55 protein-coding genes and 1 CRISPR repeat array (2 of these 56 only partly in view) are annotated in these 54,509 nt (G+C 73.7%); of the genes, 28 read left to right on the forward strand and 27 right to left on the reverse strand.

Features of this window, described 5'->3' with window-relative positions:
• From ACIBPC_RS15320 to ACIBPC_RS15340, 5 genes are all read right to left on the reverse strand, one after another.
• On the reverse strand, positions 1-486 hold the 5' portion of the coding sequence (locus ACIBPC_RS15320) for a LysE/ArgO family amino acid transporter (protein WP_398844588.1). The gene continues 135 nt to the left of window position 1, outside the view; the window shows 486 of its 621 coding nt (coding positions 1-486); the start codon lies at positions 484-486; its stop codon lies beyond the left edge, outside the window.
• A 3-nt stretch (positions 487-489) separates the two neighbouring features.
• Entirely contained in the window at positions 490-1,185 is a 696-nt protein-coding gene (locus tag ACIBPC_RS15325) for a B3/4 domain-containing protein (RefSeq protein WP_398844591.1), read from the reverse strand.
• Positions 1,182-2,054, reverse strand: coding sequence for a fatty acid desaturase (locus tag ACIBPC_RS15330; protein ID WP_398844594.1), 873 nt, complete (start codon positions 2,052-2,054; stop codon positions 1,182-1,184). Before ACIBPC_RS15330 ends, ACIBPC_RS15325 begins: the two co-directional genes overlap by 4 nt.
• Positions 2,055-2,457: 403 nt before the next feature.
• Complete coding sequence (locus ACIBPC_RS15335; protein ID WP_398844597.1) at positions 2,458-3,369, reverse strand: glycosyltransferase family 2 protein; 912 nt, start codon at positions 3,367-3,369, stop codon at positions 2,458-2,460.
• Positions 3,356-4,228 (reverse strand): glycosyltransferase, encoded by an 873-nt coding sequence (locus ACIBPC_RS15340; RefSeq protein ID WP_362962427.1) that lies wholly within the window; start codon positions 4,226-4,228, stop codon positions 3,356-3,358. The genes ACIBPC_RS15335 and ACIBPC_RS15340 overlap by 14 nt, the downstream gene beginning before the upstream one ends.
• A gap of 95 nt (positions 4,229-4,323) precedes the next feature.
• On the opposite strand from ACIBPC_RS15340, the gene ACIBPC_RS15345 reads away from it, so the two are divergent.
• The 3 genes from ACIBPC_RS15345 to ACIBPC_RS15355 all read left to right on the forward strand — a co-directional run bounded on the left by ACIBPC_RS15345 (position 4,324) and on the right by ACIBPC_RS15355 (position 7,996).
• Positions 4,324-5,244, forward strand: a complete 921-nt coding sequence (locus ACIBPC_RS15345) for a polysaccharide pyruvyl transferase family protein (protein ID WP_398844600.1) — start codon at positions 4,324-4,326, stop codon at positions 5,242-5,244.
• Positions 5,245-5,381: 137 nt separating this feature from the next.
• Positions 5,382-7,505: a catalase gene (locus ACIBPC_RS15350; RefSeq protein ID WP_398844603.1), complete on the forward strand. Its 2,124-nt coding sequence runs from the start codon at positions 5,382-5,384 to the stop codon at positions 7,503-7,505.
• 74 nt (positions 7,506-7,579) lie between these two features.
• Positions 7,580-7,996: a CBS domain-containing protein gene (locus tag ACIBPC_RS15355; RefSeq protein WP_398844606.1), complete on the forward strand. Its 417-nt coding sequence runs from the start codon at positions 7,580-7,582 to the stop codon at positions 7,994-7,996.
• 19 nt (positions 7,997-8,015) lie between these two features.
• On the opposite strand, the gene ACIBPC_RS15360 is transcribed toward ACIBPC_RS15355, so the two are convergent.
• Both ACIBPC_RS15360 and ACIBPC_RS15365 read right to left on the reverse strand, forming a co-directional pair.
• Entirely contained in the window at positions 8,016-9,389 is a 1,374-nt protein-coding gene (locus ACIBPC_RS15360) for an NAD(P)/FAD-dependent oxidoreductase (RefSeq protein WP_362962435.1), read from the reverse strand.
• 93 nt (positions 9,390-9,482) lie between these two features.
• Entirely contained in the window at positions 9,483-10,094 is a 612-nt protein-coding gene (locus ACIBPC_RS15365) for a DUF6328 family protein (RefSeq protein WP_398844609.1), read from the reverse strand.
• Between the two features lie 296 nt (positions 10,095-10,390).
• Here ACIBPC_RS15365 and ACIBPC_RS15370 point away from each other — a divergent pair, with 296 nt between their 5' ends.
• Positions 10,391-13,435: an FAD-binding and (Fe-S)-binding domain-containing protein gene (locus tag ACIBPC_RS15370; protein ID WP_398844610.1), complete on the forward strand. Its 3,045-nt coding sequence runs from the start codon at positions 10,391-10,393 to the stop codon at positions 13,433-13,435.
• Positions 13,436-13,554: 119 nt separating this feature from the next.
• On the forward strand, positions 13,555-13,902 hold the full coding sequence (locus ACIBPC_RS15375) for a hypothetical protein (RefSeq protein WP_398844613.1): 348 nt from the start codon (positions 13,555-13,557) through the stop codon (positions 13,900-13,902).
• Positions 13,903-13,929: 27 nt separating this feature from the next.
• On the opposite strand, the gene ACIBPC_RS15380 is transcribed toward ACIBPC_RS15375, so the two are convergent.
• From ACIBPC_RS15380 to ACIBPC_RS15390, 3 genes are all read right to left on the reverse strand, one after another.
• The gene (locus ACIBPC_RS15380; RefSeq protein ID WP_398844616.1) at positions 13,930-14,088 is read right to left on the reverse strand and encodes a hypothetical protein; all 159 of its coding nucleotides are present in this window, start codon (positions 14,086-14,088) and stop codon (positions 13,930-13,932) included.
• Between the two features lie 21 nt (positions 14,089-14,109).
• On the reverse strand, positions 14,110-14,277 hold the full coding sequence (locus ACIBPC_RS15385) for a hypothetical protein (protein ID WP_398844619.1): 168 nt from the start codon (positions 14,275-14,277) through the stop codon (positions 14,110-14,112).
• Between the two features lie 64 nt (positions 14,278-14,341).
• Complete coding sequence (locus ACIBPC_RS15390) at positions 14,342-15,112, reverse strand: SDR family NAD(P)-dependent oxidoreductase (protein ID WP_398844622.1); 771 nt, start codon at positions 15,110-15,112, stop codon at positions 14,342-14,344.
• A 468-nt stretch (positions 15,113-15,580) separates the two neighbouring features.
• On the opposite strand from ACIBPC_RS15390, the gene ACIBPC_RS15395 reads away from it, so the two are divergent.
• A complete protein-coding gene (locus ACIBPC_RS15395; protein ID WP_398844625.1) occupies positions 15,581-16,876 on the forward strand; it encodes a GNAT family N-acetyltransferase in 1,296 nt (431 codons plus the stop codon).
• A 30-nt stretch (positions 16,877-16,906) separates the two neighbouring features.
• Here ACIBPC_RS15395 and ACIBPC_RS15400 read toward each other — a convergent pair whose 3' ends face one another.
• Complete coding sequence (locus ACIBPC_RS15400) at positions 16,907-17,416, reverse strand: hypothetical protein (protein WP_398844628.1); 510 nt, start codon at positions 17,414-17,416, stop codon at positions 16,907-16,909.
• A gap of 173 nt (positions 17,417-17,589) precedes the next feature.
• Here ACIBPC_RS15400 and ACIBPC_RS15405 point away from each other — a divergent pair, with 173 nt between their 5' ends.
• Together ACIBPC_RS15405 and ACIBPC_RS15410 are read left to right on the forward strand one after the other, a co-directional pair.
• Positions 17,590-18,339 carry a sugar phosphate isomerase/epimerase family protein gene (locus tag ACIBPC_RS15405; protein WP_398844630.1) on the forward strand — a complete coding sequence of 250 codons (750 nt, stop codon included), beginning with the start codon at positions 17,590-17,592 and terminating at the stop codon, positions 18,337-18,339.
• The gene (locus ACIBPC_RS15410; RefSeq protein WP_398844633.1) at positions 18,336-19,463 is read left to right on the forward strand and encodes a Gfo/Idh/MocA family protein; all 1,128 of its coding nucleotides are present in this window, start codon (positions 18,336-18,338) and stop codon (positions 19,461-19,463) included. The genes ACIBPC_RS15405 and ACIBPC_RS15410 overlap by 4 nt, the downstream gene beginning before the upstream one ends.
• 57 nt (positions 19,464-19,520) lie before the next feature.
• On the opposite strand, the gene ACIBPC_RS15415 is transcribed toward ACIBPC_RS15410, so the two are convergent.
• From ACIBPC_RS15415 to ACIBPC_RS15425, 3 genes are all read right to left on the reverse strand, one after another.
• A complete protein-coding gene (locus tag ACIBPC_RS15415) occupies positions 19,521-19,787 on the reverse strand; it encodes a hypothetical protein (protein WP_398844634.1) in 267 nt (88 codons plus the stop codon).
• A gap of 363 nt (positions 19,788-20,150) precedes the next feature.
• Positions 20,151-20,297 (reverse strand): hypothetical protein, encoded by a 147-nt coding sequence (locus ACIBPC_RS15420; RefSeq protein WP_362962453.1) that lies wholly within the window; start codon positions 20,295-20,297, stop codon positions 20,151-20,153.
• Positions 20,294-20,728 carry an ATP-binding protein gene (locus ACIBPC_RS15425; RefSeq protein ID WP_398844638.1) on the reverse strand — a complete coding sequence of 145 codons (435 nt, stop codon included), beginning with the start codon at positions 20,726-20,728 and terminating at the stop codon, positions 20,294-20,296. The genes ACIBPC_RS15420 and ACIBPC_RS15425 overlap by 4 nt, the downstream gene beginning before the upstream one ends.
• 206 nt (positions 20,729-20,934) lie before the next feature.
• Here ACIBPC_RS15425 and ACIBPC_RS15430 point away from each other — a divergent pair, with 206 nt between their 5' ends.
• From ACIBPC_RS15430 to ACIBPC_RS15445, 4 genes are all read left to right on the forward strand, one after another.
• Positions 20,935-21,792: a helix-turn-helix transcriptional regulator gene (locus ACIBPC_RS15430; RefSeq protein WP_398844641.1), complete on the forward strand. Its 858-nt coding sequence runs from the start codon at positions 20,935-20,937 to the stop codon at positions 21,790-21,792.
• 153 nt (positions 21,793-21,945) lie between these two features.
• A complete protein-coding gene (locus ACIBPC_RS15435; protein ID WP_398844642.1) occupies positions 21,946-22,170 on the forward strand; it encodes a DUF397 domain-containing protein in 225 nt (74 codons plus the stop codon).
• Positions 22,171-22,195: 25 nt separating this feature from the next.
• Positions 22,196-22,396 carry a DUF397 domain-containing protein gene (locus tag ACIBPC_RS15440; protein WP_398844645.1) on the forward strand — a complete coding sequence of 67 codons (201 nt, stop codon included), beginning with the start codon at positions 22,196-22,198 and terminating at the stop codon, positions 22,394-22,396.
• A gap of 145 nt (positions 22,397-22,541) precedes the next feature.
• Entirely contained in the window at positions 22,542-22,742 is a 201-nt protein-coding gene (locus ACIBPC_RS15445; protein ID WP_398844647.1) for a DUF397 domain-containing protein, read from the forward strand.
• A gap of 21 nt (positions 22,743-22,763) precedes the next feature.
• On the opposite strand, the gene ACIBPC_RS15450 is transcribed toward ACIBPC_RS15445, so the two are convergent.
• Positions 22,764-23,444, reverse strand: a complete 681-nt coding sequence (locus ACIBPC_RS15450; RefSeq protein ID WP_398844650.1) for a TetR/AcrR family transcriptional regulator — start codon at positions 23,442-23,444, stop codon at positions 22,764-22,766.
• Positions 23,445-23,905: 461 nt separating this feature from the next.
• Between ACIBPC_RS15450 and ACIBPC_RS15455 the strand changes: the two genes are divergently transcribed.
• Positions 23,906-24,298: an ester cyclase gene (locus ACIBPC_RS15455; protein ID WP_398844652.1), complete on the forward strand. Its 393-nt coding sequence runs from the start codon at positions 23,906-23,908 to the stop codon at positions 24,296-24,298.
• Between the two features lie 49 nt (positions 24,299-24,347).
• Positions 24,348-25,034: an SDR family NAD(P)-dependent oxidoreductase gene (locus ACIBPC_RS15460; RefSeq protein WP_398844655.1), complete on the forward strand. Its 687-nt coding sequence runs from the start codon at positions 24,348-24,350 to the stop codon at positions 25,032-25,034.
• Positions 25,035-25,061: 27 nt separating this feature from the next.
• Here ACIBPC_RS15460 and ACIBPC_RS15465 read toward each other — a convergent pair whose 3' ends face one another.
• The 3 genes from ACIBPC_RS15465 to ACIBPC_RS15475 all read right to left on the reverse strand — a co-directional run bounded on the left by ACIBPC_RS15465 (position 25,062) and on the right by ACIBPC_RS15475 (position 27,161).
• Positions 25,062-26,000: a trypsin-like peptidase domain-containing protein gene (locus ACIBPC_RS15465; RefSeq protein WP_398844657.1), complete on the reverse strand. Its 939-nt coding sequence runs from the start codon at positions 25,998-26,000 to the stop codon at positions 25,062-25,064.
• Positions 25,997-26,386 (reverse strand): CU044_2847 family protein, encoded by a 390-nt coding sequence (locus tag ACIBPC_RS15470; RefSeq protein WP_398844660.1) that lies wholly within the window; start codon positions 26,384-26,386, stop codon positions 25,997-25,999. Before ACIBPC_RS15470 ends, ACIBPC_RS15465 begins: the two co-directional genes overlap by 4 nt.
• Positions 26,387-26,447: 61 nt before the next feature.
• Positions 26,448-27,161 (reverse strand): N-acetyltransferase, encoded by a 714-nt coding sequence (locus tag ACIBPC_RS15475; protein WP_362962475.1) that lies wholly within the window; start codon positions 27,159-27,161, stop codon positions 26,448-26,450.
• A 189-nt stretch (positions 27,162-27,350) separates the two neighbouring features.
• On the opposite strand from ACIBPC_RS15475, the gene ACIBPC_RS15480 reads away from it, so the two are divergent.
• From ACIBPC_RS15480 to ACIBPC_RS15495, 4 genes are all read left to right on the forward strand, one after another.
• Entirely contained in the window at positions 27,351-30,146 is a 2,796-nt protein-coding gene (locus tag ACIBPC_RS15480) for a hypothetical protein (protein WP_398844663.1), read from the forward strand.
• 116 nt (positions 30,147-30,262) lie between these two features.
• Positions 30,263-31,031: a CRISPR direct-repeat array (repeat unit 23 nt; unit sequence GTTGCGATCCTCGGTCAGCCCGG).
• 238 nt (positions 31,032-31,269) lie between these two features.
• Positions 31,270-34,536 (forward strand): NACHT domain-containing protein, encoded by a 3,267-nt coding sequence (locus tag ACIBPC_RS15485; protein ID WP_398844666.1) that lies wholly within the window; start codon positions 31,270-31,272, stop codon positions 34,534-34,536.
• A gap of 402 nt (positions 34,537-34,938) precedes the next feature.
• The gene (locus ACIBPC_RS15490; RefSeq protein WP_398844669.1) at positions 34,939-36,441 is read left to right on the forward strand and encodes a PLP-dependent aminotransferase family protein; all 1,503 of its coding nucleotides are present in this window, start codon (positions 34,939-34,941) and stop codon (positions 36,439-36,441) included.
• A 35-nt stretch (positions 36,442-36,476) separates the two neighbouring features.
• Entirely contained in the window at positions 36,477-37,199 is a 723-nt protein-coding gene (locus ACIBPC_RS15495) for a MerR family transcriptional regulator (RefSeq protein WP_398844672.1), read from the forward strand.
• A 341-nt stretch (positions 37,200-37,540) separates the two neighbouring features.
• Here the strand turns inward: ACIBPC_RS15495 and sigJ are convergent, their stop codons facing one another.
• Positions 37,541-38,476 (reverse strand): RNA polymerase sigma factor SigJ, encoded by a 936-nt coding sequence (gene sigJ, locus ACIBPC_RS15500; protein WP_398844674.1) that lies wholly within the window; start codon positions 38,474-38,476, stop codon positions 37,541-37,543.
• Between the two features lie 148 nt (positions 38,477-38,624).
• Here sigJ and wrbA point away from each other — a divergent pair, with 148 nt between their 5' ends.
• A complete protein-coding gene (gene wrbA, locus ACIBPC_RS15505; protein ID WP_362962489.1) occupies positions 38,625-39,239 on the forward strand; it encodes an NAD(P)H:quinone oxidoreductase in 615 nt (204 codons plus the stop codon).
• A 13-nt stretch (positions 39,240-39,252) separates the two neighbouring features.
• Here wrbA and ssuE read toward each other — a convergent pair whose 3' ends face one another.
• On the reverse strand, positions 39,253-39,813 hold the full coding sequence (gene ssuE, locus ACIBPC_RS15510) for an NADPH-dependent FMN reductase (RefSeq protein ID WP_398844677.1): 561 nt from the start codon (positions 39,811-39,813) through the stop codon (positions 39,253-39,255).
• Positions 39,814-39,908: 95 nt separating this feature from the next.
• On the reverse strand, positions 39,909-41,045 hold the full coding sequence (locus ACIBPC_RS15515) for an LLM class flavin-dependent oxidoreductase (protein ID WP_398844680.1): 1,137 nt from the start codon (positions 41,043-41,045) through the stop codon (positions 39,909-39,911).
• 603 nt (positions 41,046-41,648) lie between these two features.
• Here ACIBPC_RS15515 and ACIBPC_RS15520 point away from each other — a divergent pair.
• On the forward strand, positions 41,649-42,311 hold the full coding sequence (locus ACIBPC_RS15520) for a lytic polysaccharide monooxygenase (RefSeq protein ID WP_362962495.1): 663 nt from the start codon (positions 41,649-41,651) through the stop codon (positions 42,309-42,311).
• A gap of 142 nt (positions 42,312-42,453) precedes the next feature.
• On the opposite strand, the gene ACIBPC_RS15525 is transcribed toward ACIBPC_RS15520, so the two are convergent.
• A complete protein-coding gene (locus ACIBPC_RS15525) occupies positions 42,454-43,341 on the reverse strand; it encodes a PhzF family phenazine biosynthesis isomerase (protein ID WP_398844682.1) in 888 nt (295 codons plus the stop codon).
• Positions 43,342-43,412: 71 nt separating this feature from the next.
• On the opposite strand from ACIBPC_RS15525, the gene ACIBPC_RS15530 reads away from it, so the two are divergent.
• Positions 43,413-44,303, forward strand: a complete 891-nt coding sequence (locus ACIBPC_RS15530; RefSeq protein WP_362962499.1) for a LysR family transcriptional regulator — start codon at positions 43,413-43,415, stop codon at positions 44,301-44,303.
• Here ACIBPC_RS15530 and ACIBPC_RS15535 read toward each other — a convergent pair whose 3' ends face one another.
• Positions 44,304-45,149: an aldo/keto reductase gene (locus tag ACIBPC_RS15535; RefSeq protein WP_398844685.1), complete on the reverse strand. Its 846-nt coding sequence runs from the start codon at positions 45,147-45,149 to the stop codon at positions 44,304-44,306.
• Between the two features lie 49 nt (positions 45,150-45,198).
• Positions 45,199-45,975 (reverse strand): thioesterase II family protein, encoded by a 777-nt coding sequence (locus ACIBPC_RS15540; RefSeq protein ID WP_398844687.1) that lies wholly within the window; start codon positions 45,973-45,975, stop codon positions 45,199-45,201.
• Positions 45,976-46,222: 247 nt separating this feature from the next.
• Between ACIBPC_RS15540 and ACIBPC_RS15545 the strand changes: the two genes are divergently transcribed.
• Entirely contained in the window at positions 46,223-46,954 is a 732-nt protein-coding gene (locus ACIBPC_RS15545; protein ID WP_398844689.1) for a hypothetical protein, read from the forward strand.
• A 109-nt stretch (positions 46,955-47,063) separates the two neighbouring features.
• The gene (locus ACIBPC_RS15550) at positions 47,064-48,332 is read left to right on the forward strand and encodes an FAD-binding protein (protein WP_398844692.1); all 1,269 of its coding nucleotides are present in this window, start codon (positions 47,064-47,066) and stop codon (positions 48,330-48,332) included.
• Between the two features lie 47 nt (positions 48,333-48,379).
• Here the strand turns inward: ACIBPC_RS15550 and ACIBPC_RS15555 are convergent, their stop codons facing one another.
• On the reverse strand, positions 48,380-50,035 hold the full coding sequence (locus tag ACIBPC_RS15555) for a cellulase family glycosylhydrolase (RefSeq protein ID WP_398844694.1): 1,656 nt from the start codon (positions 50,033-50,035) through the stop codon (positions 48,380-48,382).
• Between the two features lie 161 nt (positions 50,036-50,196).
• On the opposite strand from ACIBPC_RS15555, the gene ACIBPC_RS15560 reads away from it, so the two are divergent.
• Positions 50,197-50,439: a DUF2630 family protein gene (locus ACIBPC_RS15560; RefSeq protein ID WP_398844697.1), complete on the forward strand. Its 243-nt coding sequence runs from the start codon at positions 50,197-50,199 to the stop codon at positions 50,437-50,439.
• 22 nt (positions 50,440-50,461) lie between these two features.
• Here ACIBPC_RS15560 and ACIBPC_RS15565 read toward each other — a convergent pair whose 3' ends face one another.
• Positions 50,462-51,061, reverse strand: a complete 600-nt coding sequence (locus ACIBPC_RS15565; protein ID WP_398844699.1) for an ABATE domain-containing protein — start codon at positions 51,059-51,061, stop codon at positions 50,462-50,464.
• Positions 51,062-51,205: 144 nt separating this feature from the next.
• Here ACIBPC_RS15565 and ACIBPC_RS15570 point away from each other — a divergent pair, with 144 nt between their 5' ends.
• The 3 genes from ACIBPC_RS15570 (at position 51,206) to ACIBPC_RS15580 (ending at position 53,618) form a co-directional block, all read left to right on the forward strand.
• Positions 51,206-52,030 (forward strand): TrmH family RNA methyltransferase, encoded by an 825-nt coding sequence (locus ACIBPC_RS15570; RefSeq protein ID WP_398844701.1) that lies wholly within the window; start codon positions 51,206-51,208, stop codon positions 52,028-52,030.
• A gap of 68 nt (positions 52,031-52,098) precedes the next feature.
• A complete protein-coding gene (locus ACIBPC_RS15575; RefSeq protein WP_398844704.1) occupies positions 52,099-52,683 on the forward strand; it encodes an isochorismatase family protein in 585 nt (194 codons plus the stop codon).
• Between the two features lie 11 nt (positions 52,684-52,694).
• Positions 52,695-53,618 (forward strand): GlxA family transcriptional regulator, encoded by a 924-nt coding sequence (locus ACIBPC_RS15580; RefSeq protein ID WP_398844707.1) that lies wholly within the window; start codon positions 52,695-52,697, stop codon positions 53,616-53,618.
• Positions 53,619-53,622: 4 nt separating this feature from the next.
• Here ACIBPC_RS15580 and ACIBPC_RS15585 read toward each other — a convergent pair whose 3' ends face one another.
• Positions 53,623-54,219, reverse strand: coding sequence for a helix-turn-helix domain-containing protein (locus ACIBPC_RS15585; protein ID WP_398844710.1), 597 nt, complete (start codon positions 54,217-54,219; stop codon positions 53,623-53,625).
• Positions 54,220-54,311: 92 nt separating this feature from the next.
• On the opposite strand from ACIBPC_RS15585, the gene ACIBPC_RS15590 reads away from it, so the two are divergent.
• On the forward strand, positions 54,312-54,509 hold the beginning of the coding sequence (locus tag ACIBPC_RS15590) for an NAD(P)/FAD-dependent oxidoreductase (protein ID WP_398844713.1). 807 nt of this gene lie beyond the right edge of the window; the window shows 198 of its 1,005 coding nt (coding positions 1-198); the start codon lies at positions 54,312-54,314; the stop codon falls past the right edge of the window.

Raw genomic sequence — 54,509 nt, forward strand, 5'->3', positions numbered from 1 at the left:
GAGGAGGAGGAACCAGAGCCATGAGGCGCTCACCGTGCCGCCCGCGAACACCGTGCGTGAGGCCTCGGGTTGGGCGGCGACCGCGGCTCCGATGACGCCGACCGTGTCGAGGATCGCGTGCGGGTTGAGCAGGGACACGGCGACGGTGCGGCGGATCACCGTGCGCGCGGAGAGGACCTCGCCGGCTTCGAGGCTCAGTGTGGTCGCGCCGCTGCGCCACGCCTGGACGCCGAGGAAGGTGAGGAACGCGGCGCCGCCGAGGAGGAGGACGCCGCGCAGGGCCGGGAAGCCGTTCAGCAGGCCCGACGCGCCGGCGGCCCCGGCCAGGATGAGCAGGGTGTCGCAGCAGCCCGCCGCCACCACCGCCCAGCATGCCCGGGGCCAGCCCACGGCGAGGCCCTGGCCGACGATGAACACGTTCTGGGCGCCGATCGGCACGATCAGGGCCAGGCCGAGCGCCAGCCCGGCCAGGTAGGTCGTCGCCATGCCTCAGTCGTCGCTCCGCCCGAGGAGTTCCCAGGAGACCTGTGCGGCGTGGGGGGTCAGGAGCGCGGTGAGGGACGCGGCGGCTTCGGCGAGGAGCGCGCGCCCGCCGTCGCCCTGTGCGGATTCCAGCAGGAAGACGATGGCGCGGGAGTCGGCGGTGACCTTGGTCCGGTCGGCGTCGCGGTGGTTCCAGTGCCGGGTCAGGACGGAGGTGGTGTCGGCGTACACCACCTCGCCTGGGCCCGGCTGTTCCGTCGCCTCCGGTTCGCCGAGGGGCGTGAAGACGTCGCCGTCCCGCGCCGGGCGGAGGTGGATGTCGCCGTGGACCTCGTCGAGATCGAAGGCTCCGGCGGGCAGCACGTGCCGGACGGACACGGAGTTGTACGCGTCCACCGGCGCGTTGACGCGGGGCAGTCGGCCGTTGCGCCCGAGGCGGCGGCACAGGGCGTCGACGCTGGGCCTGGTGCGGCGGGGGTTCGTGCCGAAGTCGCGGTAGACCGCGTGCCAGGCGGCGATCCGGGGGTCGGTCTCGCCCGGCGCGGTCCACGCTCCGGAGGCGGCGTCGGCCTCAAGACCGGCCAGGGCGGCCTCCGCGTCGGCCCAGGTGCCGGTGCCGTCCACGCCGCGGGCGGTCACGGCGGCGACGGAGACGTCGGGGAACTGTTTCGCGACGGCTTCGTCGATGTGGATCGTCGTCATGCGGCCTGGCCTCTTTCGTGACGGGCGTCCGGGAGTGTCTCCGTTCCCGGCCACCCGGTGCGCGGGCTTTCCAGAACCCGAGTACGGTACCTGAGTCCGGTGCGGTACTCCGCATTCCGTTCGAGCAGGAGCCGGTGCAATCGGGCGAGTTGATGGTGCGGAACGCCCGGCCACAGGTGGTGGACCGTATGGTGGCCGTCGCCGTGCGGGTGGATCAGCGCCCGTTGGAGAAAGCCGAGATTGCTGACGGTCGCGGCGAATACCGTGTCGGCCTCGCGGTAGACGTGTTCGCCGCTCTCCGCGAGGAAACGCAGCGCGGGCAGGGCCAAAAGGTGGGTGGCGAGCCATGCCGCACCGGCGAGGGCGGCCCATGCCGTGTCCCCGAGGAGCCATGCGGGCAGGACGACCACGGCGGCGCACCACGCGAAGGGCAGGGCGGCCGCGACGGGCGCGGAGCCGAGGGTGGCCAGCCAGCCGCGCTGGTAGGGGCCGAACCTGCGCAGCAGGCCGAGGGTGAGGGGGGCGACGCCGGAACGGTCGAGGTCCTCCAGGCCCAGCTCCTCGTAGCGCTGGCGGTCCGGATCGGCCGAGGTGCCGAAACGGCCGTGGTGCACCAGGTGACTCGACCGGTAGTCGGCGATCCGTGCGCCGGTGGGGACACCGGCGAGCAGGGTCGCCAGGACGTCGCCGAGCGTGCGGTGCTTGCGGCTCCAGTTGAAGTGGGACGCCTCGTGGACGAGGCATTCGAGGGCCCGTAACTGCCGCGCGGCCAGGAGCACGGCGACGGCGAGCGCGGCGGCGGTGAGCGGCCGTCCCGCGTCGCGGACCGGTGGCGACGTCGCGGCCAGCAGGAGCGCCGGGACCGTCAAGTGGTCGAACAGCGCGACGGTGACGGTCCACCACAGGCGCGTGGCGTGCGCTCGGGCGATGGCCGCCCGGAGTTCCGGCGGATTGCCGTACCCCCTTCTTGTAGACGGCCTCGGTGGCGCGTGTCCCCGTTTCAGGGCGTGCGAATACCACTGCCCTCTCCTCCCCCGTTCACCGACTTCCCCCGTCCACGCGGAATGCGAAGCGCGGACCATGGCATCGTAGTCCGGCAAGCAGAGGGAAAGGAAAGGGATTTACCGTGTCGTGATTTCCGGAAAGCGGAAGCGAGGGGAATGCTTCCGGAATTAGGGGGCGCGCGGGGTGGTGATTCACCGCGCCGATTCCCCGGTCGCGCGCCGGGCCTCTGTTCGAGGAAGGGCTGTTCGGGGACGGGTCGTTCGGCCGTCAGCCCACGTAACGGCGTGCGCGGGAGGTGCGCTGGGTCTCCTCCAGCAGCCGCAGGCGCGCCTCCACGTCGCCGGGGACCGCGCGCCGTTCCCTGAGCACCCAGGGCAGCCCGGCCAGCGCGCGCAGCACGGCGACGGCGGAGGTGCGGTCGTGCGGCACGGTCAGCAGCAGGTGGGCCGTGCGGCGCAGGACGGCGGCGGGCGGGCGGCGCAGCCAGGTGTACCAGAGCGTGTTGCGGATCCCGTCAGAGCGGCGGCGGGTGGGGTCGCGCAGTCCCGACGGTTCGTGGTGGACGCGCAGGTCCTCGGCGTAGACGAGCCACCAGCCCGCCGTCATGAGGTCGGCGGCGAGCAGTTCCTCCTCGCCACCCAGCCACAGCCGGGGGGAGAAGCCGCCCGCCGCGCGGAAGGCGTCGGTGCGCAGCACGGTCGCGCCCGCGAGGAACGAGCCGAGCACAGGGCCCGGCAGCCCTTCGGGCCTGGGCAGCGGGGAGGCGCGCAGTTCCTCGACGATCGGGTCGTCGGTGCCGTCGGGCTCCACGATGATGCGGGCGGTGACGGTGGCGACGTCCGGGTGGGCGTCGAGCAGGTCGGCGGCGGTGCGCAGCGAGCCCGGCTCCCACCAGGTGTCGTCGTCGCAGAAGGCGGTGTACGGGGTGGTGACCTCGCGGACGGCCAGGTTGCGGCCGATGGCGCCGAGGTTGGCGCCGGGGCTGAGGACGCGCAGCCCGGGGTGCCGGGCCGCCGCCGCGCGGGCGCTGCCGTCCGTCGAGCCGTTGTCCACGACGATGACGCGCGGCCGTTCGGGCAGCGCGGTGAGCCGGTCGAGGGTGCGCAGCAGTTCGTCGCGCCGGTTGTGCGTGATGACGACGACGGTGACGCGCGGGTCGTGGCGATCAGGCGGTGACATGGGCGCGCTCCAGGAGGCGTACGTCCGCCTCGACCTCGGGCGGCAGGGGGCGGCGGGCGCGCCACGCGGCGGGGAGGCGGGAGACGACCTGGCCGAGCGCCTGCCGGGCGACGGGGTCGGCGGGCGCCTCGCGGGCCAGGCGCCAGGTGTCGCGCAGGGCGACGGGGAGGGGGCGGCGCAGCCAGGCGGTGAGGTTCTCGTTGCGGCGCATGATGGCGCGGCGTTCGGGCCTGGGGTCGTCGGCGGGCTCGTGGACGGCGGTCAGCTCCGGCGCGTAGGCGACGGTCCAGCCGGCGACGGTGAGGTCGTACGCGAGCAGGGTCTCCTCGCCGCCGATGAACAGCAGCGGGTGGTATCCCCCGGCGGCCAGGTAGGCGCTGCGGCGCGTGACGGCGGCGCAGCCGAGGAAGCCGAGGACGGGCGGTCCCGGCAGTCCGACGGGGCCGGTGAGGGGGGAGGCGGCGAGTGCCCCGTTGACCGGGTCGGGTTCGCGGGCGGCGCCGACGACGGTGCGGGCGGCGAGGAGGCCGATGCGCGGGTCGTCGTCCAGCAGCCGCACGGCCTCGGCGAGGGAGCCGGGCTCCCACCAGGAGTCGTCGTCGCTGAAGGCGATGTACGGCTGGCGCAGGGCGCGGACGCCCGCGTTGCGCGCGAGGGGGCCGAGGTTGTCCGGCATGGGGAGGACGCCGACGGCGGGGAACCGTTCGGCGACCATGGCGCGGGTGTCGTCGGTGGACGCGTTGTCCACGACGAGGATCTCGGGGTCCTCGGGCAGCGCGGAGAGCCGCTCCAGCGTGACGGCGAGCCTGGCGGCGCGGTTGCGGGTGGCGATGACCACCGCGATGGACGGGTGCGGCACGCGGCGGCGAGTGCCCGGCGCGCGCGGTCCGAAACACTCCCCGCCCGCGCGCCCTGGGCGTGTTTGGCGTGCCGCGGGCCGGGGACCCGGGGCCGATGCTGAGTGAAGGCGGACACACCCTCGTGACCGGCTGGTTCAGCCTGGTGGACGGCGAGGCGACGGCCGGGGACGTCCTGGCGCTGTCGCGCGTGTGCGAGGTCCTCGACGCGCGGGGCGTGCCGTACGACGTCGCGTGGAGCCCGCGCTTCCGCCCCGGCGGCCTGTCGCTGGAGGCGGCGCGGCCGGAGGACTACGCGCGGCTGATCTTCGTCTGCGGCCCGCTGCACGGTCCGGCGCTCGCCGCGCTGCACGAGCGGTTCGCGCACTGCCACCGCATCGCCGTCGGCACGTCGGTGATCGATCCGGACGACCCGGCGGTGACCGGTTTCCACAGCGTCCTCGCCCGTGACGCGGCCGGGCGCGCGCCGACGCAGGACCTGTCGCTGCGCGCGCCGCGCGAGCCGGAGGCGCCGGTGGTCGGCGTGGTGCTGACGCAGGGGCAGCGCGAGTACGGCGGGCGGCGGGCGCACGACGAGGTGGCGCGGCGGGTGACGGACTGGCTGGCGGGCACGCGCTGCGCGCCCGTCGTGGTCGAGACGCGCCTCGACTCGCGCGACGGGCGGCTGTGCGGCACGCCGTCGGAGCTGCTGTCGGTGCTGGAACGGCTCGACGTCGTGGTGACCGACCGGCTGCACGGTCTGGTGCTGGCGCTGCGCGTCGGGGTGCCGCCCATCGCGGTGGACCCGGTGCGCGGCGGCGCGAAGGTGACTGCGCAGGCGCGGGCCTGCGGCTGGCCCGCGCTGATCCCGGCGGAGCGGCTGGACGAACGGCGGCTGGACGCGTGGCTCGGCTGGTGTCTGGAGCGGGGGCGCGCGGTGGCCGGGATGCGGGGGCGGTGGCTGACCGCCGCGTCCGACCCGGCGGACGACCTGTCGTGGGACCTGCGGGACGCGGCGCACCCGGCGGACGCCGCCTGAGCCGCCACCCGGCCGCACCCCGGCCACATCCCGCCCGAAAAATCCTAAGTGGCATGTTTGAGAGGTTTGCCCTTGTCGGGCAGGGTGGGCGGGAGGGCGCCCCCGCCCGCCCCGACAGGGAAGGACACAGGACGCAGATGTCCCCGCAGGACAAGCACGGCCCGATCCCGGAGAAGCAGGAACACCTCGACCCGCTGCGCGACAGCGGGGCGGACGCGTACCTGACGACCAACACCGGCACCCGGCTGCACGACACCGACAACTCCCTCAGCGCGGGCGAGCGCGGCCCGACGCTGATGGAGGACTTCCACTTCCGGGAGAAGATCACCCATTTCGACCACGAGCGCATCCCGGAGCGCGTGGTCCACGCCCGGGGCGCCGGGGCGTACGGGCACTTCCGGCCGTACGAGTCCATGGCCGAGTGGACGAAGGCCGACTTCCTCCAGGACCCGGACCGCAGCACGCCGGTCTTCGTGCGCTTCTCGACGGTGGCGGGCTCGCGCGGTTCGGCCGACACGGTGCGGGACGTGCGCGGTTTCGCGACGAAGTTCTACACCCGCGAGGGGAACTACGACCTGGTCGGCAACAACATGCCGGTGTTCTTCATCCAGGACGCCATCAAGTTCCCCGACTTCGTCCACGCGGTGAAGCCCGAGCCGGACAACGAGATCCCCCAGGCCCAGTCGGCGCACGACACGTTCTGGGACTTCGTCTCGCTCCAGCCCGAGTCGATGCACATGGTGCTGTGGACGATGTCCGACCGCGCCCTGCCGCGCAGCTACCGGATGATGCAGGGCTTCGGCGTCCACACCTTCCGCTTCGTGGACGCGCGCGGCAAGGGGACGTTCGTCAAGTTCCACTGGCGCCCGCTGCTCGGCGTGCACTCGCTCGTGTGGGACGAGTGCCAGAAGATCGGCGGCCAGGACCCGGACTTCAACCGGCGGGACCTGTGGGAGGCCATCGAGGCCGGCGACTTCCCCGAGTGGGAGCTGGGCGTGCAGCTGGTGGACGAGAAGGACGAGTTCTCGTTCGACTTCGACCTGCTGGACGCGACGAAGATCATCCCCGAGGAGATCGTGCCGGTGCGGCCGGTCGGCCGGATGACGCTGGACCGCAACCCGGACAACTTCTTCGCCGAGACCGAGCAGATCGCGTTCCACACGGCGCACGTCGTGCCCGGCATCGACTTCACCAACGACCCGCTGCTCCAGGGCCGCAACTTCTCCTACCTCGACACGCAGCTGATCCGCCTCGGCGGCCCCAACTTCCAGCAGCTGCCCGTCAACCGCCCCGTCGCGCCCGTGCACAACAACCAGCGCGACGGCTACGGCCAGCACCGTATCCACCCCGACCGCACGGCGTACGCGCCCAACTCCCTCAGCGGCGGCTGCCCCGGCGTGGCGACGGCGGACACCGGCGCGTACGTCCACTTCCAGGAGCGGGTGGACGGCGTCAAGATCCGCAAGCGCAGCGACAGTTTCCACGACCACTACAGCCAGGCGACGCTGTTCTGGAACAGCATGGCCGACTGGGAGAAGGACCACATCGTCGCCGCGTACCGCTTCGAGCTGGGCAAGGTCGACACCGTCGCGATCCGCGAGCGCACGATCGAGCAGCTCAACCACATCGACAACGTGCTGGCGTCCCGCGTCGCCGAGGGCCTGGGCCTGACGCCCCCCGCGGGGCCCGCCATCCCCAACCACGGCCGTACGTCCCCGGCGCTCAGCATGGCGCATGGCCAGGGCGGTTCTGTGGTGACGCGCAAGGTGGCGATCCTCGTCGCGGACGGTGTGTCGGAGGCGGACGTGGCCGCGCTGCGCGACACCCTCACCGCGGCCGGGGCGGTGCCCGAGGTGCTGGCGCCGCGCGCGGGCGAGGTCCGGGCGGCGGGTGACGGGACCGTGGTCGCGGTGGACAGGGCGCTGACCACCATGGCGTCCACGCTCTACGACGGCGTGGTGGTCCCGGGCGGCGAGGAGAGCGTGCGGACGCTGGCGGCGCTGGGCAGGGCGGTGCACTACGTCAGCGAGGCGTTCGCGCACGCCAAGAGCATCGCGGCGGTCGGCGCGGGCGTGGAGCTGCTGCGGTCGCTGCGGCTGCCGGGCGTACGGCTCGCCGGTGACGGCGACGGCGTGGTGGACGACCACGGCGTGGTGACGGCGGGTTCGGGTGCGGGGCCGACGGAGGTGGCGCAGACGTTCACCGAGGTGCTCGCGTACCACCGCCACTGGGACCGCGACGTGGACGCCGTCCCCGCCTGAGGACACGGCCCCGGCGCGCGCCGGGCATGCCGCCCCTTCCCCCGGGTACCGCCCCGGGGGAAGGGGCGGTGCGCATGGATGGACACGCGTACGGAACGGGGCGCGGCGGGCCCGTCCGTGTCGCCGACGTGATGACCCCGGCGGTGACGGCCCTGCGCCCGGACGCGTCGCTGGTCGAGGCGGCGCGGCTGATGCGGGACCAGGGTGTCGGCGAGGTCCTCGTCGCGCAGGACGGGGTGCTGCTCGGCATGCTGACGGACCGGGACATCGCGGTGCGCGCGGTCGCGGAGGGGCTCGATCCGCTGCTGGTGATGTGCCATGCCGTCTGCACGCCCGATCCGCCGGCCCTGTCGCCCGACGACGAGATCTCCGTCGCGGTGCGGCTGCTGCGGGCGGCGGCGGTGCGGCGGCTGCCGGTGGTGGACGGGGACGTGGTGGTCGGCATGGTGGGCGTGGTGGGCGTGACCGGCGTGGGCCCGCCGGGCTTCTGACCGGCGGGCCGCGGGCGGGTCAGGCCGCGTGCCGCCCCGGGTCCTCCCCCGCGTCCTCGCCCGCCGCCTGCCTGCCGGACCGCTCGTCCCGGAAGACCCGTGCCAGCTCGGGGCTGGCCGAGTCGATGGGCACGGAGCCGGAGCGCACCATGCCCAGCTGCACCGCCTGGCGCGGCTGGGCCGCTTCGAGGAGCCAGTCGGCGGCGACGCGCAGCCGGTTGCTCGGCATCGCGAAGAGGTGGTAGCCGCGCGTGACCGCGCCGGCGAGCGGCCCGGAGAGGTTGATGTGCAGCGGGTCGGCCGCCGCCTGGAAGCCGCCGAGGTCCACGACGAAGCCCTTGTCGTGGTGGACGTACGGGCGGCGCTCGCCCATCCCGTAGCGCGCGGCGACGTTGCGCGCCGCCGTCTTCCCGTGCCGCCAGGCGTGCTGGGCGGTCATGGGGGTGAACGCGCCCGGCGGCTTCGTCAGGTCGGGCACGGCCGCCGCGTCGCCGCAGGCGAAGACCTCGGGGTGGCCCGGCACGTTCAGGTACTTGTCCACGCACACCCGGCCCCGTTCGGTGGGCAGGCCCACGTCGGCGACCAGCGGGTCGGGGCGGACGCCGACGCACCAGATCAGCGTGCGCGTGTCCATCTCCGAGTCGTCGGTGAGGACGATGCCGTCGGGCCTCGCCTCCTTCACCGACGTCTCCATCCGCACGTCCACGCCGCGCTGCCGCAGCACGCGGTCGGCGGTGCGGGAGAGGCGTTCGTCCAGCTCGGGCAGCACGCGCGGCGCGATGTCGAGCAGCGTCCAGCGCGGCTTGACGGCGCGGCGGCCGTCCTTGCGGCGCGCCAGCGAGTCGGCGAACATCGCGCCGTGCGCCGCCAGCTCCGTCCCCGTGTAGCCGGCGCCGACGACGACGAACGTGCTGCGGGCGCGCGCCTCGGCCGGGTCCTTCGCGGCGGAGGCCAGCTCCAGCTGCCGGACGATGTGGTCGCGCAGGTACAGCGCCTCGGGCAGGCCGCGGAAGCCGCGCGCGTGCTCGGCGACGCCGGGGATCGGCAGGAGGCGGCTGACGCTGCCGACGGACAGGACCAGCGTGTCGTACGACAGCTCGCCCTCGCCGTCCTCCGGGTCGGTGTAGTGCACGCGCCGGGCGTCGAGGTCCACGCCGTGCGCCTCGCCGAGCACCAGGCGTACGCCCGGCAGGGTCCCCGTGAGGGACACGGTGACCCGCCGGGGTTCCAGGATTCCGGCGGCGACCTGCGGGAGCAGGGGCAGGTAGAGGAAGTAGTCGGTGGGGTTCAGCAGGACGATGTCCAGCTTGTTGCGGGCGCGGCGGGCCAGGGTCCTGGCGGTCTGGTAACCGGCGAACCCCGCTCCGACGATCACCACTCGCGAGCGGCTCATGCCTCCGCCTCCTCAGCGCGTTGCCTTCGTGTTGAAACACGCCGAGTACCCCGTTTGTCCGGCGCTACCCGGGGGGACGTGCGGGGAGCGGTGTCAGCGGCCGTCACCTCTGTCGCTGTCCGTCTCGGCGTGCGAGGCGTACGGGCCGGGGCCCGCGTTGCGCCGCAGGTGCTGCGGGAGCGCGACCCAGATGACCAGGCAGAGCGCGAGTGCGCTCGCCCCCACGGCGATGCCCGCGGGGCGGCCGAAGACCACGTCCACGACCAGCAGGAGCGCGCCGGTGAGCGACAGGCCGAGGGCGGCGAGCCCCACGCCCGCGAGGCGGGAGGAGGTGTCCACGATGGTGCGTTTGGCGCCGAGGCCGAAGAGCTGGCGGTGCATCGCGGCGGGGCCGGTGAACATCACGGTCGCGACGAGCGCGAGCAGCAGTGTGACGACGTACATCACGCGCTGGGCGGTGTCGAGGTCGGGGAAGCGGGCGCTGAACGCGAGGGTGAGCAGGAAGGCGAAGAGCATCTGGACGCCGGTCTGCATGACGCGCAGTTCCTGGAGGAGTTCCGCGAAGTTGCGGTCGGCGCGTTCCATGGGGGTCTCGTCGCGCAGCGCGGACACGTGGTGGGCATGCCGGTCCGGTCTGCCGTCACGGGCGCCGCCGCTGTCGCTGCCTTCACTGCTGTTTCTGCCGTCCATGGCGTCATCGTGCATGGGCCGTCTCTCCTTCTCCGGGCAGGCACGAGCGGGTGCGGGTGGATGCCTGGTGTGCCCGGCGGGGCGGCGGAACGTTTCTTCACCGCCCGGCGCGCCGGGCGCCGATGTGCGCGCGGTCCACGGCACGCACCTTCTGCTGCCCCGGCCCTCCCCCGCGAAACCGGGGCCGCGCGGGGACCGCGCCGGGGGCGCCGCCGGGCGGGTGAGGGGGCGCGCGGCCCGGTTTCGGGCGGTCGGCGCAGGGGACTCGCGGCCGTCCCCCGCCCGCCACGCCGCGCCCGCCCGGAGGACCCGTGGACCCGATCGACCTGCCGATGCCCGCCGTACGCCGCCCCGCGCCCGCGCCGGACGTGCGCGCGCTGGAGAAGGCCCTGCGGCGGCGGGTGGACGGCGACGTCAGGTTCGACAGCGGCACGCGCGCGGCGTACGCCACGGACGCGTCGAACTACCGGCGCGTCCCGTACGGCGTGGTGCTGCCGCGCAGTCCCGAGGCGGCCGTGGAGGCGGTGGCGGTGTGCCGGGAGTTCGACGCGCCGCTGCTGTCCCGTGGCGGCGGGACGAGCCTGGCGGGCGAGTGCTGCAACGCGGCCGTGGTCCTCGACTGGAGCCGGTACTGCAACCGCGTCCTGTCGCTCGACCCCGAGGCGCGGCGCTGCGTCGTCGAGCCCGGCATCGTCCTGGACGACCTGAACCGGCAGCTGGCCCCGTACGGCCTCCAGTACGGCCCCCGGCCCGCCACGCACGCGACCTGCACCATCGGCGGCATGATCGGCAACAACTCCTGCGGCTCCACCGCCCAGGCGTACGGCAAGGTCGTCGACAACCTGCACCGCCTCGAAGTCCTCACCTACGACGGCCTGCGCCTGTGGGTCGGCCGCACCGCGGACGAGGAGCTGGCGCGCCTCGCGGCGGGCGAGGGCCGCGAGGCGGAGATCTACCGGAGCCTCGCCGCGCTGCGCGACCGGTACGCGGACGCCGTGCGCGAGCGCTTCCCCCGCATCCCGCGGCGCGTGTCGGGCTACAACCTCGACTCGCTGCTGCCCGAGCACGGCTTCGACGTCGCCGGGCTGCTGACGGGCTCGGAGTCCACGCTGGTGACGGTCCTGCGGGCCGAGCTGGAGCTGGTCCCGGTGCCGGCGCACACGTCGCTCGTCGTCATGGGCTTCGCCGACATCGCGGCGGCGGCCGACCACGTTCCCGCGCTGCTGCGGCACGAGCCGCACGCGCTGGAGGGCGTGGACCACGAACTGGTCGTCGCCGAGCGCCGCGAGCACCTGCACCCGGAGGCGCTCGCGCTGCTGCCGGGCGGCTCGGCGTACCTGATGGCGGTCCTGGCGGGCGAGTCGGAGGAGGAGACGGCCGACAAGGCGCGGGCGCTGGTCGCGGGACTGCCGGACGGCGTGGAGCACACCTGGTACACCGACCGGCGGCACATGGACGAGCTGATGCTCGTGCGCGAGTCCGCCCTCGGCGCCACCGCGCACGCGCCGGGGCGCCCGGACGCGTGGGAGGGCTGGGAGGACGCGGCGCTGCCGCCCGAGCGGCTCGGCGACTACCTGCGGGGGGTGGCGGTGCTGTGGGAGGAGTTCGGGTACGGGCGGCCGTCCGTCTACGGGCACTTCGGGCAGGGCTGCGTGCACAACCGCATCCCGTTCGACCTGACGTCGGAGCAGGGCATCGCGCGGATGCGGGCGTTCGTGGAACGGGCGGCCGACCTCGTCGTGGAGCTGGGCGGCTCGCTGTCGGGCGAGCACGGCGACGGGCAGTCGCGCGGCGAGCTGCTGGGGCGGATGTACGGGGCGGAGCTGGTCGGGGCGTTCGAGCGGCTGAAGACGCTCTTCGACCCGCGCGGGCGGATGAACCCGGGGAAGGTCGTCGTGCCGGACCCGCTGGACGCGTACCTGCGGCTCGGTGCTGACTACCGGCCGTGGGAGCCGGAGGTGGTCTTCGCGTACGCGGACGACGACGGGAACTTCAGCCACGCGGCGCTGCGCTGCGTCGGGGTGGGGCGGTGCCGTTCGTCGCGGGGCGGGGTGATGTGCCCGAGCTACCGGGCGACGCGCGAGGAGGAGCACTCGACGCGCGGCAGGGCGCGGCTGCTGTTCGAGATGGTGCGGAACGGCTCGCCGGTGGACGGCGGCTGGCGTTCGCCCGAGGTGCGGGACGCGCTCGACCTGTGCCTGGCGTGCAAGGGGTGCAAGGCGGACTGCCCGGTCGGTGTCGACATGGCGACGTACAAGGCGGAGTTCCTGCACCACCACTACGCGGGGCGGCTTCGGCCGCTGGCGCACTACTCGATGGGCTGGCTCCCGGCGGTGGCGCGGGTGGCGGGGCTGGCGCCGCGTGTCGTGAACGCGCTGGCCGCCGTGCCGGTGCTGGCGCGTGTGGCGAAGGCGGCGGGCGGGATCGCGCCGGAGCGGGACATCCCTGTGTTCGCGCCGGAGCGGTTCACGGCGTGGTGGTGGGCGCGGGGCGGGGCGCGGGGGGACGGGCGGCGGGGCGAGGTGGTGGTGTGGCCGGACACGTTCACGGAGCACTTCCACCCGGCGGTGGGGCGGGCGGCGGTGGAGGTGCTGGAGGCGGCCGGGTTCCGGGTGAAGGTGCCGGAGGCGGCGGTCTGCTGCGGGCTGACGTGGATCTCCACGGGGCAGCTGGACGTGGCGCGGCGCGTGCTGGCGCGCACGGTGGACGTGCTGCGGGACGACCTGCGGCGCGGCGTACCGGTGGTGGGCCTCGAACCGAGCTGTACGGCGGTCTTCCGTTCGCAGGCGGCCGAGCTGCTGCCGGACGACCCGGACGCGCGGCTGCTGTGCGAGCGGACGCGGACGTTCGCCGAGCTGCTGGGCGAGCGTGCGGCGGACTGGCAGCCGCCTGCGGTGGACGCGCGGGCGATCGTGCAGCGGCACTGCCACCAGTACGCCGTGCTGGGCTTCGACGCGGACCGCGAACTCCTGCGCCGGGCCGGCGTGGACGCCGACGTGCTCGACGCGGGCTGCTGCGGCCTGGCGGGCGACTTCGGCTTCGAGCGGGGGCACTACGAGGTGTCGATGGCGTGCGCGGAGGCCGGGCTGCTGCCCGCCGTGCGGGAGGCGGACGGGGAGACGCTGGTGCTGGCCGACGGGTTCAGCTGCCGGACGCAGGTCGAGCAGGCGGGTACGGGGCACGCGCCGCCGCTGCATGTCGCGGAGGTGCTCGCCGCCGCGCTGCGCGGGGAGCCGGTGGCGGCGGAACGCCCGGCGGCGCCGGAGGTACGGGCGCTGCTGCCGGTGGCGGCGGTGGTGGGCGCGGCGGCGGCGCTGTCGTTCGTCCTGCGCGCCACGCGCCGCCCGGCGCGCTGACGGGCGCACCGCGATTCGTACAGAAATTCGCCGTACCAGTCCCCGGGGAAAGCCGAAATGACCGGTGCACGGTCTTTGTTACGGTGCGGACTCCCTGAGCACCGAGCGGTGGAGAGGCCATGGCGCGCACGTGCCCGGAATGCGAGACCCCGGGGGCCATCTCCGTCTGCTTCTCGCCGGACGGCAACTTCCTGTTCCCCTGCGTCCGCTGCGGCTGGGTCCCGGCGCTGCTGCCGGGCGGCGCCGAGATCCGCGCCAACTGCCCCTGCGCGACGCGCGGCTGCCACGGCTCGACGGCGGACGTCTTCTCCTTCGGCGGCCTGGGCGGTCTCGACGCGGTGCGGTCGGAGGCGTGCATGGCCTGCTACGGCGGACGGCACGTCGCGCGCGGCGCGCCGCCGCTGGACAGGACGCTGGTCCAGAGCCCCTTCGACCACCCGGCGTTCCTGCCGCGCCTGCTCAACTGAGGCCGCGCGCGCCCCGCGCGCCGGGCGTCACTGGCGGCCCGCGTCCCACCCCGCCTGCTTCGCCACGTCGCTGTCGTACAGCAGCTCGACGGCGGAGAAGCGGGAGCCGTAGCTCCGCATGGTCCCCTGGTTGACCAGCAGGAATCCCTCGGCGGTCCGGAAGAGCCTGGTGAGCGAGGAGGTCAACGGGCGCCTCGGCTTATCCGCTCAGGCCAGTGCCTCAAGACGCGCCATCGCCTCCTCGCAGGTGCCGTAGATGTGCTCCAGCACTGTCGCGACATCCCCCCGGTCCGACCCCCGCTGCTCTTCGACGATGAGCCCCCACCACATGGCGACCAGCCCCTCCCCCACGCCTCCGGCGCGCTCTTCGGCCACTCCGCCCCTGATGCATCGGGGGCCCGCGCGAGGCACCGCGCGTCCCGCCCGCCCCCACGGCCCGTCAGGCGCTGGCCGCGCCGTCCAGGACCAGGTCGGCGCCCAGGACGATCGGCGCCTCGGCCGACGCGAGCCACAACACGGCCGCCGCTATCTCGTCCGGCTCGGCGACGCGCCCGGCGGGGACGGCCGTGGCGATCCGGGCGTCGCGCTCGGCGGTCGTCTCGCCCGGCCGGAAGGACATCGGGGTGTCCACGGCGCCGGGGCTGACGGCGTTGATCCGCACGTTGTCCGCCGCGTGGTCGCGGGCCGCCGCCCTGGTCAGGGTGGACACGGCGGCCTTGGTCGCGGCGTAGGCGGCCATGCCGGGCAGGCGCGTGTGGGCGCCGATGTTGGAGGCCATGTTGACGATCACGCCGCCGCCGCTGCGCCGCATGTGCGCTATCTCGTACTTCATGGACAGGAAGACGCCGGTCAGGTTGATGTCGACGGCCGCCGACCACGTGTCCGGGTCCATGTCGGCCAGCGGGCCGGGGGTGGGGAAGACGCCCGCGTTGTTGAACGCGACGTGCAGGCCGCCGTGCCGCGCGGTCACCGTGTCGACCATGGCCGCCGCGTCGCGGGCGTCGGTGACGTCGGCCGCCACCCAGTCGGCGCCTATCTCCTCCGCCGCCTCCGTGAGACGTGCCTTGTCGCGGCCCGCCAGGACGACCGTGGCCCCCTCGGCGGCGAACCGCCGCGCGGTGACCCGCCCGATGGCACCCGCCCCGCCGGTGACCAGGACGACCTTCCCCCCGAAACGCCCGTCCGTCGTGTCCGGCTTCCCTGCTGTCATGGCACTGCTCCATCCGCACATTTTTCTAGACCGATCAGCCAAGTAAGCCGGGACGCACCTCACCTCTCGGCGCACAGACTCGGCTCACACCAGGCCGGAACATCAGCCCTGGCCTGGTCGAGAACTGTACGCGTATCGAGAACGTCCGGTCAAAAATAGTCCCGCCAAGCCCGCCGATCACTGCCCCCGCCGCCAGGGCGGCGGTTCCGCTGCCGCTCGTCGCTCCGTCCATGGAAACGACGGTACGGACGCCGATGACCGCCCACTACCACCCAAAGTCCACTGCGCCACGACTTCGGTCTCGGACGAAAGTGGACACGGCCCGCCGACCGTCCGGTACGCGGGCACCGCCGACGCAGCGGCTCGCGGCAGCGGCCGACGGCGGGCGGGAAGCTCCCACCGGGACCCCGGGTCCGGCGGGGAGTAATCGGTTGTCCGCAGGCGCCGGTTGTGTGCGCAATGGCTGTCATGGCCACCGAGATCCGCCCGCCACGGCCCGACGAGATGCCCGCGTACTACCGGGCCCTGCCCTTCGCGAACGGGCTCCCCCACTGGGAGCCGGCCGACGCCGCCTGGCACGGCGGTCCCGAGCCCTGGCCACCGCCCCGCACCCCCGCGACCGCCGCCCAGCTGCGCGAGTGGGCGGAGACCGACATCCGCAGGCCGGAGTTCCACCCGGTCGCGGCGTTCGCCGACGGCGCGTGCGTGGGCGCCTCCGCCACCCTCTCCTTCGACGTGACGGTCCCCGGCGGCGGCACGGTCGCGATGGCCGGTGTCACCGCCACCGCCGTGATCGCCACGCACCGCAGACGCGGTCACCTGCGGCGGATGATGCAGGCCATGTTCGACGCGGCCCTCGAACGCGGCGAGCCGCTGGCGATGCTCAGCGCCAGCGAGGGCGGCATCTACGGCCGGTACGGCTTCTCACCGGCGACCTACCGCACGCGCTGGGAGCTGGACCGCCACCAGGCCGCGCTCCTCCCCGCCCCACCCGACCCGGGCACGCTCGAACTGGCCGACGCGGCACGGGCGAAAGAGGTCTGGCCCAGGGTCCACGCGGCGGTACGCGCCTCCCGCGTCGGCGAACTCTCCCCCCTGCCAGGCCACTGGGACAAGCTCTCCGACGAGCCGAACGGCGCGGACGGACCGCTGCGGTACCTCGTCCACCGCGACCGGCACGGCGAGGCGGACGGCATCGCCCACTACCGCCTGCCATGGGCCCGGACGGCCGCCGACGCGGGCACGCTCGTCGTGGAGGCCCTGGAGGCGGCGAACCCCGCCGCCTACCGCGCCCTCTGGAACGTCCTGCTGGACTTCGACCTCACCAGGACCGTCGTCGCGCCCGGCCGCCCCCGCGACGAGCCCCTGCGCTGGATGCTCACCAACCCCCGCGCGATGCGCGTCACCCGCCAGTCCGACAACCTCTGGGCACGCCTCCTCGACGCCCCCCGCGCCCTCACCCGGCGCGCGTACGACACCGCCGACGCGCTGGCGTTCACCCTCGACGACGACCGGATGTGCCCGGCCAACAACGGGACGTGGCTCCTGCGCACGGACGGCGACTCGGCGACGTGCGCCGCCACCGACCGCGCCCCGGACCTGACCCTCACCGTCCCGGCGCTCAGCTCGCTCTACCTCGGCGGCATGTCGGCGCACGACCTGGCGTACGCGGGCCGCGTCACCCCGCACACGGACGGCGCGATCCGGAAGCTGGCCCGGCTGTTCCGCTCCGACCCCGAACCGCACAACTCGTTCGCATTCTGAGCCGGCTCCCGCACTCCGGCGGGGGGACTGTCAGGCGGCGACCGACGAGGACTGGATGCGGCGGACGGCACGCAGGACCTCGTCCCGGTTCTTCGCCCGCTTGATCCACGCCGGGAGGCGGGCCACCAGTGTCATCCGCTGCCCGGTGTCGTACCAGGGCGCCCGTTCGCGCACCGACGCCTGGACGAAACGGCGGACGAGGTCGAGGTGTTCGAAGTTGTACGCCCACACCCACCCGTGCCGCGTCCCGGTCTGCAGCCACAGCGGCAGCCCGAAGTACGGGTCCGTCGCCGCGCGGACCGTGCCGGGAGAGAGCGTGACGACGCGGCCGTTCCACCTCCGTGACAGTCCGCAACGGCGGCAGACCAGGCGTCGCGGCCTGAACAGGACCGGTCCCCCCGGCCTGGAGTCCCCGGGCGCCGGGACGACGCGGGCGGCCGCCTCGCACCGGGGGCACCGTACGAGGATCAGGCCGATGAACTCGTACTCGGTGCTGCGCGGGTCCCGGAACCGCCGGGAGACCGCAGGAGGAGGAACCATGCGGGGAGTATGCGGCCACGCCGGACCGGCCGCTGTTCCGGAACTCGCGCCGGTCCGCATGCGGCGCCTGGGCTGCGGGGATGGTGCCGGAGGGAGACCGTTGCCACGCACCAATAAGTCCGATTAGCTTCTCTTGAGCCGTACGACAGAACTTCTTCGGAGGCAGCACAACCATGGCACCACCACTGGGCGTTCAGCTCTGGACCCTCCGCGACGCACTGGCGGCCGACCGTGACGGCACTCTCGCGCGGGTCGCCGCGCTCGGGTTCACCGCCGTGGAGCCGTTCGCTCCGACCGACGACCCCGAGGGCTTCCGCCGCGTCGCGGACGGCCTGGGGCTGACCGTGCCCGGCACGCACGCCGTCCAGCTCGTCCAGGACGGCGACCCGGCCGCCGTCTTCGACGCCGTGGCGACGCTCGGCTCCGGCCTGGCGATCGTCCCGGCGGGCATACCGCAGGAGGACTTCACCCACCTCGACGGCATACGCCGCGCCGCCGACACGCTCAACGGCCTGGCCGACAAGGCCGCTTCGCACGACCTCACGCTCGGCTACCACAATCACTGGTGGGAGATCGAGCCGGTGATCGACGGCCGCCACGCGCTGGAGATCCTCGCCGACCACCTGGACCCGCGCGTCGTGCTGGAGGTGGACACGTACTGGGCGGCGGTCGGCGGCGCGGACGTGCCGCGTCTGCTGCGCGGCCTCGGCAGCCGCGTCCACGCGCTGCACGTGAAGGACGGGCCCGCCGTGAAGGACGAGCCGAACGTCGCGGTCGGCTCGGGTGCCATCGCCGTGCCGGAGATCCTGGCCGCCGCGCCGGACGCGTGGCGCGTCGTGGAGTTCGACGCCTGCGCCACCGACGTGTTCGACGGTCTGCGCGACAGCCGCGCGTACCTCGCGGGTCTGGGTGAGGCCGCGTGACCGGCAGCGGGCCGGTCGGCGTCGCGCTCATCGGCGCGGGCAACATCAGCGGCCAGTACCTGAAAAGCCTCTCCGGCTTCGCCGACGTCGACGTCCTGGCGGTCGCCGACATCGACCCGGCGCGGGCGGCGATCGCCGCCGAGGAGTACGGCGTGCCGGTGTCGGGCGGTGTGGACGACGCCCTGGCCGTCCCCGAGGTCGAGCTGGTCATCAACCTGACGGTGCCCGTCGCGCACGCCGAGGTCGCGCTGGCCGCGCTGCGCGCCGGGAAGCACGTGTACGGCGAGAAGCCGCTCACCGCCACCCCGGCGGAGGGCGAGAAGGTGCTCGCCGAGGCGGCCGAACTGGGCCTGCTGGTCGGCAACGCGCCGGACACGTTCCTCGGCGCGGGCATCCAGTCGGCGCTGCGTGCGGTGCGGGCGGGGAAGATCGGCACGCCGGTCTCCGCGTGGACGGCCACCCAGAGCCTCGGCCCTGAGGGCTGGCACCCGGACCCGGCGTTCTTCTACCAGCCGGGCGGCGGGCCGCTGTTCGACATCGGGCCCTACTACCTGACGGCGCTGGTCGCGCTGTTCGGCCCGGTCACGGGCGTGGCGGCGACGGCGGCGCGGGGGCGGGCGACGCGGGTCGTCGGCTCGGGGCCGAAGGCGGGCCAGGAGTTCCCGGTGAACGTGCCGACGCACGTCAGCGCGCTGCTGGAGTTCGCGTCGGGGCCGCGCGCCAACTCGACGTTCAGCTTCGACTCGTCGGTGCCGCGCACGGTCATCGAGATCACCGGCAGCGAGGGCACGCTGTCCGTGCCCGACCCCAACATGTTCGAGGGCCCGCTGAAGCTGCGGCCGAACGGCGCGGACGACTGGGAGGACCTCCCGGTCGAGGGGTCGTCGGCGGGGCGCGGCATCGGTGTCGTGGAGATGGCGCGGGCGCTGCGTTCCGGCGAGCCGCACCGGGCGTCGGGGACGCTGGCGCTGCACGTCCTCAAGACAATGGCGGCGATCTCGGAGTCGGTGGAGAGCGGGGAGTTCCGGCGGCCCGGTGCCCCGGCGTCGCCCCGGCTCGGCGAGCCGGTCGCGCCGGAACCGCTGCCGCTGGACTGGGACCCGGCGGCGGCGACGCTGCTCTGACCTCGGGTCGTACGCGGGCGGGCCCGGGGGATCGACTCCCCCGGGCCCGCCCGTCGTTCAGTCCGCCGTGTCGCCGTCGCCGTCGCTGTCGTGGAGGATCCGCCGGGCGAGGTCGAACTCGTCGGGCAGCACGAGGCGTACGGCGTGCAGCTCGTCGGGCCAGGCTCCGGCCGGCTGCGGCCGCCGCGACGTGGGGTTCGGGTCCTCGCCGAGGGCGATCACCGACGCGACGCGTCCCGTGCGCCGTACGACGTGGGCGGCGGCGTAGCCCGATACCAGGCCGAGCACGGCGGCCGTCGCCGTCCGTCTCCACGCGTGTCCCATCCTGTCCTCCGGGGTCTCGGTATGGCGGGGTCCTGGTCGTCCCCGTCGAGGTGGCGCTGCCAGCGGCGGCCGAGCAGCGTGACGGGTCCGCGGGGCCGCCCGCCGGGACGGGGGCGGATGGTGGGGGGTGGGGCGTGCCGGGTGCGGCGTAGAGGGGGACGTCGTGACCCTCCGCGTCAACGGGCAGGTGCGCTGCGGCGTGGGCGTGGTCGGTGACGGCGTTGTGCAGGCGCTCGACGCAGGGCCCGCAGGCGTACAGCGGCGCTTCGAGCGCGGGTGCGCCGCTGGTCACCGTGCCGACGCGGGCGACAAGGGTGACGCGGTGCCCGCACCAGAGCCAACAGGCCCCGACGAACCACTCGTTCACGTGTCACCCTGCCCGCCGTCGTCGTGCGAACCGATCACCCTGCTGACCCACAGGATCAGCAGCACGGCCCCCAGCCACAGCCCGCCGCCGAGCACCGACACGAGCCCCACCACGAACCCGACGCGCCGCAACCCCCGGATCATGCGGCCGCCTCGCCTTCCACAGGATCGAGATCGACCACGAACCAGACGCACTTACCGTCCACTTCGGGACTGCACCCGAAGTCACGGCACATGGTCTTGAGCAGCCACAGCCCCCGCCCGGACTCGGCATCCCACTCCGGTTCCGTCACCACCGGCAGGAACACGGACCGATCCGACACCCGAACCGTCACCCGCCCGTCACGCACGACCGCCGACAGACGACAGTGCGGGTCATCGACATGCCGAAGGACGTTCGCGAGCAGTTCCGACAGTCCCAGGCGCGCGACCTCGACGGCAGCCGAAGAGGCCCCCCAGGACCGAAGCACCAACACCAGCGTCCATCGCCAAGTCTCGATCCCTCGGGCGTCAGCGAGTATGTCCCATACGTACGCGTAGTGCTGCTTCTCGGCGGACTGGGCCGGAATCGTCATGACACCTCCAAGGGCGCTCTTCGACCTGCCCGCATCACCCAGCCGGGCACGGCAGTTGCACTCGACGGCAACCCAACGTATGGGCTCCGTGACACAACCAGCATGGCGCCATGTAACGTCTCCAAGCAAGTCTCACGAGAATTTTCACGCTCGATCTCAGGTTCGGGTCGCCTGTAGAGTCAACGACCGGAAGGCGGTGATCCTTTATGGCCCAACCCAACCTCCTGCGACGGAGGCTGGGACTCGCCCTACGCGACCTCAGGAAACGCGCAGGGCTCACGCTCGGCGAGGCAGCCGAGGCCATCGGGGTCTCCGTGCCGACGCTCAGCCGCGTCGAACTGGGCAAGGGGGCGATCCCCGAGGACCGGCTTGAGGCGTACCTCCAGCCCTACGAGCTACCCGAGGCGAAAGCTGCGGAGATCCGTCGCCTCGCCGCCCTCGCTTCGAGCAATCGTCGGAGCACACTGCTCCACCAATCCTCGAACGCGGAGGGCGACGATTTCGCGGGCTATCTGGAGCTGGAGGAGGTTGCCACCGAGGCAGATATTTACACCGCGCAAGTGGTCCCCGGCCTGTTCCAGACTGCCGAGTACGCGCATGCGCTCATCTCCGGGGGCGTCATCTGGCACACCGCACGGCAGGTACGCAGCTTCGTCGAGCTACGCATGGAGCGACAGCAGGTCCTTCGCCGCGAGAATCCGTTGCATGTGCGGTGTGTGGTGGAAGAAGCCGCGCTTCGCCGTCCGATCGGCGATCACGACATCCTCAAACGCCAGTTGATCTCGCTGGCCGCGACGGTGGACGAACTGACGAATGTCGATTTCCGGGTCGTACCCACCGAAGCAGGTGCCCACCCCGGCGTGGACGGCCAGTTCACGATGTTCTCGTTCGACGCGGGTGACCCTGTGGTGACCGTGGGAACGATGACCCGTATCGCATACATGGAAGAAGACCTGGACATCGCGCCCTACAGCGCCGGCTTCACACGGCTCCGCGAGGTCGCCTGGTCAGCAGAACGGTCACGTCGTTTTCTTGGCGCTCTTATCGCCACAGATGGCAAGTAAGCCACACTAAGCCAAAAGCTACGGGACCAACTTCAACTCAGAGACCGCCCACGGCGAGACGTGAGACGATACGCAAAACAGCAGGTGACGGCCGGTTCGCAGGATGGATAGCGAATCTGGCTCTACGCATACTCAGCCAAGGATCGGAAGAGGATGATCAGCAACGTCGATCTCACCAACGCCAGGTGGGTCAAGAGCGAACTGAGCGACGGGACCAACAACTGCCTCGAAGTCGCCTTCGTCGGCGGTGTCGTGGCCCTTCGCGATTCGAAGGACGTAGGCAACCCGGAGGCGGCCGTACTCGTCCTCTCCGAAGACGACTACCGCGCCTTCACCGGCGGAGTCCAGAACGGCCAGAGCAACCTGCTGCTTCCCTGACTTCCGTACCAGAGGGGTCCACACGATGCGGGCAACCGGCTCAGCCTGGTTCACGAGTAGCTACAGCGGCCCGAACGGTGACTGCGTCAAAGCGCGCTACCGCGTCCAGGACAGTATGGACCTCCGCGACTCCAAAGACCGCAACGGTCCAGTGGTCGCGTTCGGTGCCCACAGCTGGGCGGCGTTCAGCACCGCACTGCGTGACGACGCCTTTCCGGCACACTGACGGTCCGGGCCCGTGCCCCATACGGCGGCACGGGCTCAGCCGCAGAGACCTGACCGGCAAGGCTCGGCAGCAGAATCCGCCTATCTACCCGCCGGGTTGGGGAGAATCACGCCGTCCTGATCCCTGCGGGAAGGGTGACCAAGCGATGCGGGCAACCGGCTCAGCCTGGTTCACGAGCAGCTACAGCGCCCAGAACGGCGAGTGCGTCCAGGCGCGCCGTCGTACCCATGACGGCATCGACCTTCGCGACTCGAAGGACCGCGACGGGCCCGTGGTCGCGGTCGGAGTCCACGGGTGGGGCGCGTTCACCGTTGCCTTGCGGGATGGCTCGTTCCGAGCCCGTTGACGGTTCGGGCCCGTGGCGGTGTCACCTCTCGATGCGGGTCGCGATGCCGTCGAGGAGGAGGGCGAGGCCGGAGTCGAAGGTTTCGTCGGGGGTCGGGTGGGGGCCGTCGCGGATGACTCTTTCCAGTGCGGGGAAGCGGCCCGTCGCGAGGGTCCGTTCCAGGTAGGGGCCCAGCGCCGCCTGCCACTGCTCCTTGTCGGTTCCGGTGGCCCGTTCGGCGCGGCGTTCGGCGATCTCCCGGCGCACCGCGCCGACCACGTACGCGTTGACGGCCGCCGTCGCCGGCACGATGGTGTCCACGTCGACGCCGTCCATCGCGGCCACGACGGCGTTCCCGGTGGCCAGGGTGTTCGGTCCGAGCTGCGGCCGTCCGCCGACCAGGTCGGCGAACCACTCGTGCCGGTGCGCGGCCCGGCGGGTCGCCTCGGCGAGGGAGCGCAGCGCCTCGCGCCAGCCGTCGCCGGTGGGGCGGATCTCGGCGTAGACGGCGTCCACCATCAGTTCGAGCAATTCTTCCTTGGTGGCGATGTAGCCGTACAGCCGCATCGGCCCGACCTCCAGCACGGCGGCCACCTTGCGCAGCGACACCGCCGTCAGGCCGTCGGCGTCGGCGAGGCGGATCGCCGCCCGTACGATCCGCTCGCGGCTCAGCGGGGCCGGTACCGGCCGGTCCGGCGGCTCCGGCCGCTCCCACACCAACATGCCGCCGACGATACATCGCGTGGTACAGCGGGCCGCGCCGGTGAGCCGCGAGGAGCCGGCGGCATGGTCGGGCGTCCCGGCGCGCGTTGACATCGCGGGCGTTCGCCGGGCTGCCTCGCGCATGCCCGGTCGTCGTGACGCTCGACACCGCCGCCGGACAGCTGGGCGTCCCGCGGGCGGTGGGGCGGGGGCCGGTCCTGCTGCTGTCGCTGCTCGTCCGCGCACGTCTCGTGCCGACGCGATCAGGGGAGGTGTACGGCGGCCCGGATCGGCGGGCTGGGTTCTGCGGGCGCGCTGTTCTTCGTTTCTGTCGATCCGGCCGCCGTGCCGGTGGCGGTCGGCAACGCGCGCAGTGGAACAGGGAAAACTTCTGTACCGATCGGAATAGATGTCGGCGGGCCCGGGTTGGCCACTCCGGCGGCGCACCGAGCGCCGCGGCTGCCGCACAGGAGGGGCACCCGATGTCCGACACCGATCCGCGCGCGTTCTACCTGCGCTACATCGCGGCGCTGAACGCCCACGAGTTCGACCACATGGACGAGTTCATCGCCGACCGGCCCACGCTGAACGGCGAGCCGGTCACCCGGGACGACGTCATCGCCGTCCAGAAGCACGACGTCGACGCGGTCCCGGACCTGCACTGGGAGTTGAAGGAACTCCTCCTCGACGGCGACCGCCTGGCCGCGCGCCTGGTCAACACCGGTACGCCCGCGAAGGAATGGCTAGGCGTGGCGCCGACCGGCGCCTCGTTCGAGATCACCGAGTACGCCATCTACCGGGTGCGCGACGGGCGGTTCGTGCACATGACGGCCCTCCACGACGCGGCCGGGCTGCTCCGGCAGCTGACCCGCTGACCCCGCCGCAGACACACCAGCCGCAGACTCACCATCCGAGAGGACGATCATGACCGTCGCACTGATCACCGGCGCCAACAAGGGCATCGGGTACGAGACAGCCAGGCAGTTGCTGGAGCTGGGCCACACCGTCTGGATCGGCGCCCGTGACACGGAACGCGGCGCGAAGGCCGCCGCGGCGCTCGGCGCGCGGTTCGTCCGGCTCGACGTGACCGACGACGCGTCGGTCAACGAGGCGCTGGCGACGGTCGGTTCGGCCGAGGGCCGTCTCGACGTCCTGGTGCACAACGCGGGCATCCTGGAGGCCGAGGCCACCGACGGCCCCACCGCCCTGCGGGTCTTCGACACCAACGCGGTGGGGATCGTACGCGTCACGGAGGCGGCGCTCCCGCTGCTGCGCGCGTCCGCGAACCCCACCGTGGTGACCGTCTCCAGCAGCATGGGTTCGTTCTGGGCGGTCAACAACCCGGACCGGGTCGAGTACCACCTGACGCCCATGCTCTACGCCGCGTCCAAGTCGGCGGCCACGATGCTCACGGTCCAGTACGCCAAGGCCCATCCGGGCATCAAGTTCAACGCGGTGGAGCCGGGCTTCACCGCCACCGACATGACCGCGGCCATGGACGGCGGCCGCTCGCCGGAGGAGAGCGCCAGGACCGTCGTACGCCTGGCGACGCTGGGCGCGGACGGCCCGACCGGCACGCTCCAGGACGAGTCCGGCCACCTGGACTGGTAGCCACGGGCCCCGATCGGCCGCGGCGGGTCAGAGGTCCGCTTCGAGCGCGCCGCCGAAGCGCGCCGCCGCGCCGGGGCGCAGGACGGCCACCACGTCCGTGAACGCCTGGCGCGCCCGCGGCGGGTCGTCGTGGGCGCGCAGCGCGTCCACCATCGCGAGGACGTGGCCGCGCGTCTCCGACTGGTGCGGCACGTGGAGGGTCGTGCCGAGTTCCTCCTCGACGTCGCGCAGCACCCTGCGGCGGAACTCCGGGTCGTCCATGCCGGGCACCGCCTCGAACGCCTTGGCCAGTCGCAGCCGGGCGGCGGCGGTCAGGCGGCGCGGTCCGGCGTACGGCGGCGGCGCGGCCCGTACGGCGGTGGGCGGCGGGAGCAGGCCGAACAGCGGGTCGTCGCCGGGCAGTTCCTTCCGCAGCGCCGCGAGCGGCGTGTACCAGCCGCCGTCCATGACGCCGCTGACCTTGCGGAACGCCTTGAGCACGCCGCAGACCGCGCCGTCGTCCTGCCGCACGACCACGCTGCCGCTGAAGCCGTCGAGCACCGCGTCGCCCGCCACCCGCACGTAGTCACCGGCGGGCCCGGACACCCGCAGCAGCAGCGCGTCGGGCTGGACGCCGGGGCTGGGCGTGCGCGTCGAGTACCCCCACACCCGCACGGCCGTCCCCGGTGGCACGTCGTCCCCGGCCGCCAGCCGCGGCGCGCGGTGCTCCCCCGGCGCGCCGGGAACCGCGACGAGGGCCAGGTCGGGGTGGGCCCAGTGGGCGCCGTCGCCGCGTACGGCCGGGAAGAGCCGCCGCCCGCCGGTCACCGCCGTACGCCCGCCCCACCGTACGAGGAGCGGGCCGCGCGCGGCGGCGGCCACGTGGGCGGCCGTCAGCACGACGCCGGGGGCGAGGAAGAAGCCGCAGCCGACGAGGCCGTCGTCGTCCGACAGCCACACCGCGCTGTCGCGGGCCGGGTCCGTCACGGGCCGGCCGTCCCGCCCTCGGCGTTCCACGTCATCCGCACCACGAGGGCCGCCTCGCCCCCGGCCTTGGCGATCACGCTCGTCAACGCGCCGGACTCGACCGCGAGTTTGAGTCCGAACTCGATCTCGAAGGCGTCCGGACGGCGCGGCAGGTGGTCGTGCATCGTCTCCGCAGCCCACTCCGCGATGCCGCGGATCGACTCGCGGACGGTGTCCAGCTGGTACGTCACCGCCTCGCGCACGCGGGACAGCGCCTCGCGGGTGCTGACGTCCCCGCTCACGAAGTCGTCCACCGCCCGGCCGCCGGGCAGGAGCGGCTCCGCCTCGGTCACCTCGACCTGGATCACCATGCCGTTGGCCAGTTGCACCGGTACCGTCGTCGTCACTGCGCCCCTCCTCGGAACGTTCTCGCCGCCATCGTGTCCGACCCGCCCGCCCCGTCGCGGGTCAGTCGCGGAACGGGACCCCGCCGGGGCGTTCCAGCGCCCGCCACAGCCGCATCGCCTGCTCGTCGGTGCCCACCTGTCCCTCGCACTCCCGCTGCGCCCACCGCAGGTACGCGCGCAGCGCCGTGACGTCGCCGAGGCCCGTCCCGCCGGCGGTGAGGTCGGGGTGGGCCCAGAGCACCATCAGCAGGAGGTCGGGGATCCGCTTGCGGTCGGAGCCGAGCGCGGGCTGGAAGTACGGCAGGTCGAGCGTGCGCGCGCCGTGGCGCCGGTAGAAGCGCAGCCGGGCGTCGGGGTCGCCGTGGAGTTCGTCGCCGGTGTGCCGGCCGGGGTCGGACACCTCGGCCAGCGCCAGGCGGGGGGCGTGGGCGGCGATGCACGCGTCCAGGGAGGCGCGCAGCAGCGGGCCGCCGACCGACCGGCCGCGCAGCCCGGGGCGTACGGCGAGCCAGGCGAGGAGCACGAGGTCGAACCGTGCCTCGTACTCCCACACGGCGGCGCCGAGCACCTGCCCGGACGGCGCGACGCTCGCCCATACGAGGGTGGTGCCGTCGGCGGTGACCTGGCGGAGGTCGTCGGCGTCGGACAGCTCGTCGTGGGTGAAGGCGGGTGCCAGGACCTCGGCGTAGAGCTGGTCGAACTCCGGGTCGTCGGCCGCAATCCGGCGGATGCGCGGGCTGTCCCCGCCCTCCGCAGGCGTCTGAGCTCCCGTCATGGCAGCCGCCCCCTCGTACTACCCCAACTGCCGTGTCGCGCACGGCAGATCGTCTGCGGCAAGGCTTGCACACACACCTGCCTGGCCGATAGCCGAGCGTGATATTAGTCGTATCCCCCGTACGGGGTGGCCGGTTTGCCGGTGGACGCGGCCGGGTGGGGCACCCCATGTCCGAGGAGGATGCTGCCGGTGAGACAGTTCAGCTCCGCCGAACGGGAACGGCTGGTCGCGGTCCTCGCCGGTGTGCCCGGCGCCGACTCGCTCGACTTCCGCCGCCAACTCGTCGCGCTCGCCGCCGAGTCGGTCCCCGGCCGTCCGGACGTGCCGGAGAGCGCCCGGCAGCGTGACCACCTGCGGGCGATCGTCGACACCTTCCTTGCCTGCCCCGACCAGCGGGCGGCGATCGGCGCCCTGGCCGACGCGCTGCTGATCACCCGCGAGTACACGGGGGCGCACGTTCGTCTGAGGGACGAGTTCGCCGCGATCGAGGCGACGCCCGTACTCGAACCGCCGCCGTCCGCAGGGGTGTCGGCGGTCCCCGGCCCCCGCCACGCGCCGCAACTCCCGCGTGACCACCGCCCTGTCTCGGCGGCGCTCGGCCGGAAGGTGACGGACCTGCTCACCGCCGTGGACGCGGGGCGCCGCCCGCGCCGGGACGTCATCGCCGACAGCGGCTGCGGCAAGTCGCTGCTGCTCCAGGAGATCAACGCCGGGCTCCGGCAGCGGCGGCACGTGGTCCTCTTCGTCACCGCGCAGGCCCTGGAGAGCGACCCGGACACGCTGGAGTTCCTGCGGTCGACGCAGGGCGCGTGCGACCGCCTCATCAGCGCGATGGCGGACGACGTCGTCAAGGCGTACGACCCGGCCGAGGGCGAGCCCGGCAGGATCGACGCGGACTTCGGCCGCGAGGCGCTCGACACGCTGCGCGCGGCGCGCGGCGCCGTCCAACGGGTCTTCCTCGCCGGGGACTTCGAGGAGGCGCGCGCCACGCTGCTGTACGCACTCGACCAGGCGAAGTGGCAGGTGGTGGAGGTGCTGAACACCATCGCCCGGCGCCACCCGCTCTCCGTCCTGGTGGACGACGTGCACACCGTGGTGACCACCCCGGTCGGCGAGTGGCTCGCCGAATGCCTCAGCCTGACCGAGGCCGACACCGTCGTCTTCGCGCGGCGCCCCGCGACGCGGCGGGAGGAGGAACGGGCCCGCCGGGTCGTCGGCCTGCTCGCCATGACGCCGATCCGGCTCACGGCCCTCACTCGCGACGAGACGGCGACCCACGTCGTACACGAACTGCGGCGCGCCGGATGGCGCGAGGACACCGCCGCCGACTGCGCCCGGATGATCTTCGGCGCGACGAACGGCCTGCCCATCGGCGTCGTCACCTGCTGCGAGATCCTCACGGCGGGCGACGTGCCCCCCGACGCGCCGCCGGAACGAGTCGGCGCCGCGCTCCTCGGCGGCGACGAGCGGTGGGACGGGCCGCAGGGCGTCGGCGCCATCCGGACATTCATCGACTCCAGCGTGCGGCGCATGCTCGGGCGCCCGGCCGGGGCGCCGGTCGAGATCTTCGACCTGCTCGCCGTCATCCGCCGCTGCACGCCCGACCTGCTGGTCGGCGTGCTCGCCGCGACGGGGCTCGACGAGCAGGAGGCGCGGCAGGTGTACGACTGGCTGAGCGCGCGGTCGTTCGTCACCTGGTTCGACGACGACGCCGAACTCGGCTGGCGGCTGCACGACTTCCTGCGGGAGAACGTCGAAGCGCGCCTGCGGCAGGACACGTTGCGCTACGAGGAGCTGCATCGGCCCGTCGAGGCGTACTACCGCGACCTGATCAACCTCGACCAGGAACGCGACACCGACTCGCCGTACATCGTCGGCGCCCGGTACGAGGACCCCGAGTGGCAGCGCAACTCGGAGGAGTGGATGCACCACGCCGCGATGCTCAGCGCCCGCCACTTCACGCCGATCAGACTGACCCTGATCCGCCTGTTCCTCGAAGCCTTCTGGTGGTGGGACACGGAGACGTCGTCCGTCTACTCCGAACGGCTGCTCGCCTCGTTCCACACCCTGCTCGACCAGCTCGACGGGACGCCGGACCGGGAGTGGGTGACATGCCTGGAGGAGTTCCACGCGAACTACGTGCCGGGGCAGGCCATGATGGGCGGCGAGGTGCGGCGGGACACGTGGCGGGCGGCGGACCGCGCGCTCGCCAGGCTCGGCCGCATGCTGGACCTCCAGCGGGACCAGGTCCCGGACGACGACCCGCTGCGGCGCATCCACATCCTCCTGTGCTGCCTGCGCGGCGACACGGCCTGGTACCGCACGCCGCGCCGCGCGGCCGACCGGGCGGCGGCACTCGGCTGGCTGCGGGCGGCGGAGGAGGCGTGCGTACGGGAGGCGGAGTTGTGGATGGGCAACTGGGCCGTGTGGATGCAGGCGGACCTGTGGCTGGCCGTCGACCCCGACCCGGAACGCGCGGGGGCGCTCCTGCCCGGCCTGGCGGAGCGGATCGACGAGCAGCAGGACAACGAGCTGCGCGTCCACCTCACGCGGACGCTGGGCGACATCGCCTGGCACGACGGGCGGAAGGCGCTGGCGTTCGACATCTGGGCGCGGGCGGTGCTGTACGGGCTGGTCTACAACATCGAGCAGGAGGTACCGGACCAGGCACCGAACGAGTACAGCCGGTCCGTCTACCGCGGCCTGTGCCGACACCTGCGGCGGCGGCTCGCCCAGGCCGAGGCGGAAGGGCTGACCGACCTGACCCGGACGGCGACGGAGCGCGTACGGGCGTACTTCGCACCGTATTGGGAGGAGGTGGGCGAGCCGCCATCCCCCGACAACCCACTCGGCCTGCCCCCCGAACCACGCGACGAGGACCTCGGCAAGGTGACGACGGACTTCGCGGAGGACGCGACATGGGTACTGGAGAACATGCGCGTCCGGGACGAACCCCTCGACAGTCCACTGACCGTGCAGGTCTGACACCGAGGACGCACACCCCGGCACCACAGCCGACGCCCCCCTTGTCGCGATGCTGAGCCAGTCCGAGGGGTACCCACCGCCTGGAACATCCAGTGGTGATGTTCCGGACAGCGCTTGTCAAAATCCTCGGCCAGCCCCGACGGTGACCGCCACGCGGTGAAGGCGCCGACGCGGCGCTGCGTGTTGCTATCCTCGGTCAGCCCGGAGGGTGACCGCCACTGGCCCCGACAGGTCGCTGACGTTCGCGATGGTCTGGTTGCGATCCTCGGTCAGCCCGGAGGGTCACCCGCCACCACCGCCCGCCCCGCAACCATCCGATCCTTCGACACGTTGCGATCCTCGGTCAGCCCGAAGGGTGACCGCCACGACGTGGAGCTGGACCACGAGTACCTGAAGCTGCGCAGGTTGCGATCCTCGGTCAGCCCGGAGGGTGACCGCCACCACCCAGGTGGCCAGCTGCTGCTTGTTCACCTCCGGATGTTGCGATCCTCGGTCAGCCCGGAGGGTGACCGCCACGCGCTGGTGGCGCTGGTCGGCGCGTGGAAGCGGATGCCGTTGCGATCCTCGGTCAGCCCGGAGGGTGACCGCCACTGGCCTCCCGGTAGAGGGTGGCGGCCTCTCCGTTGTTGCGATCCTCGGTCAGCCCGGAGGGTGACCGCCACCCCGTGCGTGAACGTCATGGCGCCTGGCGCTACTTGGCGTTGCGATCCTCGGTCAGCCCGGTGGGTGACCGCCACCCGGGCGGCACTGACCAGGTGGCATTGGAACGGGCGTTGCGATCCTCGGTCAGCCCGGTGGGTGACCGCCACCTCGCCGCCGACACCGCGGTCGCCCTCTCTCTTCCCGGCGTTGCGATCCTCGGTCAGCCCGGTGGGTGACCGCCACGGTTTGTGAGCTGCGTGTTGTGCGTAGCGTAGTGGGGAAGTGAAGCGGCCCGCTCTCTCGAATCTGGTGATTCCGGGCATTTTTCTTCGGTGCGGTGCAGGGATTCTGGGCACACTTGAGGTTCCGAAGTGGGTCGCGTGGTGTGGGGTCAGTGTGACAGAGGCGCCGCCCGGTCCGAGATTACCTGTCCCAGGGCGAAGGACGCCCCGAACGAGGGGCGGTCTCCTAGACTGCCCGGGTGGTCGATTCCTTAGTCCTGGCCAGGACGTTGGTGGCCCCGGCGGTACGTCATCTCCTGGCGAGTCGACGACGTGAGGCGGAACGCAGTCTCGGTCTTGCCGAGTTGGTGAACGTCTCCGTCCGTGACGACTTCAAGCGGCGCCGTCTACACCGTGAGATCGACGCCATCATCGACGCCGTCGCTCTGCGCCTCGATCCCCTCTGCCGACACGAACTGCCCGGCCTGGACGACGGTGAACGGCAGGCCGTGCTCGATGCGGTGGCGGACACCTTTCTCGCCGCCGACCTCTCCGACGACGCGTTCTTCCGGGCCGACGCCGAGCCGGTCAAGCTCGCCCGGCACCTCAGGAGCGCGCTGCCGCGCGTGTCCGACCGGCGCGCGTTCGGAGAGCCGGCGGCGGTGCTGTACGAAAGGCTGCTGGACGAGTGCTGCGCCGTCTACACCCGGCTCGTGGTCCATCTCGCCCCCTTCGCCCCGCGCGCTGTCGCCGAACTCCTCAGCAGGACGTCCTCGCTTGCCGAGCAGGTGGAGACCGTACTGTCACGCCTGCCCGTGCGGACGTTGCAGGCCCCGCAGGGCACCGACCTGGACCAGCAGTTCCTTGAGCGGTACCTGCAACTCCTCAGCTCCACGCTCGATGAGGTGGACCTCTTCGGCATCGACGTCCACAGCTTCCGCCCCCGTGTCCCCCTCAGCGTCGCCTACATCAGCCTCACGGTGTCGTCCGAGGACGAGGGCGCACGGCGCGGGCCTTCCCAGGCATGGCGGGCGGGCGACCTGCTCGGCGACGACTCCCCCGCTGACGCCACCCTCGGGGTGGAAGCGGCGCTGGGTGCCGTCCGGCGCGTCATGATCCGGGGCGAGGCCGGGTCGGGCAAGACGACGCTGCTGCGGTGGCTCGCCGTGAACGCGGCACGCGGGTCGTTCACCGGCCCCCTGGCACCGTGGAACGGCAGTGTGCCCTTCCTCGTGAGGCTGCGCAGCCACGTGGGCGCGCGCCTTCCGGCGCCCGAACGTCTGGTGGAGGGCGCGGCCGATCCCATCGCCGGTCTTATGCCGGAAGGCTGGGTCCACCGTCAGCTCTCCTCCGGAGCCGCCCTGCTGCTGGTGGACGGGGTGGACGAACTTCCGGCGCGGGAACGGCGCGCCGCCCGTGAATGGGTGGTCGGCCTGCTGCACGCCTATCCCGCCATCCGGGTGGTGATCACCTCACGGCCTGCCGCCGCCGCAGCGCGCTGGCTCGCGCCCGAGGGGTTCGCGTCAACCTTTCTCGAACCCATGGGGCCGGGACAGGTCGGGCAGCTCGTCGAGCACTGGTACGCCGCGATCCGGGACGCCGGTCAGTTGCCGTGTCATCCGGACGAACTCCCCGGCTTCCAACGGGCCCTGCTGCGGCACCTGGAGGTGAGCCCGCACCTGCGCGGCCTGGCGACGAGCCCGCTGCTGTGCGCGATGCTGTGCGCCCTCAACCTCGACCGCCGCACCGCCCTGCCACTCGACCGGATGAGCGTCTACGAGGCGACGCTCCACCTCATGCTGGGGCGACGGGACGCGGAACGCGGCATCGGCGACGGACGGGCTCCGTCGCTGAGTCTCCGGGAGAAGCTGCACGCGTTGCAATACCTGGCGTGGCGGCTGTCCCTCAACAACCGGACCGAGTTGGAACGTTCGGAGGCGGTCCGACGCCTGGGAGAACGGGTCGCCGCGCTGTCCCGCGAGGACATCGTCCCCGCCGAACTTCTCGACCACCTCATCGACCGGAGCGGCGTCGTCAGGGAACCCCGCGTGGGCCGGATCGACTTCGTGCACCGCACCTTCCAGGAGTACCTGACGGCGCGGGAGGCGGCCGAGCAGGGGGACGTGGGCTTCCTGACGGACCGGGCGCACCTTGACACGTGGCGGGAGACCGTCGTCATGGCGGCGGGCCATGCCCACGCGCCTGACCGGAACGGCCTCCTCACGAGCCTTCTCGACCGTGCGGACGCCGAGCCGGGGCAGGCACGGAGGCTGCGGCTGCTGGCCGCGTCCTGCCTGGAGACCGCCGGCCCGCTGGACCGTGACATCAGGGACCGTATCGACGCGCATATAGCGAAGCTGATGCCACCCCGGCGGCGGACGGAGGCCCGTTCGCTCGCGACTGTCGGGACACCGATCCTGCGCTATGCCCCGGCGGATCTCTCCGGCCTGTCCGATGTGACCGCCCGCACGGTGGTCCAGGTCGTCGCGCTCGTCGGGGGCGATATGGCACTGGACGTTCTGGAGAGGTACACGGCTGATCCCCGCTACCTGGTGCAGCATGAACTCAGCCAATACAGCGTCTACTTCGCCCCGGATACGTACGCCCGACGGATCCTGTCGTCACTGCACACGTTCATGACGGCGGCGTGGATCAACGCCAGAGCGGAATGCGATGCCTGGCGCCGGGTCTCGCCGCCGCCGCGCTTCGATCTCGTGCACCTGGACGAAGTCCGCGACCTGGGCGCGGCCCTGGCCGGTCTGACGGCCGTGGCGCGCCTCTGGGTCTCCGGGCCGATCTCCGACCTGTCACCACTGGACGGGTTGTCGGACCACTTGGAAAATCTGGCAATCTGGTCGAGGGCCGCATTCGCCGACACCCGGCCCCTCACCGGGCTAAGCCGACTGAACTACCTCGTGCTGTCGGGCCCCGGCCGACTGGACGACATCGACTTCCTGCGGTCGCTCCCGGATCTCAAACGACTGTGGCTCGACCAGGAAGCGGAGGACTACACAGCCCTGCTGTCCCTCCCCAAGCTGCGCGAACTGCGGCTATACCCGCCCCTCCCGCCGCGGCTCCTCGCCTTGCTCCCCCGGCTGTCCTCATTGACGCACCTGGGCTTCTCGGACGCACTCCCTCCGGGAGAACTGAGGTCTGTGCTCGACCGCCTGCCGCAGTTGACCCAGCTCACCCTGTTCGGGCAGAACAGCGGCACGGCGGTTGACGAGATCAGCGACCTGCCGCATCTGCGTGACCTCCGTCTGTCGAGCGAGACCATCGACGACCTCGCCGGCCTCGCGCGCCTTCCGCAGCTCGAAGGCCTGCACTTGGACACGCCCTTGTGCAGGGACCTCACGGTCCTGGGCGAACTGCCCCGTCTCGGCACACTCTCGTTGAGCCTGGCCATGAACGGCGCCGATCTCTCCGTCCTGCGCGGGCGGCCTCTCACCATCGTCTGCCGCTCCGCCCGTGAGCGGACCCGCCTGAGGCGTGAACTGGGTCCCCAGGCCCTCATCCAGCGTCAATGAACCCGGCGGCAGCCCACCGTTCAGGGGGCGGTGGCCGTCGTCGTCCGCCGTGCGCGGCGCCACCCGTACGTCGGCGAACCCCGCTTCCGCCAGGAGCGGTTGGAGACGGCGGCCGATGAACGCGTTGCCGCTCATGGCCCGTTGGACCCGCGTCTGCCCTGCGAGGGCAGCGCGCGCCGTTTCGCTGTCCGGCTGGAAGAAGACCGAGCCGTGGTCGAACGTGCCGCCGTTCGGAGAGTCGCGTACGTCCACCCGCCGCCATGTCGCGGCGGTGGTGACGCGGGCGCGTGACGGGCACCCGGGCTGCGGGGGACGAGGTGGGCGGTCTGGCCCGCTTCGAGAACCCCGCCGACCGCCCTGTGCGGGTGGTCATCGGGAGCGGGGTGGGGTCAGAATGCCTCGGTGGACAGGGGCAGAGACGACGCCGATGACCGGTCCGGAGCGGGCACGCCCGGGGGTGGCGGTTCCGATTTCCTCCAGCTCTCCCCCGCCGACGCGCCGCCCGGCGGGATCACCGAGTGGCTGGCCCGGCGGCTGCGGAGCGCGATAGCGGACGGACGGCTCCCGGTCGGCAGCCGCCTCCCCGCCACGCGCGTGCTCGCCGCCGAACTGCGCGTGTCGCGCGGCGTGGTGACGGAGGCCTACCAGCGGCTGTCGGAGGACGGGCATGTCGCCGGGCGGGGCAGGAACGGGACGGTCGTCGTCGCCGCGCCGGTGAGCCCGCCCGACGGCGGGGACGCGCGGCAACGCCCGGACGGCGGGCTGCTGTTCACCGCGACGCCGGGCCCCGCCGCGTTCGACGCCCTGCGGACCGCCCCCGCCCGCGTGGACCTCTCCCCCGGCGCGCCCGACCTCGCCGCCTTCCCCCGCGCCGCCTGGCTGCGCGCCGAACGCGCCGTCCTCACCGACATGCCCGCCGCGTCCCTGCGGTACGGCGACCCGCGCGGCCTGCCGGAACTGCGCGGCGCCGTGGCCCGCTGGCTCGCCCGCAACCGCGGCATCGCCTGCGACCCGGCGGACATCCTCATCACGTCCGGCGTCGCCCAGGGCATCGGCCTGATCGCCGACGTGCTGCGCCGGGAGGACGTCACCGCCATGGCCTTCGAGGAGCCGGGCTCGCTGGGCGTACGGCAGCACCTCGTCGCGGGCGGCTTCACGACGCCGCCGGTGCGCGTGGACGGGCAGGGCGTCCGCGTGGACGACCTGCTGGCGTGCGGGGCGCGGGCCGTACTCCTCACGCCCGCGCACCAGTTCCCGACCGGCGTGGTGCTCGGCGGTGAGCGGCGGCGCGCGCTGATGCGCTGGGCGGCGGACGGCGGGCTGATCGTGGAGGACGACTACGACGCGGAGCACCGCTACGGGCGCCCGCCCGCGCCCGCCCTGCGCGCCATGCTGGGCGACCGGGTCTGCTACGCGGGGAGCGTGTCCAAGCTGCTGGCGCCCGCGCTGCGCATCGGCTGGCTCGTCGCGCCCGCCCGCCACCGCGAGGCGCTGGTGACGGCGAAACGGTTCGCCGATCTGGGGAACGCGGCGCTGCCCCAGCTGGTCCTGGCGCGGCTGATGGAGTCGGGCGCGCTGGAGCGGCACCTGCGGGTACTGCGCACGCGGCACCGGCGCCGCCGTGACGTGATGATCGAGGCGGTACGGGCCCATCTGCCGGGAGCGGTGGTGCACGGGGCGGCGGCCGGGCTGCACCTGATGGTGACGTTCGGCGGGCACGCGCCGTGGGACGACCGCACGCTGGCCGAGGCGGCGCTCGAACTCGGCGTCAAGGCCCACCCGTTGTCCTGGCACCGCCAACTGCCGGGCGCGCCGGGCCTGGTGATGGGGTACGCGAGCAGCAGCACGGCGGACATCACGGAGGGTGTCGCGCTCCTGGGGAAGGCGCTGGCACGGGTGGCTTGACCTTCGAGCCGGGTCGAAGGTCTACGGTCTCCCGCATGGCGACGATGCGGATCTCCCAGCTCGCGGCACGGACCGGCGTTCCCGCGACCACGCTGCGGTACTACGAGACGGCCGGGCTGCTGCCCGCCGGGCGCTCCCCGGCCGGGTACCGCGTCTACGGCGAGGAGGCGGTGGAACGGCTCGCGTTCGTCGGCGCCGCGAAGGGTCTCGGGCTGCCGCTGGACGAGGTCGGCGCGCTGCTGTCGGTGTGGGAGTCGGGGGTGTGCGCCGAGGTGCGGGCGGAGTTGCGGCCGCGGGTCGCGGCGCGGCTGGCCGAGGCGGGGCGGCGGGGTGCGGAACTGGCGGCGTTCGCCGCCTCGTTGCGCGCGGCGCTCGACCGGCTGGACGCGCTGCCCGAGCGGGCGGGGCGGTGCGACGAGGGGTGCGGGCTGCACGCGGCGCCCGAGCCGTTGCCGGTGCCGGTGCCGGTGCCGGTGCCGGTGGCGTGCTCGCTGACCGGTGGGGCCATGGCGGAGCGCGTCGCGGCGTGGCACGAGGCGCTGGACGGCGCGCGCCGCAGCGGCATCCCCGGGGGTGTGCGGCTGACGGTCCCCGCCGCGCGGACGGTGGTGGTCGCCGGGCTTGCGGTGGCCGAGCAGGGGTGCTGCGCGTTCTTCGACTTCCGCCTCCACCTGGACGGGCCTGACCTGCACCTGGAGGTGCGGGCGCCGGAGGAAGGGGCGGAGCTGCTGGCCGAGTTGTTCACCCCGGCGGCCTGAACCGCGCGGCGGCGGGCGCGGCCCGTCCGCCCGTCCGTTCTCCGGTGGCGGGGCCGGGGACCCGGCGTCCGGCGGTGCTGCTCCGGCCCGGCGGTCCGGGTGGAGTTCCCGGCGAGCGCCAGGGTCCGTCTTCGAAGGGAGCGTCCGGCCGGACGTGCGTGCCTGGGTCACCGCCCAGCCACCAGGCCGGGAGCACGTCACGAGCGGGGCGACTCCTCGGCAGACGGACCCTGGCGGTGTGCGGCCCGGTGATCCCGTCGTCTTCGGGCCCATCACCGCGCTGCCTCGGGCGACGGCTACGTCCGCCCTTGTGGTGCGGCCGGCGCGTTCGCGCGTCCGCGTCAGTCCGCCGCCCACGGCCTGAGCTTCTCCGGGTTGAGCACCGCCCAGATGTGCCGTACGCGGTCGTCCGCGATGGCGAAGGCCAGCACCGCGACGGTGGCGCCGCCCTTCCGCGCCACCAGCCCCGGCTGCCCGTTGACCACCCGCTCCAGCATCGTCACGCCCGACACCGCGCCCGCCCGTTCGGCGAAGAAGCGCGCGACCCGTTCGGCGCCCTCGACCGGGCGGGGCGCCGCCGTGACGAGCCCGCCGCCGTCGCCCGTCGCGGTGGCGTCGGGGGCGAGCAGGGCCACGAGGGCGCCGATGTCCCCCGCCTCCCACGCCCGTCTGAACGCCCGGACGACCTCCGCGTGCCGGGCCGCCGGTGTCACGGGCCGCTCCCGCGCCGGGCGGACGCGGCGGCGTGCCGACGACGCCAGCTGGCGGCAGGCCGCCGGGGTGCGGCCGACGACGCGCGCCACGTCCGCGAAGGGGTAGCCGAAGACGTCGTGCAGGACGAACGCGACGCGCTCGGCCGGGGTCATCGCGTCCAGCACCACCAGGAACGCCATGCTGACCGACTCGTCGAGCGTGACCCGTTCCGCCGGGTCGGCCGGGTCCGCCGGGTCGGCCACGCCGCCGCGCCACCGCCCGCTGATCCACGCCGTCCCGCCGGGCACCGGCTCGGGGAGCCACTGCCCGACGTACCGCTCGCGCCGGGCGCGCGCCGAGCCGAGCAGGTCGAGGCAGATGCGGCTCGCCACGGTCGTCAGCCACGCGCCGGGCGACGCGATGCCGTCGCGCCGGGGCCGGGGCATGGCGTACCAGCGGGCGTACGTCTCCTGGACGACGTCCTCGGCGTCGGCCAGGGAACCGGTCAGCCGGTAGGCGAGGCTGGTCAGTTGGCGGCGCTCGGCCGTGAGCACGTCCAGGGCGGGGTCCTGGCGGTCGGTCATGGTGTGGCGGGCTCCCTCGGTCGTCCCTCTCCCCCACCGGGTACGACGACGCGGCGCGCCGGAGTGTGAGGCCGGAGGGGCGCCTGACATTTCCCGGGGCCGTGTCGTCGTACCCGGTGGACCTGACACCGAGGAAAGTGGGCCGGCCGTGGAATCCGTGAACGCCGCGATCATCTACTACAGTGCCACGGGCACCGTGCACGCCCTGGCGCGAGCCGTCGCCGAGGGCGCGGAGGAGGCGGGGGCGTACGTGCGGCTCCGGCGGGTCGCGGAGACCGCGCCGCCCGAGGCCGTGGACGCCAGGCCTGAGTGGGCGCGGCATGTGCGGGACACGGCCGGTGTCCGGGAGGCGTCCCTCGACGACCTGGAGTGGGCGGACGCCGTGCTGTTCGGCACACCCACGCGCTTCGGCAGCCCGGCCGGCCAGTTGCGGGCGTTCCTCGACACGGCGGGGCCGCTGTGGTTCCAGGGGAAGCTCGCCGACAAGGTGTACTCGGCGTTCACCGCGTCCAACACCGCGCACGGCGGGCAGGAGTCCACGCTGCTGGCGCTGGGCAACACGTTCCACCACTGGGGCGGCATCATCGTGCCGCCCGGCTACACGGACCCGGTCCAGTTCGAGTCGGGCAACCCGTACGGCACGTCGCACGTCGCCGGTGACGGGCCGCCCGGGGACGTGGCCCTGCGGGCGGCGCGCCACCAGGCGCGCCGCGCCGTGACGACGGCGGCCCACCTCAAGGCGGGGCGCGCCGCCACCGCCTGACCGGGTAGCAGCGTCAGGACAGGGGGGTGGGCTGCGGCGCGGGCGCGGGCAGGCGCGCCGCGAACGCGTCCACCACCTCCTCCAACGGCCCGGCGGCGGACGGCGCGAGCGTCACCGCGCCGTCCTCCTCGGCCACCGTGATGTCCCGGTCGAGCACGAACCAGCCCGGAGTGATGTGCGTCGCGCCCATCGCGGACAGCACGGGACGCAGCGCGTAGTCGATCGCGAGGACATGCGCCGTCGTGCCGCCGGTCGCCAGGGGCAGGACGGTCTTGCCGGCCAGCGCGTACTGCGGGAGCAGGTCGAACAGCGACTTGAGCAGTCCCGAGTAGGCGGCCTTGTAGATCGGCGTGCCCACCACCACGCCGTCAGCGCGCGCGACCAGTTCCGCGGCCCGGGTGATCGCCGGGTGCGCGGGGTCGGCGCCGGTCAGCGCCTCGGGCGGCAGGGTCCGGACGTCCAGCGGCACCACGTCGTGGCCCTGGAGCGCGAGCCGGGCGTCGAGATGCAGCAGCAGCCGGGCAGTGCGGGAGACGGGGGACGGGCTTCCCTGGATGGACAGGACGACGGCCATGGGTCACTCCCTCGGGGCGGCGGACGGGGACGTACGGGCAGGGGAGAACGGGCGCGGGCCGCGCCGCGTACGGGACGGCCCGCAGCGCGGCCGCCTCAGAGCCCCGCGCCCACCGGCACGGGTGCGGTACCGCGCGCCGGGTGCCGCCAGCGCCCGCGCGCCTCAAGCAGCGGCAGCACGTTCTCGCCGAACCAGTACGCGGCCTCCAGATGCGGATAGCCGGACAGCACGAACTCCTCGATGCCCAGCGCGTGGTACTCCTCCACCAGGTCGGCGACCTCCGCGTGGCTGCCCACCAGCGCCGTGCCCGCGCCACCGCGCACCAGGCCGATGCCCGCCCACAGCCCGGGGTGGATCTCCAGGTCGTCGCGGGAGCCGCCGTGCAGCGCCAGCATCCGCCGCTGCCCCTCCGACTCGCTGCGCCGCAGGCCCTCCTGGGCACGGCGCACGGTGCTCTCGTCGATGCCGGACAGCAGCCGCCGCGCCTCGGCCCACGCCTCGTCGGACGTGTCGCGGTTGATCACGTGCAGGCGGATGCCGAAGCGGACCGTACGGCCCTCGGCCCGCGCCAGCGCCCGTACGCGCGCGATCTTCTCGGCGACCTGCGCGGGCGGCTCGCCCCAGGTGAGATAGACGTCCACATGGCGGGCGGCGACGCCGAGCGCGGCGGGCGACGAGCCGCCGAAGTACACCTCGGGCACCGGCTCCGGCAGCCGCGCCAGGCGCGCGCCCTCCACGCTGAGGTGCTCCCCGGCGAGATCGACGGTGCCGCCGCGCCACAACTCCCGGACGACCTGGAGGAATTCACCGGTCCGCGCGTACCGGGCGTCCTTGTCGAGGAAGTCGCCGTACGCGCGCTGCTCGGCGCTCTCGCCGCCCGTGACGACGTTCAGCAGCAGCCGCCCGCCGGTCTGCCGCTGGTAGGTGGTGGCCATCTGCGCGGCCAGGGTCGGCGAGACGAAGCCGGGGCGGAACGCGACGAGGAACTTGAGGCGTTCGGTGTGCTGGCTGATCATCGCGGTGGTCAGCCAGGCGTCCTCGCACCACGCGCCGGTGGGGGTGAGGGCCGCCTCGAAGCCCAGCTGCTCGGCGGCGCGGGCTATCTGCGTGAGGTAGGCGACGGACGGGGGCCGGTCGGCACCCGCCGCGTTGACCGGCGTGCCGTGGCCCCCGCCGACGACATGGCGGCTGTCGCCGCTGGTGGGCAGGAACCAGTGGAAGGTGAGCGTCACGGGACAGTCCTTACGGGTCGGACGGGCGCGGCGAGGGGTGAGACGGCACGGGCGGGCGGCGCCCTGGCGGCGCGCGGGCGCAGGAGGACGCCGGGCACCGGCGGTATGCGGGCGGGGGCGACCGTGGAGAGGAAGAGGGGAGAACGGGGAGGAACGGCCGGGGCGGGCCGGAGGACGGGGATCAGCCGCGTGGCGCGGCGGCCCGTGTCAGTGGCTGGGGCGACAGATCGCGGCGGCGACGAGGACGAAGTCCACGCAGCGGCGGCGGGTGAGCATCCGTGCACCTGGCATGCGTCGATGCAAGCACGGCCCGCCGGGGGCGTCAATGGCATGCCCACGCACCGGGCCCCCGGCACACACGCGCCACATCCGTCACACCGCGCCGCCACAAGCGTCGGAGCACGCGGACTTTCCGAAGATTTTTTACATGCTCACGACAGGTCGCTGACCAGCCGCACCCCGTTTTCCAGGGGGTGGGCAAGGCGCCCGGCCGCGAGAACGGCGTGTTTCGCCGACGTGACGCCGGGTAAAGCCATGGCAAATATGGGAGCGCTCCCACCCCCCGGCAACCCCCATTCACCCCGGAAGGCGGAGACCGCACACATGCGTCATCTCACCAAGTCCACGCGCCGCTCACTGCGCACTCTGCTGATGGCGTTCGCCGCAATGCTCTTCATGGTCCCGATGTCGGGCACCGCGAACGCCCACGGCTCCGTCGTCGACCCCGCGTCCCGCAACTATGGCTGCTGGCTGCGCTGGGGCAGCGACCACCTCAACCCGGCCATGCAGCAGCAGGACCCCATGTGCTGGCAGGCATGGCGCGCCGACCCGAACGCCATGTGGAACTGGAACGGCCTCTACCGCAACAACGTCGGCGGCCAGCACCAGGCCCAGATCCCCAACGGCCAGCTGTGCAGCGGCGGCCGCACCGAGGGAGGCCGCTACAACTCCCTCGACACGCCGGGCGCGTGGCGGACCACCGCCGTCAACGACAACTTCACGGTCCGCATCGAGGACCAGGCCAGGCACGGCGCCGACTACCTGCGGATCTACGTCAGCAAGCAGGGCTACAACCCTGTCACCGAGCCGCTGGAGTGGAACGACCTGGACCTGATCACCACCACGGGGAGCTACCCGACCACCGGCGTCTACAGCGCGCAGGTGAACACCTCCGGCTACAGCGGCCGGCACGTGGTGTACACGATCTGGAAGGCCTCGCACATGGACCAGGTCTACTACCTGTGCAGTGACGTGGACTTCGGCTGACCGCAGCCCCCATCCGCTCCACCCCCGCCCCGCCGGTCACCACCATGCCCGGCGGGGCACCTCGTTGTCCTGATCCGATGGTCGCCAAAAGAACGCAGCGTCTTCGAGACAGCCTGACGGGGACACGCGGCGCCGCGCACGTTCAGCGTGCGCCGTCGGGCAGTGGGACGGCCTGGCCCGAGACGCGGACGCGGGGGGTGTCCGGACCGGTCTCGACGGTGAGTTCGGAGGGACGGCCCATGTCCTCGCCCTGGCGGATCGTGAGGCGGACCGGCCCGGTCACGAGCCCGAGCGTCCGCAGGTAGCCGCCGAAGGCCGCCGCCGCCGCGCCGGTCGCCGGGTCCTCCACGACGCCGCCCACCGGGAACGGGTCCCTGGCGTGGAAGACGCGGTCGCTCTCCCGCCACACGAGGTGCACGGTCGTCCAGCCGTGGCGGCGCATCACGGCGGCCAGCGCGTCGAAGTCGTACGCCAGGTCGGCGAGCCGGGCGCGGGTCGCCGCGGCGAGGACGAGGTGGTGGACGCCGCCGGACGCGACGTGCGGCGGCAGCGCGGGGTCGAGGTCGGTGGCGGACCAGCCGAGGGCGGCGAGCGCGGCGTCCCGTTCTGCGGCGGCCGCCGGGCGGGAGGACGCCGGGGCGCTGGTGAGCGTCGCCCGCACCGGGCCGTCCGGGGCGCCGGGGTCGCGGGCGGTGAGGACGGGGATCTCCCCGGCCGGGGTGTCGAAGAGGAGGTCGCCGGTGCCGAGGCGTTCGGCCAGGGCGACGGCGGTCGCGACCGTCGCGTGCCCGCAGAACGCGACCTCGGCGAGCGGGCTGAAGTAGCGCAGCGTGAAGCGGCGGCGCGCCGCGTCCCGCGCGGTGACGAAGGCGGTCTCGGAGTAACCCACCTCGGCGGCGACGGCGAGCATGGCGGCGTCGTCGAGCGCGGCGGCGTCGAGGACGACACCGGCGGGGTTGCCGCCCGCCGGGTCGGTGGTGAAGGCGGTGTACCGCAGGACGTCCGGCCGCAGGGCGTGTTCGGGGCTCATGGCGTCCACGGTGCCATCGCCGCGCGATGATGGGAAACGATGGTTTCCGATCCGACCGATTGGCTTTCCGCATGGACACGCGGCTGCTGCAGACCTTCTCCGTGCTGGCGCGGACGGGCAGCTTCACCGCCGCGGCGGGCGAGCTGCACCTGTCCCAGTCCACGGTGACGGTCCACATCAGGACGCTGGAGAAGGAGCTGGGCGCCCGGCTGTTCGACCGGCTGCCGCGCGGGGCGCGCCTGACGTCCGCCGGGCGGCGGCTGCTGGCGGGCGCGGAGGAGGTACTGGACGCCGAGACGCGGCTGCGCGCGGCGGCGGCCGGGGGCGGACCGGCGGCCGGGCGGGTCGTGGTCGGCGCCGGGGAGACGCTCTGCTCGACGCGGCTGCCCGGGGTGGTCGCGGCGCTGCGCGGCGGCCATCCCGGGATCGACGTGCACCTGTACGCGGCGGGGACGGAGGCGGGCGTCGAGGGGTTGCGCGCGGGGCGGCTGGACGTGGCGCTGCTGCTGGAGGAGCAGGTGGGGGCCGCCGACCTGACGGCGGAGGCGGTGGGCGCGGAGCCTCTGGTGCTCGTGGCCGCGGCGGGGCATCCGCTGACGGTGCCGGGGCGGCGCGCGACGTGGGAGGAGCTGGCCGCCGAACCGTTCTTCCTGCACGAGCAGGGCTGTTCGTACAGCGACCGGCTGGCCCGGCGGCTGCTCGCGCTGCCGGGCGAGCCGCCGCGGCTGACGCGTTTCGGCAGCATCGAGGCGGCGCGGTCGTGCGTGGCGGCCGGGCTCGGGCTGACGCTGCTGCCGCGCGCGTGCGTGGCGGGCGGGCTGCGGGACGGGAGCCTGGCCGTGGTGGACGGTCCGGCCGTGCCCGACGTGCCCGTCCAGCTGGTGCGGCACCGCAGCCGGTGGGCGTCGCCCGCGGTGCTGGCGGTGGTGGACGAGGTGCGCCGCGGGTTCGCGGCGGCCTGATCAGGCGGTGGCGGCGAGGCGGTCGAGGCGGTCGCGCTGGGACGGGGTGAGGCGGACGTCGGCGGCGGCCACGTTCTCCTCCAGGTGCGCGACGCGGCTGGTGCCCGGGATGGGGAGGACGACCGGCGAGCGGGCGAGCAGCCAGGCGAGCATGACCTGCGTCGGCGTGGCACCCGCCTCGGCCGCCACGGCGGCGACCTCCGCCGTGGCCCCCGCGCCGCCCCACGCGACGGGCCGCCACGGGAGGAACGCGATGCCGGCCGCCTCGCAGGCGTCGAGCACCGGCTCGTGCTCGCGGTCCAGGAGGTTGTAGCGGTTCTGGACGCTGGCGATGGCGGTGACCTCGCGGGCCGCCGCCAGCTCGGCGGCGGTCACCTCGGACAGGCCGATCCGGCCGATCTTCCCCTCGGTCCGCAGCTCCGCGAGGGTGCCGATCTGGTCGGCGAGCGGGGTCTCCGGGTCGATGCGGTGGAGCTGGAGGAGTTCGACCCGCTCGACGCGGAGGCGGCGCAGGGCGTGATCCACCTGTTCGCGGAGGGCGACGGGCCGGGAGTCGTAGCCCCATTCGCCGGTCTCGGGCGAGCGGACGACGCCGACCTTGGTGGTGACGAGGAGGCCGTCGGGGTACGGGTGCAGGGCTTCGGCGAGGAGTTCCTCGTTGGCGCCGCCGCCGTAGAGGTGGGCGGTGTCGATGAGGGTGACGCCCAGTTCGACGGCGCGGCGGGCGACCGCGAGGGACGCGGCGCGTTCGGGGCCTGGTGCGGCCGACAGGTGCATGGCTCCGAAGCCGAGCCGCCGTACGGCGAGGTCGCCGCCTATCAGGAACGTGCCGGTGTCCGAGGTCAAGCCGCGACTCCCCTTCGCTCGGCCCGCCACGCTAGCAGAGCGGTGGCCGTCAGGCCGGGCGGCCGGTGGCGACTCCGTCGAGGACCGTCGTGATCGTCCTGGTGATCGCCGCCTGGTGCTCCGTCAGGAAGAAGTGGCCGCCGGGGTAGCGGCGCAGGGTGAACGGGCCGGTGGTCAGCTCGCGCCAGGCGTCCGCCTCGGGTGCGCTGACGCGGGGGTCGTCGGTGCCGGTGAGGATGTGCAGGGGGCAGCTGAGCGGGGGGCCGGGGACATAGCGGTACGTCTCGATGGCACGGTAGTCGGCGCGTATGGCGGGGAGGACGATGCGCAGCAGTTCGTCGCTGCCGAGGACGCGGGGGTCGGTCCCGGCGAGGGTGCGGAGTTCGGCGAGGAAGGCGGCGTCGTCGCGCAGGTGGACGGTCTCCGTGCGGTGGGTGCCGGGGGCGCGGCGTCCGGAGGCGAAGAGGGCGGCGGGGGTGATGCCCTCCTCGCGTTCGAGGCGGCGGGCGATCTCGAACGCGAGGACGGCGCCCATGCTGTGCCCGAGGAACGCGAGGGGCCGGTCGATGAGCGCGAGGACGGCCGGGTAGAGGGCGTCGACGAGAGCCGGGACGGTGGGCAGCGGTGATTCCCGCAGGCGGTCCTGGCGGCCGGGGTACTGGACGGCGAGGACGTCGGCGGTGGCGGCGAGATCGTGGGAGAAGGGGTGCCAGAAGCTGGCGGCGCCGCCCGCGTGCGGGAGGCAGAGGAGGCGGACGGGGTTGTCGCGGCCCGCCGGGTGGAAGCGGCGCAGCCAGGGGGAGTCGTCGGCGGCGGGGTGGGTCATGGGGCGGTTTCCTCCGGGTGGGCGGCGGGCCCGTGCGGTGGGCGAGGACTGCGAGTTCGCGTGCTGGCGGTGGACGGCCTTGCGGCAGGCGGCGGTTGGGGGTGGCGGCGGTGTGCCGGGGACACGTCGATTCTGCGGTGCCGGTGTGCCGCCTGCGGGGCGCTTCACCCGAACGGGCGAACCGCGGTGGGCCTTGGGAGCTTGCGTCCGGGGGGCGTTGTCAGTGGGGTGCCGTAAGGTCCGCCACATGATCACGCAGCCCACGGGGCGGGCGGTCGGGCCGTACGACGCGGCCTTCCTGCCGCGCCGTCAGATGGCCCTCCGGGCACCGGAGCGGCCGGTCACCGCACCGGTCGCCAAGCTCGGCGGCGAGCCCGTCTGGCTGTCGGAACCCACCTGGCCCCTGGACCCACGCACAGGGGCGCCCCTGGTGTTCATCGGCCAGTTCCCCGTCCCCGGTGACGCGTTGAGGCCGGCCTGCCTCTTCCTCCACGAGGAGGACATCATCATGGGCGGGCTCGACCCGGAGGCCGGCGACGGCGTACTGCTGGTCCAGCCAGGCGGCCGAATACCCCCGTTCGCGGTCATCGGTCCGCCCGGCACGCACGGCCGGACCCTCTGGCGCTGGGGGCCGGGCGACACGGAGATCCCCGTCGAGTGGCACATCGACCTGCGGCCGGTACCGCCGGAGGCCGAGCGTGCGCTGGAGCGGCAGGCCGCCTGGGAGCGCGGCATGCGGGGTGAAGGCCCCCTCATCGGAGATCCGGTTCTCCCGGAGCTGCGCGACTATGCCGGTGGCGCCCCCTGCTATCCCCACCACCGCGCACCGGTCGGGCCGCCGTGGCAGTTCCTCTTCACCATCGGTGACGCCGGGGAGGCCGACGACGACCCGTACTTCCTGAACTTCGGCTACGGGTACGGCTACGGCTTCCTCAGCCCCGACCACCTGGAAGGGCGGTTCGCCTGGACCTGCGACTGACCCGCACCGGCCGCCTCGCCGGGCCCGAGGCTGTGACCAGCGGAAAGCGGCGAAGGTCACGTGTGGGGACGCCTGTCCATAGCAAGCGCTTTCGTAATACGGTCGGACCATGACGACGACCGGGACGCCCGCGCACAACTGGGCAGGGAACATCACCTTCGGCGCGGAACGGGTGCACCGCCCCGCGTCGCTGGACGAACTGCGGTGCGCCGTCGCCGGGGCGCGGCGGGTGCGCGCCCTGGGGACCGGCCACTCGTTCAACCGCATCGCGGACACCGACGGCGACCAGGTCCTCGTGGACGGGCTGCCGCGCCGCGTCGAGGTGGACGCGGACGCCGGGACCGTCACGGTCGGCGCCGGGCTGCGCTACGCCGAGGTGGCGGCCGAGCTGCACGCCGCCGGTTTCGCGCTGGCGAACCTGGCCTCGCTCCCCCACATCTCCGTCGCGGGCTCCGTCGCCACCGGCACCCACGGCTCGGGCGACGGGCAGCAGGGCCTCGCGTCCGCCGTCGCCGCGCTCGAACTCGTCGGCCCCGAGGGCGACCTCGTGCGCCTCGGCCGCGACACCGACCCCGCGCGCTTCCCCGGCGCCGTCGTCGGCCTCGGCGCCCTCGGCGTCGTCACCGCCCTGACCCTCGACATCGAGCCCGCCTTCGAGGTGGCGCAGTGGGTCCACACGGACGTGCCCCTGGACGCGGTCTCCTCCGCCTTCGACGCGGTGACGGGCGCGGCGTACAGCGTCAGCACGTTCACCGACTGGCACAGCGGCCTCGGCACCGTCTGGCTCAAGCGCCGCGTGGACCGCGACGGCGCCGCCGACACCGGCGACGACTGGCTCGGCGGCACACCGGCCCGGGGCCAGTGGCACCCGATCCCCGGCATGCCCGCCGACTTCTGCACGCGGCAGGAGGGCGTGCCAGGCCCGTGGCACGAGCGGCTGCCGCACTTCAGGCCGGAGTTCACGCCGAGCAAGGGCGAGGAGCTGCAGTCCGAGCTGTTCGTGCCGCGCGCGGCGGCACCCGCCGCGTTCGCCGCGCTGCGCGGCATCGGCGACGCGCTGGCGCCCGTCCTCCAGGTCTCGGAGGTCCGCACGGTCGCCGCCGACGAGCTGTGGCTCAGCCCGGCGCAGGGCCGCGACTCGGTCGGCTTCCACTTCACCTGGGTCCAGGACCCGGCCGCCGTGACGCCCGTCCTGGCCGCCGTCGAGGACCTGCTGCTGCCGCTCGGCGCCCGGCCGCACTGGGGCAAGCTGACGACCGCCGCGCCCGGCGAGATCGCCGCGCGCTTCGACCGCATGGACGACTTCCGCGCCCTGGCGCGCGAGTTCGACCCGGCGGGCCGCTTCCGCAACGCGCACCTGGACGCGCTCCTCGGCTGACCCGGACGTCCGGCGCGCGTCCCGCCGCGCGCCGGACGTCCGCGGGCTCAGACGCGCGTGCAGGCGCCGCCGCCGAGGGTGAACGCGGCGGGCGCCCCGTTCGCCGCGCCCCGGTTCGCGGTGAAGCCGACGGTCACCGATCCCCCGGCGGGGATCGTCGCCGTGTACGAGGCCGGGGTGACGGAGACCGTGCCGCCGCTCTGGGCGACGGTGCCGCCCCACGCGTTGGTGACGACCTGGCCGTCGGGGAAGGTGAAGCCGAGCGTCCAGCCGGTGAGGGCGGCCGTGCCGGTGTTGTGGATCACGATCTCGCCCTGGAAGCCCGCGCCCCAGTCGCCGGTCACGCGGTAGCCGACGCCGCACGACGCGCCGGGAGTGCCGCCGCCCGGCGCGGTGGTCAGCGTGACGGCCGCCGAGCGCGCGGAGCGGTTGCCCGCCGCGTCACGGGCGTAGACGGCGAAGGTGTACGAGGTGGCCGGGCTGAGGCCGCTCACGGTGGCGCTGGTCGCGGTGGTCGAGACGGCGGCGGTCTCGGTGCCGCCCGCGACGCGCACCACGTCGTACCTGGCCACGCCGGTGTTGTCGGTCGCGGCGGGCCAGCTGAGGGCGGCGGACGTGGCCGTGACGCCCGAGGCCACCGGCGTGCCGGGGGCGGTCGGCGCCTGGGTGTCGCCGCCGGGGGCGCCGCCGTAGACCGAGGCCTCCTCCGACGTGGCGGCGATGCCGTTCGCGCCGTTGAAGAGCCGCTGGCCCCAGGACGTCAGCCGGTCGGGGTCGAAGGCGGTGACGAGGTCCAGGTACTCGACGCCGCCGCCGTTGCCCGACCACGACCAGCCGAGGTAGCCGAGGCCGAGGCTCTGGGTGGTGGCCATGATGGCGTCCTCGTCGGGGTTGCCGTCCGAGTGGTTGAAGCCGAACTCGCCGACCAGCACGGGCAGTCCCGCGTTCACGTACGCGCCGAGGTAGTCCCGTACCTCGGCCGCCGTGTCGTAGACGCCGTACATGTGGACGGAGAAGATCGTGTTGCGGTCCGGGTCGGAGGCGAAGACCGACTGGGCGTTGTCGCGCATGACGCCCGCCCAGTCCTGGCCCCAGGAGGGGGCGTCGACCATGATCGTGTGGTCGAACCCGGCGTCGCGGAGCCTGCCGATGGCGCCGCGGGTGGCGGCGGTCCAGCCCTGGGGGTTGTTGTTGCCCCACGGCTCGTTGCCGATGTTGAGGATGACGTACCGCTCCTGGCCGGCGAGGGCGTCGCGGATGCCGATCCAGTAGTCGGCGGCGCGGTCGAGGGTGGTCGCGGCGCCGTCCTCGCCGTAGCCGGTGGTGTCGTGGACCTCCAGGACGCAGATCAGGCGGTTGGCCTTGCAGAGGGAGACGACGTTGGCGACGTCGGCGGCGTCGTTGCGCGTCCAGCGGTCGCCGCTGCTGAGGACGACGCGCACGGTGTTGGCGCCCTTGGCCTTGATGTCGGCGAACGAGCCGGTCTCGCCCGGATACCAGGTGTGGGCGTGGTTGACGCCGCGCATCACGAAGTCGTTGCCGTCCGCTTCGAGGAGGCGGCCGTTCTGGATGTGGAAGCCCACGGCGGCGGGGGCCGGGTCCGCCTGCGCCGCCGGGGCGGCGCCGAGGGTGAGGGCGAGGAGTCCGAACAGGGCGGCGACGCCGGCGCGGCGCGCGCGGCGGAGGGGAGGACGCAGGGGCATGGCGGCTCCATACGGGGTCGGGCCGATGGGACAGGACCGGTCGGGTGGGACGCGTGCTTTGGGAGCGCTCCCATGCATCAACGCACCATGCCGCCGCCCCGTCAAGGGGGTGCGTCGGCGGCCGAATGGCCGGGCCGGGGGGACGGGGCTAGCCTGACCCCATGGACGACAAGGACATTTTTGCCCGAGTCGGTGAGCTGGTCGCCGAGGAGCGCGCGCTGCGCGAGCGGTCCGTCGGCCAGGGCCTCGCGGAGGACGACCGGGCCCGCCTCGCGGCCGTCGAGGTGGGTCTCGACCGCTGCTGGGACCTGCTGCGGCAGCGCAGGGCGCGCGGCGAGTTCGGCGAGAACCCGGACCGCGCCGCCATGCGGTCGGCGCGCGAGGTCGAGGAGTACGAGAGCTGAGCCCCCCGCCGCGGCCGCCGGGTCAGTGCGCGGCGGCGTCCCGTACGCGGCGGTAGTGGCGGGCGGCCCGCGCGCGGTTGCCGCAGGAGGGCTTGCACCACTCCTGCCGCCCGTGTTCCTTGACGAAGTAGCGCACGCAGCGCGGGGCCGTGCAGGCGCGCAGCTTCTCGCGCTCGGGCCCGGCCAGGAAGGCGATGGCGGCGCGGGCGAGCGCGGCGACGAGCCGTACGCCCGGGTCGGGCTCGTCCGAGCCGGCGGCGGCGGCGGGCGGGGCGCCGTCCGGCCAGTCGAGACGCGGGGTGACGGGCTCGCGGGCGGCGGCGGCGTTGAGCCGGGCGAGCGCCTGCTCGCCGGGCAGGAGGCGGTGGGCGTCGGCGGGGCTGGGGGGCCCGGGGCGCACGGCGCGGGCGAAGAGCGTGCGGACGGCCTGGCGGAGGGCGACGACCTCGGCGCGCAGGCCCTCGTCGGCGGTGATCGTGCCGGGCACGGCGCCGTCGAGCAGGTCGGCCTGGCCGCGTATCCAGTGCGTGAGACCGGCGGAGGTGATGAGGTCGTCGGTGACGCCGCCCTGGCCGTCGTGCCGGACGGTGCTCGCCAGTTCGAGTGCCAGATGGCGTTCCACGGGGCCTCTCCCCTCCTGCGCCCGCCGGTGGTCGGGGGCCGGTCCAGCGTACCGCTCCTAACGGCTGACCAGCGATTTTCCGTCGACCGGCGCTGACGTCGGCCGGGGACGGCGGGCGGGGGCGGCCGGTGTAGCCTGCTGGGCGTGGCAGCTCGGCGGATCACGACGCGTAACGCCCGTTTCCAGCAGTGGCAGGCGCAGCTGTCCAACCGCAGGACGCGGCAGCGGGAGCGGGAGTTCCTGATCCAGGGCGTGCGGCCCCTCTCGCAGGCGGTGGCGCACGGCTGGCCGCTGCGCGCGCTGCTGTACGACGCGGACCGGCCGCCGACGGCGTGGGCGCGCGAACTGCTGGCGTCGGTGGAGGCGGAGAAGATCGCCATGGCGCCCGGACTGCTCGCCGAGCTGGGCGGGAAGGACGAGGGCGTGCCCGAGCTGATCGGTGTCGCCGCGCTGCCGGACGACGACCTGCGCCGCATCCCGGTGGGTCCCGGCTTCCTGGGCGTCGTCTTCGACCGCCCGACGAGCCCGGGGAACATCGGCACGATCGTCAGGTCCGCCGACTCGTTCGGCGCCCACGGGCTGGTGGTCACGGGGCACGCGGCGGACGTCTACGACCCGAAGGCCGTGCGGGCGAGCACGGGTTCGCTGTTCGCGCTGCCCGTGGTGCGCAGCCCCGGGCAGCGCGAGGTGGACGAGTGGCTCGCCGCCGCCGGGGACGCGGGCCGGGCGGTCACCGTCGTCGGGACGGACGAGAACGGCACGGTGGACGCGGCCGACTTCGACCTGACCGGCCCGGTCCTGCTGGTCGTCGGCAACGAGACGACCGGTCTCAGCACGGCCTGGCGCGAGCGGTGCGACGCGATGGTCCGCATCCCGATGACGGGCTCGGCGAGTTCGCTGAACGCGGCGAACGCGGCGACCGTCATCCTGTACGAGGCGGCGCGCCAGCGGTCCCGCGCGCGCCGCTGACCGGATCGGTCCGCAGGGCGACCAGGCCGGACCTTCAGCGCGCGTCCCCCGCCCGGCAGGGTGGGGGCATGAACAGAGCGCTGATCGTCATCGACGTCCAGGAGTCCTTCCTCCACATGCCCGACTGGGAGTTCGCCTCGCGGCCCGACATCGTGGCGCAGGTCGGCCGCCTCGTCGGGGCGGCGCGGGGGCGGGGGGACGAGGTGGTGTGGATCCTCGGGTCGCGGCCCGGCGCGGGCACCGTCTTCGACCCGGCGCTCGGGCACGTGAAGCTGATGGAGGGGCTGGTGCCGCTGGAGAGCGAGCCGGTGTTCACGAAGACCGCGCACAACGCGTTCACCACGACCGGCCTGCAGCAGTACCTCACCGTCCGGGGCATCCGGCGGCTGACCGTCTGCGGCATCAGGACGGAGCAGTGCTGCGAGACCACGACGCGGATCGCGTCCGACCTCGGGTTCGACGTGGACTTCGCCATCGACGCGACCGTGACCACGCCGATCCCGCACCGTGACGCCTCGCCCCGCCTGCCGTTCTCCCGGCTGATGGACGACCCGCGCACGCTGCGGGTGGAGGAGATCATCGCGCGTACGGAGTACGTGCTGGCCGGGCGGTTCGCGACGATCAGGACCGTCGACCAGCTGACGCAGCTCTAGGATCAGCGGTCATGCCGCGCGTCGTCTTCCTGCTCATCCCCCGGGTGCACCTGCTCGACCTGGCGGGGCCCGCCCAGGTCTTCTCCACCGCGGACGACCTCGGCCACCCGTACAGCCTCCACTACGTCGCGGAGGAGCCGGACGTGGCGACCGTGCAGGGGCTGCCCGTGCGCGCCGAGGTGACGTGGCCTGAGCTGGCGCCGGAGGACCTGGTCATCGTGCCGGGCTCGCGCGGGCCGACGCGCCGGGTGGGGGCGCGGACGCTGGAGCGTCTGCGCGCGCACCACGCCGCGGGCGGCACGGTCGGGAGCGTCTGCGCGGGGGCCGACGCGCTGGGCAGGGCCGGGCTGCTCGAAGGGCGCCGCTGCACCACGCTGCACACCCTGCGGGACGAGCTGGCGCGCCTGTACCCGAGGGCGCGGGTCGTGCCGGACGCGCTGTACGTGGAGGACGACCGGATCGTCACCTCGGCGGGTCTCGCCAGCGGCATCGACGTGGCGCTGCACCTGGTCAGCGGCAGGCACGGTCCTTACGCCGCCGGGCAGGTGGCGCGCGCCCTGGTCGTCCACGCACGGCGCAGCGGGGCGTCCGCGCAGATCAGCACGATGATGCGGCACCGGTACCACGTCGACGGGACCGTGCACCGCGTGCAGGACCTGATCGACGCCCGCTTCACCGAACCGCTGCCGCTGCGTCTGCTGGCCGACGCGGCGGAGTGCAGCGAGCGGACCGTGACCCGGCTGTTCCGGCGGGCGACGGGGCTGACGCCGCTCGCCTACCAGACGGCGCTGCGGCTCGAACGGGCCGAGCACCTGATCGGGCAGGGCGCCACCGTGGAGGCCGCGGCGCGGGATGTCGGCTTCCAGGACGCGCGGGCACTGCGCCGCCTCCGCTCCCGCGCGGCGGGGGCCCCGCCGCCACCGGCCGCCGGGTGACGGGTCAGGGCCGGTGCGTGGGCTCGGTGTCGCCCGTGCGGAGGTGGATGCGTTCCCCTTGCTTGCCGAAGAGGCTGAGCACCTCGACGTCGCCGCGCCCGGCCGCGCCGAACCAGTGCGGAGTCCGGCAGTCGAACTCGGCCGCCTCGCCCGCGCCCATCAAGAAGTCGCGGTCGCCCAGCCGGACGCGCAGCCGCCCGCGGAGCACGTAGAGCCATTCGTGGCCCGCGTGCGTCCTGAGGTGGGGCTGCCCGTCGTGCCACGGGATGGTCATCTTGTACGCCCGCGGCTCTCCCTGCTGCCGGGACAGCGGGACCAGTACGCGGCCGTCTCTCCCGGTGGCCCGCTGCGGCACGCGCGGGTCGAGTATCCGGGGCGCGGCGACGATCTCGTCCAGCGGGACGCCGAGCGCGGCGGTGATCGGCAGGAGCAGTTCGAGGCTCGGCTTGCGCTGGGCCGACTCCAGACGCGACAGCGTGCTGGTCGAGATGCCGGTGGCGCGCGCCAGATCGGCGAGGCTGATGCCCTTCTTCCCGCGTGCGCGGCGCAGCCGGGGCGCGATCTGCTCGATCACGGCGTCCACGCTCGGTTGTTCGTCCATGGGCCGCAGTCAAACCCGCGCGTCCCGGAACCGGCAAGGATCTTTGCCGAAAGCGCGAGACCGCCCCGATGCTCCCGGTGGAGGTGGTCCGGATGGACATGATGACAGCCGCGCGGAGCGGACCGGATGCGGAGGCGCTGTGGGACGCCGTGGTCATCGGCGGCGGGGCCGCGGGGCTTTCGGCGGGCGTCGTGCTCGCACGAGCGCGGTTCGCGACCCTGGTGGCCGACGGTGGTGCCCCCAGGAACGGGCCCGCCGGCCACATACGCGGCTACCTGACGCGGGACGGC

Source organism: Streptomyces sp. NPDC049879, from assembly GCF_044461265.1.
GTDB lineage: Bacteria > Actinomycetota > Actinomycetes > Streptomycetales > Streptomycetaceae > Streptomyces.

What these genes read in the sequence shown, in the direction of transcription:
- ACIBPC_RS15325 (WP_398844591.1), bottom strand. Translation starts at nt 1,185, where the DNA reads ATGACGACGATCCACATCGACGAAGCCGTCGCGAAACAGTTCCCCGAC.
- ACIBPC_RS15335 (WP_398844597.1), bottom strand. Translation starts at nt 3,369, where the DNA reads ATGTCACCGCCTGATCGCCACGACCCGCGCGTCACCGTCGTCGTCATC.
- ACIBPC_RS15345 (WP_398844600.1), top strand. Translation starts at nt 4,324, where the DNA reads ATGCTGAGTGAAGGCGGACACACCCTCGTGACCGGCTGGTTCAGCCTG.
- ACIBPC_RS15350 (WP_398844603.1), top strand. Translation starts at nt 5,382, where the DNA reads ATGTCCCCGCAGGACAAGCACGGCCCGATCCCGGAGAAGCAGGAACAC.
- ACIBPC_RS15355 (WP_398844606.1), top strand. Translation starts at nt 7,580, where the DNA reads ATGGATGGACACGCGTACGGAACGGGGCGCGGCGGGCCCGTCCGTGTC.
- ACIBPC_RS15360 (WP_362962435.1), bottom strand. Translation starts at nt 9,389, where the DNA reads ATGAGCCGCTCGCGAGTGGTGATCGTCGGAGCGGGGTTCGCCGGTTAC.
- ACIBPC_RS15365 (WP_398844609.1), bottom strand. Translation starts at nt 10,094, where the DNA reads ATGCACGATGACGCCATGGACGGCAGAAACAGCAGTGAAGGCAGCGAC.
- ACIBPC_RS15375 (WP_398844613.1), top strand. Translation starts at nt 13,555, where the DNA reads ATGGCGCGCACGTGCCCGGAATGCGAGACCCCGGGGGCCATCTCCGTC.
- ACIBPC_RS15390 (WP_398844622.1), bottom strand. Translation starts at nt 15,112, where the DNA reads ATGACAGCAGGGAAGCCGGACACGACGGACGGGCGTTTCGGGGGGAAG.
- ACIBPC_RS15395 (WP_398844625.1), top strand. Translation starts at nt 15,581, where the DNA reads ATGGCCACCGAGATCCGCCCGCCACGGCCCGACGAGATGCCCGCGTAC.
- ACIBPC_RS15400 (WP_398844628.1), bottom strand. Translation starts at nt 17,416, where the DNA reads ATGGTTCCTCCTCCTGCGGTCTCCCGGCGGTTCCGGGACCCGCGCAGC.
- ACIBPC_RS15405 (WP_398844630.1), top strand. Translation starts at nt 17,590, where the DNA reads ATGGCACCACCACTGGGCGTTCAGCTCTGGACCCTCCGCGACGCACTG.
- ACIBPC_RS15415 (WP_398844634.1), bottom strand. Translation starts at nt 19,787, where the DNA reads ATGGGACACGCGTGGAGACGGACGGCGACGGCCGCCGTGCTCGGCCTG.
- ACIBPC_RS15420 (WP_362962453.1), bottom strand. Translation starts at nt 20,297, where the DNA reads ATGATCCGGGGGTTGCGGCGCGTCGGGTTCGTGGTGGGGCTCGTGTCG.
- ACIBPC_RS15425 (WP_398844638.1), bottom strand. Translation starts at nt 20,728, where the DNA reads ATGACGATTCCGGCCCAGTCCGCCGAGAAGCAGCACTACGCGTACGTA.
- ACIBPC_RS15430 (WP_398844641.1), top strand. Translation starts at nt 20,935, where the DNA reads ATGGCCCAACCCAACCTCCTGCGACGGAGGCTGGGACTCGCCCTACGC.
- ACIBPC_RS15435 (WP_398844642.1), top strand. Translation starts at nt 21,946, where the DNA reads ATGATCAGCAACGTCGATCTCACCAACGCCAGGTGGGTCAAGAGCGAA.
- ACIBPC_RS15440 (WP_398844645.1), top strand. Translation starts at nt 22,196, where the DNA reads ATGCGGGCAACCGGCTCAGCCTGGTTCACGAGTAGCTACAGCGGCCCG.
- ACIBPC_RS15445 (WP_398844647.1), top strand. Translation starts at nt 22,542, where the DNA reads ATGCGGGCAACCGGCTCAGCCTGGTTCACGAGCAGCTACAGCGCCCAG.
- ACIBPC_RS15450 (WP_398844650.1), bottom strand. Translation starts at nt 23,444, where the DNA reads ATGTTGGTGTGGGAGCGGCCGGAGCCGCCGGACCGGCCGGTACCGGCC.
- ACIBPC_RS15455 (WP_398844652.1), top strand. Translation starts at nt 23,906, where the DNA reads ATGTCCGACACCGATCCGCGCGCGTTCTACCTGCGCTACATCGCGGCG.
- ACIBPC_RS15460 (WP_398844655.1), top strand. Translation starts at nt 24,348, where the DNA reads ATGACCGTCGCACTGATCACCGGCGCCAACAAGGGCATCGGGTACGAG.
- ACIBPC_RS15475 (WP_362962475.1), bottom strand. Translation starts at nt 27,161, where the DNA reads ATGACGGGAGCTCAGACGCCTGCGGAGGGCGGGGACAGCCCGCGCATC.
- ACIBPC_RS15495 (WP_398844672.1), top strand. Translation starts at nt 36,477, where the DNA reads ATGGCGACGATGCGGATCTCCCAGCTCGCGGCACGGACCGGCGTTCCC.
- sigJ (WP_398844674.1), bottom strand. Translation starts at nt 38,476, where the DNA reads ATGACCGACCGCCAGGACCCCGCCCTGGACGTGCTCACGGCCGAGCGC.
- ssuE (WP_398844677.1), bottom strand. Translation starts at nt 39,813, where the DNA reads ATGGCCGTCGTCCTGTCCATCCAGGGAAGCCCGTCCCCCGTCTCCCGC.
- ACIBPC_RS15520 (WP_362962495.1), top strand. Translation starts at nt 41,649, where the DNA reads ATGCGTCATCTCACCAAGTCCACGCGCCGCTCACTGCGCACTCTGCTG.
- ACIBPC_RS15525 (WP_398844682.1), bottom strand. Translation starts at nt 43,341, where the DNA reads ATGAGCCCCGAACACGCCCTGCGGCCGGACGTCCTGCGGTACACCGCC.
- ACIBPC_RS15530 (WP_362962499.1), top strand. Translation starts at nt 43,413, where the DNA reads ATGGACACGCGGCTGCTGCAGACCTTCTCCGTGCTGGCGCGGACGGGC.
- ACIBPC_RS15540 (WP_398844687.1), bottom strand. Translation starts at nt 45,975, where the DNA reads ATGACCCACCCCGCCGCCGACGACTCCCCCTGGCTGCGCCGCTTCCAC.
- ACIBPC_RS15545 (WP_398844689.1), top strand. Translation starts at nt 46,223, where the DNA reads ATGATCACGCAGCCCACGGGGCGGGCGGTCGGGCCGTACGACGCGGCC.
- ACIBPC_RS15550 (WP_398844692.1), top strand. Translation starts at nt 47,064, where the DNA reads ATGACGACGACCGGGACGCCCGCGCACAACTGGGCAGGGAACATCACC.
- ACIBPC_RS15555 (WP_398844694.1), bottom strand. Translation starts at nt 50,035, where the DNA reads ATGCCCCTGCGTCCTCCCCTCCGCCGCGCGCGCCGCGCCGGCGTCGCC.
- ACIBPC_RS15560 (WP_398844697.1), top strand. Translation starts at nt 50,197, where the DNA reads ATGGACGACAAGGACATTTTTGCCCGAGTCGGTGAGCTGGTCGCCGAG.
- ACIBPC_RS15575 (WP_398844704.1), top strand. Translation starts at nt 52,099, where the DNA reads ATGAACAGAGCGCTGATCGTCATCGACGTCCAGGAGTCCTTCCTCCAC.
- ACIBPC_RS15580 (WP_398844707.1), top strand. Translation starts at nt 52,695, where the DNA reads ATGCCGCGCGTCGTCTTCCTGCTCATCCCCCGGGTGCACCTGCTCGAC.
- ACIBPC_RS15585 (WP_398844710.1), bottom strand. Translation starts at nt 54,219, where the DNA reads ATGGACGAACAACCGAGCGTGGACGCCGTGATCGAGCAGATCGCGCCC.